58 protein-coding genes (1 of these 58 running past the window's edge) are annotated in these 57,671 nt (G+C 37.7%); 16 read left to right on the plus strand and 42 right to left on the minus strand.

Annotated elements, in window-relative coordinates; genetic code table 11:
* On the minus strand, positions 1 to 396 hold a 396-nt coding region (locus KKC46_00005), incomplete at its 3' end, for a DUF4277 domain-containing protein (GenBank protein ID MBU1052195.1).
* 298 nt (positions 397 to 694) lie between these two features.
* Here KKC46_00005 and KKC46_00010 point away from each other — a divergent pair.
* Genes KKC46_00010 through xth form a run of 3 tightly spaced genes read left to right on the plus strand, consistent with a single transcriptional unit; the run spans position 695 to position 2,945 of the window.
* The gene (locus tag KKC46_00010; GenBank protein ID MBU1052196.1) at positions 695 to 1,453 is read left to right on the plus strand and encodes an SDR family NAD(P)-dependent oxidoreductase; all 759 of its coding nucleotides are present in this window, start codon (positions 695 to 697) and stop codon (positions 1,451 to 1,453) included.
* A gap of 27 nt (positions 1,454 to 1,480) precedes the next feature.
* Positions 1,481 to 2,152, plus strand: a complete 672-nt coding sequence (gene elbB, locus KKC46_00015) for an isoprenoid biosynthesis glyoxalase ElbB (protein ID MBU1052197.1) — start codon at positions 1,481 to 1,483, stop codon at positions 2,150 to 2,152.
* A gap of 4 nt (positions 2,153 to 2,156) precedes the next feature.
* Positions 2,157 to 2,945 (plus strand): exodeoxyribonuclease III, encoded by a 789-nt coding sequence (xth, locus tag KKC46_00020; protein MBU1052198.1) that lies wholly within the window; start codon positions 2,157 to 2,159, stop codon positions 2,943 to 2,945.
* A gap of 61 nt (positions 2,946 to 3,006) precedes the next feature.
* Here xth and KKC46_00025 read toward each other — a convergent pair whose 3' ends face one another.
* The 3 genes from KKC46_00025 to aroB are packed head-to-tail and all read right to left on the minus strand — an operon-like array spanning position 3,007 to position 5,684.
* Positions 3,007 to 3,957 (minus strand): aldolase catalytic domain-containing protein, encoded by a 951-nt coding sequence (locus KKC46_00025; GenBank protein MBU1052199.1) that lies wholly within the window; start codon positions 3,955 to 3,957, stop codon positions 3,007 to 3,009.
* Between the two features lie 5 nt (positions 3,958 to 3,962).
* Positions 3,963 to 4,613: a bifunctional 4-hydroxy-2-oxoglutarate aldolase/2-dehydro-3-deoxy-phosphogluconate aldolase gene (locus KKC46_00030; GenBank protein ID MBU1052200.1), complete on the minus strand. Its 651-nt coding sequence runs from the start codon at positions 4,611 to 4,613 to the stop codon at positions 3,963 to 3,965.
* 33 nt (positions 4,614 to 4,646) lie between these two features.
* Positions 4,647 to 5,684 carry a 3-dehydroquinate synthase gene (gene aroB / locus KKC46_00035; protein MBU1052201.1) on the minus strand — a complete coding sequence of 346 codons (1,038 nt, stop codon included), beginning with the start codon at positions 5,682 to 5,684 and terminating at the stop codon, positions 4,647 to 4,649.
* 273 nt (positions 5,685 to 5,957) lie between these two features.
* Between aroB and KKC46_00040 the strand changes: the two genes are divergently transcribed.
* The gene (locus tag KKC46_00040; GenBank protein MBU1052202.1) at positions 5,958 to 6,482 is read left to right on the plus strand and encodes a peptidylprolyl isomerase; all 525 of its coding nucleotides are present in this window, start codon (positions 5,958 to 5,960) and stop codon (positions 6,480 to 6,482) included.
* Positions 6,483 to 6,635: 153 nt separating this feature from the next.
* Here KKC46_00040 and KKC46_00045 read toward each other — a convergent pair whose 3' ends face one another.
* Positions 6,636 to 7,154, minus strand: coding sequence for a hypothetical protein (locus KKC46_00045; GenBank protein ID MBU1052203.1), 519 nt, complete (start codon positions 7,152 to 7,154; stop codon positions 6,636 to 6,638).
* A gap of 124 nt (positions 7,155 to 7,278) precedes the next feature.
* Between KKC46_00045 and KKC46_00050 the strand changes: the two genes are divergently transcribed.
* Complete coding sequence (locus KKC46_00050) at positions 7,279 to 8,013, plus strand: hypothetical protein (GenBank protein ID MBU1052204.1); 735 nt, start codon at positions 7,279 to 7,281, stop codon at positions 8,011 to 8,013.
* Positions 8,014 to 8,128: 115 nt separating this feature from the next.
* A complete protein-coding gene (locus KKC46_00055) occupies positions 8,129 to 8,806 on the plus strand; it encodes a zinc ribbon domain-containing protein (GenBank protein ID MBU1052205.1) in 678 nt (225 codons plus the stop codon).
* A 74-nt stretch (positions 8,807 to 8,880) separates the two neighbouring features.
* Here the strand turns inward: KKC46_00055 and KKC46_00060 are convergent, their stop codons facing one another.
* The 6 genes from KKC46_00060 to KKC46_00085 all read right to left on the minus strand — a co-directional run bounded on the left by KKC46_00060 (position 8,881) and on the right by KKC46_00085 (position 17,339).
* The gene (locus tag KKC46_00060) at positions 8,881 to 9,585 is read right to left on the minus strand and encodes an alpha/beta hydrolase (protein ID MBU1052206.1); all 705 of its coding nucleotides are present in this window, start codon (positions 9,583 to 9,585) and stop codon (positions 8,881 to 8,883) included.
* Positions 9,586 to 9,593: 8 nt separating this feature from the next.
* Positions 9,594 to 10,898, minus strand: a complete 1,305-nt coding sequence (locus KKC46_00065; protein ID MBU1052207.1) for a radical SAM protein — start codon at positions 10,896 to 10,898, stop codon at positions 9,594 to 9,596.
* Between the two features lie 35 nt (positions 10,899 to 10,933).
* Complete coding sequence (locus tag KKC46_00070) at positions 10,934 to 12,349, minus strand: efflux transporter outer membrane subunit (protein ID MBU1052208.1); 1,416 nt, start codon at positions 12,347 to 12,349, stop codon at positions 10,934 to 10,936.
* Positions 12,346 to 15,465 carry an efflux RND transporter permease subunit gene (locus KKC46_00075; GenBank protein ID MBU1052209.1) on the minus strand — a complete coding sequence of 1,040 codons (3,120 nt, stop codon included), beginning with the start codon at positions 15,463 to 15,465 and terminating at the stop codon, positions 12,346 to 12,348. Before KKC46_00075 ends, KKC46_00070 begins: the two co-directional genes overlap by 4 nt.
* Positions 15,466 to 15,470: 5 nt before the next feature.
* Positions 15,471 to 16,625, minus strand: a complete 1,155-nt coding sequence (locus KKC46_00080; GenBank protein MBU1052210.1) for an efflux RND transporter periplasmic adaptor subunit — start codon at positions 16,623 to 16,625, stop codon at positions 15,471 to 15,473.
* Between the two features lie 81 nt (positions 16,626 to 16,706).
* Entirely contained in the window at positions 16,707 to 17,339 is a 633-nt protein-coding gene (locus KKC46_00085) for a TetR/AcrR family transcriptional regulator (protein MBU1052211.1), read from the minus strand.
* Positions 17,340 to 17,793: 454 nt separating this feature from the next.
* Here KKC46_00085 and KKC46_00090 point away from each other — a divergent pair, with 454 nt between their 5' ends.
* The gene (locus KKC46_00090; GenBank protein ID MBU1052212.1) at positions 17,794 to 18,870 is read left to right on the plus strand and encodes a nitronate monooxygenase; all 1,077 of its coding nucleotides are present in this window, start codon (positions 17,794 to 17,796) and stop codon (positions 18,868 to 18,870) included.
* 81 nt (positions 18,871 to 18,951) lie between these two features.
* Here the strand turns inward: KKC46_00090 and KKC46_00095 are convergent, their stop codons facing one another.
* Positions 18,952 to 19,686 carry a response regulator transcription factor gene (locus tag KKC46_00095; GenBank protein ID MBU1052213.1) on the minus strand — a complete coding sequence of 245 codons (735 nt, stop codon included), beginning with the start codon at positions 19,684 to 19,686 and terminating at the stop codon, positions 18,952 to 18,954.
* Positions 19,687 to 19,714: 28 nt separating this feature from the next.
* Positions 19,715 to 20,668 carry a HAMP domain-containing histidine kinase gene (locus KKC46_00100; GenBank protein ID MBU1052214.1) on the minus strand — a complete coding sequence of 318 codons (954 nt, stop codon included), beginning with the start codon at positions 20,666 to 20,668 and terminating at the stop codon, positions 19,715 to 19,717.
* Between the two features lie 409 nt (positions 20,669 to 21,077).
* On the opposite strand from KKC46_00100, the gene KKC46_00105 reads away from it, so the two are divergent.
* The gene (locus KKC46_00105; GenBank protein MBU1052215.1) at positions 21,078 to 22,067 is read left to right on the plus strand and encodes a thioredoxin family protein; all 990 of its coding nucleotides are present in this window, start codon (positions 21,078 to 21,080) and stop codon (positions 22,065 to 22,067) included.
* Positions 22,068 to 22,735: 668 nt separating this feature from the next.
* A complete protein-coding gene (epmA, locus tag KKC46_00110; protein ID MBU1052216.1) occupies positions 22,736 to 23,659 on the plus strand; it encodes an elongation factor P--(R)-beta-lysine ligase in 924 nt (307 codons plus the stop codon).
* 96 nt (positions 23,660 to 23,755) lie between these two features.
* Here epmA and KKC46_00115 read toward each other — a convergent pair whose 3' ends face one another.
* The 13 genes from KKC46_00115 to rplU form a co-directional block, all read right to left on the minus strand.
* Positions 23,756 to 24,322: a PEP-CTERM sorting domain-containing protein gene (locus tag KKC46_00115; GenBank protein MBU1052217.1), complete on the minus strand. Its 567-nt coding sequence runs from the start codon at positions 24,320 to 24,322 to the stop codon at positions 23,756 to 23,758.
* Between the two features lie 463 nt (positions 24,323 to 24,785).
* Positions 24,786 to 25,145: a sulfite exporter TauE/SafE family protein gene (locus KKC46_00120; protein MBU1052218.1), complete on the minus strand. Its 360-nt coding sequence runs from the start codon at positions 25,143 to 25,145 to the stop codon at positions 24,786 to 24,788.
* A 65-nt stretch (positions 25,146 to 25,210) separates the two neighbouring features.
* Positions 25,211 to 26,680 carry a rhomboid family intramembrane serine protease gene (locus KKC46_00125; protein MBU1052219.1) on the minus strand — a complete coding sequence of 490 codons (1,470 nt, stop codon included), beginning with the start codon at positions 26,678 to 26,680 and terminating at the stop codon, positions 25,211 to 25,213.
* Positions 26,681 to 26,792: 112 nt separating this feature from the next.
* The gene (locus KKC46_00130; protein MBU1052220.1) at positions 26,793 to 27,899 is read right to left on the minus strand and encodes a tetratricopeptide repeat protein; all 1,107 of its coding nucleotides are present in this window, start codon (positions 27,897 to 27,899) and stop codon (positions 26,793 to 26,795) included.
* Positions 27,900 to 28,279: 380 nt separating this feature from the next.
* Positions 28,280 to 28,612, minus strand: a complete 333-nt coding sequence (locus tag KKC46_00135; GenBank protein MBU1052221.1) for a PilZ domain-containing protein — start codon at positions 28,610 to 28,612, stop codon at positions 28,280 to 28,282.
* A gap of 12 nt (positions 28,613 to 28,624) precedes the next feature.
* Positions 28,625 to 30,178 (minus strand): 2,3-bisphosphoglycerate-independent phosphoglycerate mutase, encoded by a 1,554-nt coding sequence (gene gpmI / locus KKC46_00140; protein MBU1052222.1) that lies wholly within the window; start codon positions 30,176 to 30,178, stop codon positions 28,625 to 28,627.
* A gap of 50 nt (positions 30,179 to 30,228) precedes the next feature.
* Positions 30,229 to 30,654 carry a ribosome silencing factor gene (rsfS, locus tag KKC46_00145; protein ID MBU1052223.1) on the minus strand — a complete coding sequence of 142 codons (426 nt, stop codon included), beginning with the start codon at positions 30,652 to 30,654 and terminating at the stop codon, positions 30,229 to 30,231.
* Positions 30,651 to 31,319: a nicotinate-nucleotide adenylyltransferase gene (gene nadD, locus KKC46_00150; protein MBU1052224.1), complete on the minus strand. Its 669-nt coding sequence runs from the start codon at positions 31,317 to 31,319 to the stop codon at positions 30,651 to 30,653. Before nadD ends, rsfS begins: the two co-directional genes overlap by 4 nt.
* A 25-nt stretch (positions 31,320 to 31,344) precedes the next feature.
* Positions 31,345 to 32,601 carry a glutamate-5-semialdehyde dehydrogenase gene (locus tag KKC46_00155; protein ID MBU1052225.1) on the minus strand — a complete coding sequence of 419 codons (1,257 nt, stop codon included), beginning with the start codon at positions 32,599 to 32,601 and terminating at the stop codon, positions 31,345 to 31,347.
* Positions 32,602 to 32,625: 24 nt separating this feature from the next.
* On the minus strand, positions 32,626 to 33,765 hold the full coding sequence (gene proB / locus KKC46_00160) for a glutamate 5-kinase (GenBank protein ID MBU1052226.1): 1,140 nt from the start codon (positions 33,763 to 33,765) through the stop codon (positions 32,626 to 32,628).
* A gap of 4 nt (positions 33,766 to 33,769) precedes the next feature.
* Positions 33,770 to 34,765, minus strand: a complete 996-nt coding sequence (gene obgE / locus KKC46_00165) for a GTPase ObgE (GenBank protein MBU1052227.1) — start codon at positions 34,763 to 34,765, stop codon at positions 33,770 to 33,772.
* The gene (rpmA, locus tag KKC46_00170) at positions 34,762 to 35,016 is read right to left on the minus strand and encodes a 50S ribosomal protein L27 (GenBank protein MBU1052228.1); all 255 of its coding nucleotides are present in this window, start codon (positions 35,014 to 35,016) and stop codon (positions 34,762 to 34,764) included. Before rpmA ends, obgE begins: the two co-directional genes overlap by 4 nt.
* 105 nt (positions 35,017 to 35,121) lie before the next feature.
* Positions 35,122 to 35,433 (minus strand): 50S ribosomal protein L21, encoded by a 312-nt coding sequence (gene rplU, locus KKC46_00175; protein MBU1052229.1) that lies wholly within the window; start codon positions 35,431 to 35,433, stop codon positions 35,122 to 35,124.
* A 380-nt stretch (positions 35,434 to 35,813) separates the two neighbouring features.
* Here rplU and KKC46_00180 point away from each other — a divergent pair, with 380 nt between their 5' ends.
* From KKC46_00180 to KKC46_00190, 3 genes are all read left to right on the plus strand, one after another.
* Positions 35,814 to 36,173 carry a hypothetical protein gene (locus KKC46_00180; GenBank protein MBU1052230.1) on the plus strand — a complete coding sequence of 120 codons (360 nt, stop codon included), beginning with the start codon at positions 35,814 to 35,816 and terminating at the stop codon, positions 36,171 to 36,173.
* Positions 36,174 to 36,182: 9 nt separating this feature from the next.
* Positions 36,183 to 36,800 (plus strand): class IV adenylate cyclase, encoded by a 618-nt coding sequence (locus KKC46_00185; GenBank protein MBU1052231.1) that lies wholly within the window; start codon positions 36,183 to 36,185, stop codon positions 36,798 to 36,800.
* A gap of 488 nt (positions 36,801 to 37,288) precedes the next feature.
* Positions 37,289 to 38,257 (plus strand): IS110 family transposase, encoded by a 969-nt coding sequence (locus KKC46_00190; GenBank protein MBU1052232.1) that lies wholly within the window; start codon positions 37,289 to 37,291, stop codon positions 38,255 to 38,257.
* Positions 38,258 to 38,425: 168 nt separating this feature from the next.
* On the opposite strand, the gene KKC46_00195 is transcribed toward KKC46_00190, so the two are convergent.
* The 3 genes from KKC46_00195 to KKC46_00205 form a co-directional block, all read right to left on the minus strand.
* Positions 38,426 to 42,202, minus strand: a complete 3,777-nt coding sequence (locus KKC46_00195) for a hypothetical protein (protein ID MBU1052233.1) — start codon at positions 42,200 to 42,202, stop codon at positions 38,426 to 38,428.
* A 657-nt stretch (positions 42,203 to 42,859) separates the two neighbouring features.
* Positions 42,860 to 43,519 carry a hypothetical protein gene (locus KKC46_00200; protein MBU1052234.1) on the minus strand — a complete coding sequence of 220 codons (660 nt, stop codon included), beginning with the start codon at positions 43,517 to 43,519 and terminating at the stop codon, positions 42,860 to 42,862.
* Between the two features lie 122 nt (positions 43,520 to 43,641).
* Positions 43,642 to 44,307, minus strand: a complete 666-nt coding sequence (locus tag KKC46_00205) for a hypothetical protein (GenBank protein MBU1052235.1) — start codon at positions 44,305 to 44,307, stop codon at positions 43,642 to 43,644.
* A 625-nt stretch (positions 44,308 to 44,932) separates the two neighbouring features.
* Between KKC46_00205 and KKC46_00210 the strand changes: the two genes are divergently transcribed.
* Both KKC46_00210 and mazF read left to right on the plus strand, forming a co-directional pair.
* Entirely contained in the window at positions 44,933 to 45,175 is a 243-nt protein-coding gene (locus KKC46_00210; GenBank protein MBU1052236.1) for an AbrB/MazE/SpoVT family DNA-binding domain-containing protein, read from the plus strand.
* Positions 45,169 to 45,522 (plus strand): endoribonuclease MazF, encoded by a 354-nt coding sequence (gene mazF, locus KKC46_00215; protein MBU1052237.1) that lies wholly within the window; start codon positions 45,169 to 45,171, stop codon positions 45,520 to 45,522. Before KKC46_00210 ends, mazF begins: the two co-directional genes overlap by 7 nt.
* Positions 45,523 to 45,544: 22 nt before the next feature.
* On the opposite strand, the gene KKC46_00220 is transcribed toward mazF, so the two are convergent.
* From KKC46_00220 to tolQ, 10 genes are all read right to left on the minus strand, one after another.
* Positions 45,545 to 46,348, minus strand: coding sequence for an SAM-dependent chlorinase/fluorinase (locus KKC46_00220; protein ID MBU1052238.1), 804 nt, complete (start codon positions 46,346 to 46,348; stop codon positions 45,545 to 45,547).
* Positions 46,349 to 46,357: 9 nt separating this feature from the next.
* Complete coding sequence (gene ruvB / locus KKC46_00225; GenBank protein MBU1052239.1) at positions 46,358 to 47,383, minus strand: Holliday junction branch migration DNA helicase RuvB; 1,026 nt, start codon at positions 47,381 to 47,383, stop codon at positions 46,358 to 46,360.
* On the minus strand, positions 47,383 to 48,003 hold the full coding sequence (locus KKC46_00230) for a Holliday junction DNA helicase RuvA (protein MBU1052240.1): 621 nt from the start codon (positions 48,001 to 48,003) through the stop codon (positions 47,383 to 47,385). The genes ruvB and KKC46_00230 overlap by 1 nt, the downstream gene beginning before the upstream one ends.
* Before the next feature lie 35 nt (positions 48,004 to 48,038).
* Positions 48,039 to 48,527, minus strand: a complete 489-nt coding sequence (locus KKC46_00235) for a crossover junction endodeoxyribonuclease RuvC (GenBank protein ID MBU1052241.1) — start codon at positions 48,525 to 48,527, stop codon at positions 48,039 to 48,041.
* 183 nt (positions 48,528 to 48,710) lie between these two features.
* Complete coding sequence (gene ybgF / locus KKC46_00240; GenBank protein MBU1052242.1) at positions 48,711 to 49,685, minus strand: tol-pal system protein YbgF; 975 nt, start codon at positions 49,683 to 49,685, stop codon at positions 48,711 to 48,713.
* A 151-nt stretch (positions 49,686 to 49,836) separates the two neighbouring features.
* Positions 49,837 to 50,433 (minus strand): peptidoglycan-associated lipoprotein Pal, encoded by a 597-nt coding sequence (pal, locus tag KKC46_00245; GenBank protein ID MBU1052243.1) that lies wholly within the window; start codon positions 50,431 to 50,433, stop codon positions 49,837 to 49,839.
* 29 nt (positions 50,434 to 50,462) lie between these two features.
* Positions 50,463 to 51,785 (minus strand): Tol-Pal system beta propeller repeat protein TolB, encoded by a 1,323-nt coding sequence (tolB, locus tag KKC46_00250; protein MBU1052244.1) that lies wholly within the window; start codon positions 51,783 to 51,785, stop codon positions 50,463 to 50,465.
* Between the two features lie 35 nt (positions 51,786 to 51,820).
* Positions 51,821 to 52,756 (minus strand): TonB family protein, encoded by a 936-nt coding sequence (locus KKC46_00255; protein ID MBU1052245.1) that lies wholly within the window; start codon positions 52,754 to 52,756, stop codon positions 51,821 to 51,823.
* Positions 52,757 to 52,761: 5 nt separating this feature from the next.
* Entirely contained in the window at positions 52,762 to 53,187 is a 426-nt protein-coding gene (gene tolR / locus KKC46_00260; GenBank protein MBU1052246.1) for a protein TolR, read from the minus strand.
* On the minus strand, positions 53,184 to 53,915 hold the full coding sequence (gene tolQ / locus KKC46_00265; protein MBU1052247.1) for a protein TolQ: 732 nt from the start codon (positions 53,913 to 53,915) through the stop codon (positions 53,184 to 53,186). The genes tolR and tolQ overlap by 4 nt, the downstream gene beginning before the upstream one ends.
* A 391-nt stretch (positions 53,916 to 54,306) precedes the next feature.
* Between tolQ and KKC46_00270 the strand changes: the two genes are divergently transcribed.
* Positions 54,307 to 54,900 carry a TetR/AcrR family transcriptional regulator gene (locus tag KKC46_00270; protein ID MBU1052248.1) on the plus strand — a complete coding sequence of 198 codons (594 nt, stop codon included), beginning with the start codon at positions 54,307 to 54,309 and terminating at the stop codon, positions 54,898 to 54,900.
* A 5-nt stretch (positions 54,901 to 54,905) separates the two neighbouring features.
* On the opposite strand, the gene hisA is transcribed toward KKC46_00270, so the two are convergent.
* From hisA to hisB, 3 genes are read right to left on the minus strand one after another with little or no spacing between them, the layout of a single operon-like run.
* A complete protein-coding gene (gene hisA, locus KKC46_00275) occupies positions 54,906 to 55,637 on the minus strand; it encodes a 1-(5-phosphoribosyl)-5-[(5-phosphoribosylamino)methylideneamino]imidazole-4-carboxamide isomerase (GenBank protein MBU1052249.1) in 732 nt (243 codons plus the stop codon).
* A complete protein-coding gene (locus KKC46_00280) occupies positions 55,634 to 56,362 on the minus strand; it encodes a hypothetical protein (GenBank protein MBU1052250.1) in 729 nt (242 codons plus the stop codon). The genes hisA and KKC46_00280 overlap by 4 nt, the downstream gene beginning before the upstream one ends.
* Entirely contained in the window at positions 56,359 to 56,946 is a 588-nt protein-coding gene (gene hisB / locus KKC46_00285) for an imidazoleglycerol-phosphate dehydratase HisB (protein ID MBU1052251.1), read from the minus strand. The genes KKC46_00280 and hisB overlap by 4 nt, the downstream gene beginning before the upstream one ends.
* A 457-nt stretch (positions 56,947 to 57,403) precedes the next feature.
* Between hisB and nhaA the strand changes: the two genes are divergently transcribed.
* On the plus strand, positions 57,404 to 57,671 hold the beginning of the coding sequence (gene nhaA, locus KKC46_00290; GenBank protein ID MBU1052252.1) for a Na+/H+ antiporter NhaA. 893 nt of this gene lie beyond the right edge of the window; 268 of the gene's 1,161 nt are visible here — the first part of the coding sequence; its start codon is at positions 57,404 to 57,406; its stop codon lies off the right edge, out of view.

Consider the following 57,671-nt stretch of genomic DNA (forward strand, 5'->3'; position numbering starts at 1 on the left):
TGTGGTATCAAAGTGAACCCGCTGTGGATCGATATCGAATATGTTGATGGCATTTTGCGCGATCTTTGAAAAGATCTTCTGCGTGCCGGTATCGAAAACTTTATCAAGAACACGAGCGACATTAAAGTCACTGAAAAGTCCTGGTTCAATATGATTACCAAGCAATAACTCGGTGTCTTTTTCCTGGAAGAACTCCTCAAGCCGGTACAATGGAGTTCTTCCTGAAAGCGTATCCAATACCATAGCTAAAATGCAAGCACCAGTGGGCAACTCCATCTGGCTGTTGACCATGGTGTCGAAGGTTTCAACAAGTTTAATCTTATTAGCAAATGCCTTAACGATCGGTAAATGTCCAACTTCTGAAAATGTTAGATCCTTAGGAATAATAGATTTCATAAAAACCCCCATTTTTGTTTGATTTAAAGTATGGGGGAAGTGTATCAATAATAATATACAAAGTCTAGAATTATTTTTTTCATATCTCAAAGTTGCTGTCAACAACATATTATAGTATCGTTCATAATAGAATTTTTATATATTTCATTACGTTAAGCATGATTCTGCCATTTATTTTAACTTGACAGAAATTATGGTTGCTGATAGCAATATGAATGTAATAATTACGATTTGCTATCAATCTATTAATGTAACGGCATAATATAAAATTGTTGGTTTAGAAAAGGGAGAATAAATTATGAAGATCAGCGAATGCAAAGCGATTATAAGTGGCGGTGCTTCCGGTATTGGAGAAGAATGCGCACGTCAGATTACAAGTGGCGGAGGAAAAGTTACCATTCTTGATTTACAGGAAGATAAAGGCATAAGCCTTGCGGCAGAACTGGGAGGCTTTTTTGTTAAAACCGATGTTACAAATAATGACAGTGTAAATCAGGCTATAAATACTGCTGCCGAAAAGATGGGAGGCATAAATGTAGCTATTAATTGCGCCGGAATAGGTGGCCCATGCAAGATACTTGATAAAGAAAAGGGCCCTATGCCTATGGATTTTTTTGAAGCCAGAATTCAGGTTAATCTTATTGGTACCATGAGAGTTCTCATAAGCGCGGCAGCAAAAATGGCTGAAAATGAGCCAGGTGAAGATGGCGAACGGGGTATTGTTATCAATACTTCATCTGTTGCCGCATCTCAGGGGCAAATCGGACAGGCCGCTTATAGCGCTTCCAAGGGCGGAGTTGAAGGCTTGATGCTTCCTGTGGCAAGAGAGTTGGGACGCCACGGAATCCGTGTTGTAACAATTGCACCCGGAACCATAGATACACCAATGCTTGCCAGAGTACCGGAAAAAGCTCGTGAAGCATTGGCCAAATCAATTCCTTTTCCAAAAAGGCTGGGAAAACCCTCAGAATATGCTTTTTTGGTTCAACACCTGATAGAAAATATATACTTAAATGGAGAAGTATTTAAGCTCACAGGCGCATTGAGGATGGCATAATTTTTAATAGTATAAGGGAGAGCAGGCATGTCTGAAATACCTTATCATTTTGCTGTAATTCTTGCCGGATGCGGAAACAAGGATGGTTCGGAAATTCATGAATCCGTAACCACACTGCTTGCTATCGATCGTGCAGGAGCAAAGTACACTTGCTTTGCTCCTGATATTTCACAACACGTTGTGCTAAACCACATTACCGGTGAGCCTATGGCAGAGAAGAGAAATGTTCTTATCGAGTCTGCACGGATAGCACGCGGGGATATCAGGAATCTTAAAGAGTTTAGTGCTGATAAGTTTGATGCTTTAGTAATGCCGGGCGGATTCGGCGGTGCTGCATTGAGTTTGTGCAGTTTCGGGATTGACGGGGATAAAATGAGTGTTAATCCTGATGTGGAAGGTGCCGTGTGTGCAATGGTTGCCCAAAAAAAACCGATAGGTGCGCTTTGTATTGCACCTGTGATTCTTGCCAGGTTGATACCTAATGTAAGAATCACATTGGGCCAGGATGAAGGTGCAAACAGCAAGGCTATGCAAATGGGTGCTGTGACTGTAAATACACAACATGGAGAAGTTGTTGTAGATCATGAACATAAAGTGGTAACAACTCCCTGTTATATGCTGAATGCAAGAATCTCTCAGATACTCGAAGGAGCTGAAAAACTTGTGGCAGAAATACTTTCATTGATTAAATCCGCATAATATAATGCCAAAAAAACTTGTAAAACTAATATCATGGAATGTTAACGGCCTGCGGGCTGTGGCAAAAAAGGATTTTTTTGAAAGCATCCGGCGTATGAATCCGGATATATTTGCCATTCAGGAGACAAAGCTTCAGGAGCACCAGAGAACCGATAGCATGTTGAATTTTGAAGGTTATAGCTCCTACTGGTCGTATTCCACGATTAAAAAAGGTTACAGCGGAGTTGCCACATATACGCGCTTTGAGCCCAAAAATGTTAAAACAGGAATAGGGAATCAAAAATATGATCAAGAAGGCCGCATATTAGAAACAGACTTTGGAGATTTTATATTTTTTAATGTCTATTTCCCAAACGGCCAAATGAATGAAGACCGCCTGCAGTATAAGCTTGATTTCTACAAAGATTTTTTTGCGTATACGGATTTACTGAAAAGTCAGGGTAAAAATCTGATTATAAGCGGGGACTATAACATTGCCCACAATGAAATAGATCTGACACATCCCAAACCCAATGAAAAATATTCGGGCTTTTTGCGCATAGAACGAGACTGGATGGATGAAATAATTAAGCGTGGTTACGTGGATACTTTCCGGTATTTTTATCCTGAAAAAGTAAAATATTCGTGGTGGTCTTACCGGGCCAATGCCAGAGAAAAAAATGTAGGCTGGCGGGTAGATTATGTTTTTGTAAGCCAAAATATAATAGATAAAGGCTGGTTAAAAGAGCCATTTATCGATAATGATATATTTGGTTCAGACCATTGTCCGGTGGGTGTAGTATTGGAGTTTTGATATATCTGATGTTTAGCCTCCTGCTCCGAAGTTACGGCAGGAGGCTTGTTTTCAGCCGATCTTATAATGATTCCACTAAATTTGTCATTTGGTCATAAAATTCCAGGATCTGATTTTTTTTGTCCGATTCCATGATGGCCATGGCGCTTCGGGGGTGTTGATTCAAAACACCGGTTATCATATACGGTACAAAGTATCCCCAATCGATTTTTTCCCGCCATGGGAATATATGTGATTCTATAGCCTCAATAATCGGACGGACATTAAACTTGGGATTTTTAAGAAATGAAATCAACAACTCCAGAGGGCAATTGCCGGCCCCACGGCCGATGCCGTAAAAGCTGCCATCTACGTAGTTGATGCCGTTTATAATAGACGAGATAGTATTTGCAAAGGCTAATTGTTGGTTATTATGAGTGTGAATCCCTATAGTTTTTCCGGGAAGACGCTCCATGTACTTGGCTGACAGTATATCAATATCTTCTGAGTAAAAAGCACCAAAGCTATCCACAAGATAAATAACAGGTACCCTGCTTTTCGAAAGATCATCTAAAGCTTCATTAAGCTCTCTCATGCCGACAGTGGAAACAGCCATAAGATTGATGGTTGCTTCAAAACCTTTTTCCATGCAGTGATGTGCAAGTTCTATTGCCGCGTCGATCTGATGCACATAGCAGGCGACCCGGACCATATCAAGCATGCTTTCCGATTTTAAAGGAATATCATCATAGTCAATCCTTCCGATATCTGCCATAGCGGATAGTTTAATTTTTCTTTCACCTTCACCGATAACCCGCCTTATATCTTTATCAGCACAAAGCCGCCATGGTCCGAACTTATCGCGGGGAAACGCACTTTCTGAACTGAGGTAACCAACTTCCATATAATCAACGCCAGCCTTGGAATTGGCTTTGTAAACCGCCCGGACAAAATCATCCTCAAACTGCCATTTATTCATCAGCCCCCCGTCACGGACTGTACAATCCAACACCTTTATCTCAGGCCTAAACATTTTTATTAATTCTCCTTTATTATTAAGTTCTTGATAGCTGCTTTTTTGCATAGTTCAACAAAAATTTTTACATTTCGCGCAAGATCCTCAATATTCCGGTTTTCAAGAGCTTCCTTTCCGAACAGCGAAGTGCTTGTCCCAACCGCCTTGACGCCTGCTTTGAAATAATCTCCAATATTTGAACTGTTAACACCGCCTACCGCAACAAGTGGAATTTGGTCAAAGGGCCCCAGCAGATCTTTAATATATTGCGGGCCAAAATGGCCGCACGGAAAAACCTTAACCATATTCGCACCGGCAGACCATGCGTTGTACACTTCGGTTGGAGTAAATGCCCCGGCAATTACCGGTATATTATGAGAAAAGGCATATTCTATTACCGAAGTATCCGTGTTTGGAGTTACAAAAAACATGGCTCCCGAATCCGCTGCTTTTTTAGCTTCATCCAGATTTCGTACGGTTCCGGCGCCCAACAATTTTCCCGAAGGCACAGATTTGCGGCAGTTTGAAATAATTTGAGCAGCATTTTCAGTATTCATTGTAACTTCAATAGCCTGGAGCCCTGAGCTAAAGGAGGCATGCAAAATTTCCTTAAAGAAAGAAGCTTCGATTCCCCTTAAAATACCGATAACCGGAACATCCAGTATAAAAGTCATTTTGTGTCTGCTGTCTCCCGCCTAACAATGTAATCAAATATTATCAAACACATTATCTAATTCGCTATTTAATTCGCTTATTGAAATTTCATCTATAACAGCTTTACCTATTCCGTCAAGCAATACGAAATGAATCCCTTCCCCTTCTCTTTTTTTATCTTTATTAAGCGCATCCATAACCTTATTTTTATCAATTTTTATTGTTGTGGGCAATTCAAGATTTTTAAGCAGAGTTATAATTTGCTGTTTTTCACCGGATGACAGCAAACCTTTTTTTTCAGAAAGGAAAGCGGCAAAGACCATACCCAGGCTTACTGCTTGTCCGTGAGGAATTCCAGTAGTTTTTTCAATAGCATGCCCAATAGTATGACCGAAATTAAGTTTGCGCCTTTCACCTTTTTCCTTCTCATCCCTGTTTACTACAGATGATTTGATTACAACAGAATCATATACAAGTCTCTCAATTACATTGTAATCTATAGACAAAGCTTTTTTATAGTTATTTTCAAGATATTCAAACATGACGGCATCTTCTATGGCGGCATGCTTAACAATTTCGGCAAATCCGCACAAAAGGTCTTTTTGGGGCAGAGTTTTTAAAAGGTTAAGATCACAGATAACAAAGGCCGGCTGGTTAAAGACACCTACCATGTTTTTGTATCCTTTGAAGTTAACGCCGTTTTTACCACCTACGCTGGCATCAACCTGAGAAAGCAATGTGGAAGATACAAATCCGAAAGATACGCCCCTTAGATAAGTTGATGCAACAAACCCAGTAATATCACAGACAATACCACCACCTATGCCTACAATAACACTGGAGCGCTGTGCATTCATGTCCATCAGGTTTTGATATATGTATCCGGCCGTATCAAGAGTTTTTACAGATTCACCGGTACCGATAGTAATTACAGGATAGCCAGGAAATTGGTTGCGATAATGTTTTGAGACGTTTTCATCAGTAATCAGAAAAACATTTTCACCGGGAATATAATTTTTCAGATTTTGTAAACTCTCACCAACTAAAATCTTTGATTGGCCTGTTGATCCGTAAATTTCGATCTTCTTCATTAATAACTCCTTAACTAATAAATGAGTCTTAAATAACCTAGCTTGAGAGAAATTACAAGCCATTGATTTTCTGAAATCCGGCAAAATATGAGAATGGAATAACTTGCTTGGAGTACAAGGGATAAAACAAATTGCAGAGAATTTGTTGTTTCACAGCTTCGTAAAAGATAATTAAGCAAGAAGTTTGCCGATAAATAAAACAATTATTTACTTGACTTAAAGATATTCATATATATCTTAAAATAAATATAAATTAAAATACAGGAGAATTTCATGGAAAAAGTTGAAAACAATATGTACGTCAGTGTTCATTATAAAGGAACTCTGAGTGACGGAGAAGTGTTTGACAGCAGTGAAGGTCGAATGCCCCTTGAAGTGCTGATGGGTGGCGGGCAATTGATAAAAGGTTTTGAAGATTCACTTGTCGGAATGTCTTTAAACGAGAAAAAAACATTTACACTTGCGCCGGAAGATGCCTATGGTCCAAGAAATGACAGCATGATGCATAACTTTCCGTTATCGGAAGTGCCTCCCGGTGTAGTTCCGGAAGTGGGTCAGGTTATCGGCCTTCAAATGCAGGATGGCCGTCAGGTCCCTGCTAAGGTTACACAGATTGATAGTGAAAACGTTATCTTGGATTTAAACCACCCTCTTGCCGGTCAAGAATTGACCTTTGCTATTGAAGTTGTTGGCATTAGTGATAAACCTACCCAGGTTCAGGAAGGTTGCGGCTGCGGCTGTTCATCATCAGATAGTTGCGATGATGGAGGAAGTTGTGGGGACGGGTGCTGCGGATAAATATATGACTTAAAACCGCAAGGTTTTATACTTATATAAAATAACGTATGGGCCGGATCAATAAAGTTTCGGTTCATACGTTATTTTTTTCCTTATACCAAGCTTGGACTTATCCGTTTTTGCCTTTTTGTGGACTGTTAACAGGCCCGGTTTTTATCTGTCAAAATATATATTCTTTCCGGTTATTGAAAGAGGAATTCCCATAATAAAATCCCAGTCAACCATTTTCATGTAGCGTACAACAACTCCAATTCTATACATAATACGATTATCAATATTAAACATGCTTGCTGTTTTTACGGCTGAACCAAGCGCTATGCCCATATCAAGTGTTCTAAAAGCGCAGACAGGACCCATGAAATCTACAGATTTCTTTTCTTGTAAGGAAAGTGTTTTGCAATCCGGATAACCGCATACACCGCAATCCAACCCTAATGGTTTTGCATCTTTTAGGCCTATAAGCACTATTGCATCTGATACGGAAATATTTTTTGCATCCCGATCAAAATCTTTTTTTTCTTTTTTTATTCCGAATTCTATCATTTTTTTTGAAAGCTTCTTAAGATCTTTTCCTTTTAGTATTTGAGTGCAAACATAGTTTTCCCCTTTGCTTTTAGGGGCCGTAGTTGCAGATATAACCATAAGCTGAGCCACCATATCTATAGCTTCCATCAGTATCTCCTTTTTATTGCTTTCATAACAGCTAAATCTAATTTATAATGAAACAAATTTATATTACATTAAAGATGAATACAAGATGTTCAAGCTTTATAATTTATTTACAAGGAGGATAGATATGAAACGATACTCATCTTATATATTAATGCTGTTACTATCCATTGTTTTACTAATTGCAGGATGTTCTACATATAAAATAAAACCCCTTCCCTTTAAATCTCCGACATCTTTAAATAATGCCGTAAACATTGCAGGCGCAGATATAGCAGCAAGAGCATTTACAGATCCAAAAGAAACAAAAGATATTTTCGGTTTTGATATACACGGAGCCGGGATGCTTCCTATCCAGGTGGTGTTTGATAACCAGGGATCTCACGCATTGGAAGTTGTAGGTAATCAGACTTTTCTTGAAGATAAGAATGGAAATCTCTGGCCAATATTGAGCAAAGATATAGCATACGAAAGAGCCACTAAATATGCCAAAACAAAAGAAGTGTTCAAAGAAGGGGCTTATAAAGGTTTACTTGGGGCTGCAGCCGGTGCAGTGATCGGAGCGGCTATAGGGATTGTCTCCGGCGAAAATGTAGCATCAGCAGCCGGAAAAGGTGCTGCTGTTGGTGCCGCTGCCGGTGCAACAATAGGAGGTGCAATCGGCTATGGTTCTGATAATGCAATAAAATCAATAACAAATGACCTGCGTGAAAAATCTCTCCAGAATAACGCAGTATTACCCAAAAACTTGGCGCATGGGATACTGTTTTTCCCTGGTGAAGCTTTATCGGCAAAACAATTGCGTCTGCAGATAAAAGAAACGGATACCGGTGTTTTACATGTGATAAAACTGGAATTTTAAAAATACATAAACATTCAACAATATATGTTAAGCTTTAACCTGTTGACAATTTGAAACGGACTCTTAACTTTTAACTAAATATAATATTATAAACAATGTTATTGGAGAGTATACGATTATGCTTGAAACAAAAGAACAGGTTCTTGAAAAAATACTTACTAAGGGAAAACCGGTCTGTCCGCATTGTAAAACCGAAATGAATCTCTGGGAAGTTCCGTCGATTAACTGCGGGGATGGTTTGGGATGGGGAACACCTTATCTTTATATATGCTTTAATGATGATTGTTCTTCATATACAAGCGGATGGGACAACATTAAAGATAATTATGCTCATAGCGCTTCCTATAGATGTATGTGCTATCCAGGCACCGACCAATTTGAGCTGATTACGGTATTTAGCCCTGCAGGAGCAACAGGACAGATTATAGATGACAAGATAATGGCACAACAGGAAGCATTGAAAGAGGCTACGAAAAAAGGCTTTTCTATTCTTGCCGAATGTTATGTATCAAAAGATTCTCCGTCAGTTATGAGAATTATACTTGATCCGACGGAGCCTGCACGTGTAAGGCTCAAGGCAGCCGAAATGATAGGTGATATAGGTGAAGTAGATGCAATCGAACCTTTAAAAAACTTAAAATTTGAAAACAAGCTTATTAAAGAAAAGGTTGAACAATCGATTTCAAAGATACATGAAAGATCTTTTACCAGAGAATGCCCGTTTTGTGCAGAAATAGTAAAAAAAAGGGCCAATATGTGTAAGCATTGCGGAAAAGAGATTGCCGGACAATAAGCTTTGTCGGTAATGATCCTATAGGATTGATGGATTTCTTATAAATCCATCAATCCTATAGGAGTAAACGCTTTTTAATCTATTTTAAACATTCCGTTTTTTAAAAAAGCTGTAACCTGTTCAAGAACCTTTTTATCATTCATTATAAAAGAATGTGTTTTATGTACCACCAGAAAATCTTTCATACCCAAAAGCTTTGCGCTTTCTACGGAAACCTTTCCATCGCTTTTTCCCGGAATCAGAAACGATGAAATGGGAGTAATTGTTTTATCACCGGTAATAATTCCGACCTCATAATCAGGAGGACCCACTGCTTTTGGAATACTGCCCGGTTTTGTTCCCAATTGTTTTCCTGCAGGCCCGTTTATTAATTTAAAAACGGTGCTTTTTCCAAATTTATCGACGATTTCACTGCCGCTATTCGGAGGACTTAGCATTACAACGCGGCCAAGATTTGAAACTTTATTATTTTCAAGATAGTATCGGACCAGAATGCCTCCCATAGAATGAGTAACAAAATGGATTTTACCGGCACCAAGAGATAAGCATTTTTCAATTGCTTTGGGTATTGTGTCTACAGAAAGTTCCTGTATGGTTTTCCTGCGTGATGGATAGCCGATATTTACTACACGAAAACCTTTGTTTTCAAGGTAATGTTCGAGTTTTAACAAAGATCTTTTAGTACGCGCCAGGCCGTGCAAAAGTATCACAAATTCGGCATTCGTATTTGCAGTTTTTGTGTAACCAACTGTCAGAAGATGAAAAAGCGATATATTCATTTTGTTTATTAAAATGTTTCTTTCGGTGGATTAAAGTATCCGTGCTTTAAATCCGGGAAGTCTTTTTTTATCATAGAAAGAATTGTACTCATGCCGACAGGAGTACTCACCGGCGCAGCTTCAGACATTATCTTCCAATATCTTAAAGGATCAAAATTCAGGTTTCTCCACTGTATGAAATTAACCGGATACTTTTTTAAAAAATCATAAAGAGCAGCCAGTTCTTCCTGTGAATCTGTAAAACCTGGGCAATTAAGATAATTTATGGATATAAACTTTTTCTTTTTAATCGCAATTTTTATACTTTTTATAACATCTGAAAAAGCATACCCTTTTGGACGAAAATATGAAGTATAGCAGGTTTCCCTAACGCTGTTCATACTTATTCTAATACTGTCAAGCCCTGCATCAAAAAGTTTTTCAAGAACATCCGGGATACTACCATTGGTATTCATATTGATAGTTCCGTTTAGGGTCTTTGCACGTATCAGCTTTATTGCAGGTTCAATAACATGAGCAGCAAGCAAGGGATCTCCTTCACAACCCTGGCCAAAACTGACTACACTTTTCTTTACCTTTTTTATATGCTCAATTGCAATTTCTGCAATTTCTTCGGGTGTCGGAGTAAATGAGATTCTATCCTGACTGTTTTTAATATCAGTACTTTTCTGTAACGATAAACAGCCTAAGCATTGTGCGTTACAATTTTTTGAAGTCGGAAGGGGTGCTTCAAATCTTTTCAAGAAAAAATTTTTTGCGGCAGGACATCCATAAGTTAAAGCGCAATTTTCAAGATGCGCGCGCAACCTGTTATGTGGCATTTTTGTTCTCATGGAGCGGATACCCACTAATATTTTGTTGTGCGGCATCAGACGTAAATCCTGCCTTTTTTCACTGTCCACAAGTATTACTGCTGTTCGAAATTTGCCATTGTGCCAGCCAACAGCTCCATATGAAAATAAAGGAAGATGCTTAGCCCCCTTTAGTTCCTTATAAGCGCAAACATGAGAAAGAACATAACCCGGTGAATTGAAAGCTGCTACAGGAAAGATAGGTTCGCCCGGGGCATATGGATTGTTTTTTAAAGTTTCAAGTTTTGATGTTTCAAGATTAAACAGGATTGGATGCCTGTCCGGCAAAAACATAAACTCACCGCCATAAGGCATGGGAACGGTATTTTGTTTAGTCAATGGTATTATAGAAGATGCTGCCATTCCAACAGCAGCATAGCCATCAAGTTCGAATATTGTGCCCTTTTCATCGGCAACAAGAGCTGTAACAAGGTCTTTTTTTTTAAAAGATTCAATATTCATTGTGAATAATATAAACTGATAGTTTGCGTATAAAACTAAATGGAATCATTTTTCGAAAGAAGAGCTTTGGTCCATCCACCGCCAAGAGCCTTATAAAGAACAATCTGGCTGTTAATTACTTCCGTCTGATAGCTTATGAGATTTAGAGATGAATTCAGATATCCGCGTTGAGCATCAAGCACTGTAAGATAATCAACAACTCCAACTTCATACTTCTTGTTGGCAAGAAATAAAACCCTTTCAAGCGCTTTTAACTCCTCTTCCTGGGCGCTAAGCTTATTGCCGGAAGTCTTGATCTTGATCAAAGCATCATGTACTTCCTTAAAAGCGGTTTTTACTGTTTTTACATATTGAATGACGGCTTGTTTCTGCTGTGCTTCTGTAATTTTAACATTTGAATTTCTTCTGCCGAAATCAAGAACAGGTTCTATTAAATTTCCACCTATATTCCACATTCTTGCTGATGATTGCATCAGATTGTCTAATTCAAAGCTATGCAGTCCCAAAGCGCCGGTAAGGGATATTGATGGGAAATAAGCAGCCTTTGCCACGCCGATTTGAAAGTTAGCGGCTTTTAAAGTTTCTTCAGCCTGTAAAATATCCGGCCTGTTTTCAAGCAGCTTTGACGGGAGCAAGGCAGGCACTTTAATTGGTTCGGGCAATTGAAGATTTATATTATAAAGATTATCAAATATTTCATTGGGAGTTTTACCTAAAATAAGAGATAGGGTGTTCTTTAATAAAGCATCCTGCTCTTTTAAATTTTCAAGCAAAATTTTCACGGAATCATATTGAGCCTTTGCCTGCTGTACAACCATTTCATCAAGGATACCATGCTTGAACTGCTTTTGCCTGAACTCATAGATTTCCTTATAACTAGTTAATATGTTTTCGGTAGTTTGTAACTGCCGCGCAAGAGATACAAGATTAAAATATACTGTTGCAACATTTGAGACAAGGCTAAGCTGCAGAGTATCTTTTCCTGCTTTTGTTGAAAGCAGGGTAGAGTAAGCTGCTTCCTTCCGGTTTTTTAATTTACCCCAGAGATCCAGCTCATATGCCACATCTGCTGAAAGAGAAAAATAATTATTCGTATATGCACTTCCCAATTGAGAAGCCTCAGCGCTTGTTCTTTGCCTTGATGCTGCTGCGTTGGCATTTATAAAGGGAAAACGGTCGGCTTTGGCAAAACCCAGCCTGTATCTTGCTTCTTCAATCCTTGTAGCCGCCAATTTCAGGTCATCGTTATTTTTCAATGCTTCTTCTATAAGCATATTTAAATTTTCATCTTTATAATTTTGCCACCATTTTGTATTTATAGCAGTATCACAGGCAGTCTTTGCAAGATCCGGAGGCAGATTGACCTGCGGTTTAGAATATTTTGGTGCAAAAGAACAACTGTAAAATCCAATTGCCGAGACTAATAAGTATATATAAAGCCTTTTTTTCATCTTTTCACCTTTTCTTCAAATATTTGTTTTGCCCTCATAATCAGATAATAAAATAAAGGGATGGCAAATACTCCGATTGTTGTTGCCAAAAACATTCCGGCTACAACTGTTGTGCCTATGATATTTCTGCTGCCGGCTCCGGCTCCGGTCCCGAGGGCAAGAGGAAGTGTTCCGGCTATAAAGGCAAAAGAAGTCATAACTATCGGCCTGAATCTTATCCTTGCAGCTTCCACAGTTGCTTCGAACAAAGGCATTCCATGCTTTTTGTAGCGTTCTTCGGCAAATTCAACAATTAAAATAGCATTTTTTGCCGCAAGTCCAACCAAAGTAATAATACCTACCTGGAAATATATATCACTTTCAAGTCCTCTTAGCAATACACCAAGTATAGCGCCGAATATTGCAAAAGGTATGGACAGGATAATTGCAACAGGAGCCAGCCAGCTTTCATAAAGAGCAATAAGTATCAAAAACACAAAAACAACTGCATAGACAGTAGCTACATAACCTGTCTGAGCCAGACTTTTCTCCTGATAGGAAGTTCCTGCCCAGGCAATTGTATATCCGGTCGGTAAGACTTCAAGAGCTGTGTCTTCTATTGCCTTAAGCGCAGCGCCGCTTGAAAATCCGTGTCTTGGTTCACCAATAATTTTTGCAGCCGGAAACATGTTAAATCTTTCAACAACACTGGTATCAATTATTCTTTTCAAGGTAATAAGAGAACTTACCGGCACCAGTTCTCCATACTGTGAACGAACAAAGACTTTATTGTAATCATTTAGTGATTCTCTGAATTTGCCTTCGGACTGCATGTTTACATGATATGTTTTCCCGTACAGATTTACGTCATTAACATAGCTTTTACCAAATGTCATTTGAAGTGTTTTGTACAACTTATCTATTTCTACCCCTAAAGATTTTGCTTTCTCCCTGTTTACCACAACAGAATAATGCGGCACATTGGTATTAAGAGTCGTACGCACCGCCATCAAAGTAGGGTTCTGGTTAGCCCTTTTAACAATTTCCTGAATGTATCCATTCAGTTTATCGATGGACTCTCCCGTTCTGTTCTGTATATACATTTCAAATCCGCCGGTATTGCTTAATCCGCTTATTGGAGGGGGAGTAACGGCAAATATCAGTGAATTCTTGAGTTGATAAAATTTTTTGTTCATATCTTCGGCAAGCGCTCTGGCAGACTGTTCAGGCCTTTTTCTCTCCGGCCAGTCTTTAAGATTTACCCAGGTTGCAGAGCTATCGGTTTTTGTAGCCCCGGAGCCGAAATCAAGCCCGATTATTCCGCCTCCCTGGGCTACTTCAGAATAAGACTGGGAAATCCTTTCAATTTCAAGCTCGGATTGCAATGTGCGGCTAAGCGATGTGCCAGGCATCATATAATTTAAAGCCAAAACCAATCCCTTATCCTCCATCGGCACCAAACTGGATGGAAGTTTATCAACCAAATGAAATATAAGAAATATCATTGTGCCAAAAAGAATAATATTAATTATAGCAGTTTTAATTACCAGTTTGACAACTTTTGTAAAGCTATTGGTTATTGTATCAAATAGCTTTAAAAATAATCTAATGGGAAGGATGGGGGGTGGTTGGGTCTCCTTTAAAAATATTACGCAAAGAGCCGGAGTCAGAGTAAGAGCTACAATGCCGGAGATAAAAACCGATATCGCAATTGTAATGGCGAACTGCTGATACATCTTGCCGCTGAATCCGCCTATAAATGAAGCGGGTATAAATACTGCAGAAAGCACAAGAACGATAGCTATAACAGGAGAAGTAATTTCCTGCATGGCTTTTACGGTTGCTTCCTTGACACTAAGTTTTTCTTCCCTTAAAATCCGTTCCACATTTTCAATAACCACGATGGCGTCATCAACCACAAGTCCGATTGCCAGAATAAGCCCGAACAGGGTTAACAAATTTATAGAAAAGCCTGCCGAATAGATGCCCGCAAAGGTTCCTATTATTGAAACAGGTATTGCCATTACGGGAATCAATGTAGCCCTTAAATTCCCAAGAAATACATAAATAACCATAATTACGAGGATAATTGAGATGACAAGGGCGATTATAACTTCTTTTATTGATTCTCTTACAAATCTGGTAATATCATCCACAAGGTAGTATTTTACATCCGGAGGAAACCCTTTAGACATTTCAGCAAGCTTTTTTTTGACCGCATCTCCGACAGCTACAGCGTTTGCACCCGGATTCAAAAAAACTCCCATTGCCACAGCAGGCTCTCTTTTAAATGAACCTTTCATGCCGTAGTTTTCTGCTGCAAGATCCACTCTGGCGACATCTTTTAACTTTAAAGATGAGCCATCCCGGTTTGAACGGATAATGATGTTTTCAAATTCTCCAATTGTTTTTAATCTGCTTTCAGCTCTTACGCTGTAAGTATAAATCTGCTCTGTTGAGCTGGGTTCATCACCGATTCCGCCTGCTGTGAACTGTTTATTCTGAGCCTTGATCACATCGCTTATCTCCGTAGGCGTGAGCCCGAAAACAGCCAGTTTGTCAGGTTTGAGCCATACTCTCATTGAGTATTTCTTTTCACCATAAAGAAACACATCGCCAACTCCCGGTACTCTTTTCAGGTCATCAGCAACATTTATCGCTACATAGTTTGAAAGAGAGACTATGTCCCGTTTTTGATTCTCAGATATCCAGCATAAAACAGCAAGCATATCAGGAGAACGTTCACGGACTATAACTCCCTGCTTTTGTACTTCTTCGGGTAAAGTGCTTAGCGCTATCTGTACCCTGTTGTTTACGTCAACCCTTGCCATAGCCGGATCAGTGCCCACATTAAAATATACGCTCATAGTCAGTGATCCGTCGGAAGATGCGGTGCTTGATATATAAATCATGTCCCCAACGCCATTTAAAGAATCTTCGAGCGGAATTGCCACTGTTCTTGAAACGGTATCCGCATCCGCACCCGGATAGACAGTTCTGATAATTATTTGAAGAGGGGTCAGAGCCGGATACTCCTGTACGGCTAATTCTTTTAGCGCAATGACTCCTGCAAGGGTTATGACAATCGCAATAACGGTGGACAATAACGGTTTTTCTATGAAAAATTTGGAAAACATAACCCTTATGCCTCTTTATTTATAATTTTATCTGTTTTAACCGGCATGTCCGGCCTGATTTTAAAAAAATTGTTTACTACAACCAGATCTCCTTCATTTAATCCCTTTTCTATAATGAAATTTTCTCCGCTGGTATCACCCACTTCAACCGGTCTGACAGCTATTTTTCCATCTTTTACAATAAAGACAATAGTGCCTCCGGGATTCTGGATAACGGATTGCTGAGGTACTACAATAGTATTTTTTCTTTTAAGTCCTTCAATTTTAATCCTTACAAATTGACCTGGAAGTATTTCGCTTTTACGGTTCGGAAAGACAGCTCTTGCTTTTACGGAAGCCGTTTTTTCATCAATATTTGTGTCGACAAAATTTACGGTTCCTTTTTCATCATACCTGCCATTATCCGAAATAAGCCAGGCCGAGAGCATTTTTCCCATTTTTGCCCAATTACCGCTTTTTAATTCATATTTTGTTTTCAAAAAATCTATATCCGGCAATGAAAAGTCAACATATAAAGGATCTGTTTGCGTCACAGTAACCAATGGTGTGCCGGCACTTACAAAATTACCTACATCTACGTTTCTTAGCCCGGTAACACCGGATACTGTTGCATTTACATCCGTATAATTAAGATTAATTCCGGTCTGCAACAAACGCGCCCTTGCCGCTGAAACCGAAGCTTTTGCTATTTCATATGCCGAAAGAGCAGTATCACGGTCCTGTTCGCTGGCTACTTGAGCTTCATACAGGGCGTTCATTCTTTTCCAGTCTCTTTCAGTTTTGTTCAACTGAGCTATAGCCTGTTCCAGAAGTGCCTGAGCTGTGGCTGCTTCAGCCTCATATATATCCGGTTCAATTTTAAAAAGAAGATCTTCCGCTTTAACCGATTGGCCTTCCGTAAAGAGTTTGCTCTGCAAAATTCCTGAAACTCTTGCTACAAGTGTAACGCTACTTACACTTTTTGTTCTTGCGGGATATTCCAATTCAACGGGAAAGTCTTTTGGCTCCGGAATCTTATAAACATCTACAGACACTACTGGTGCTGAACCTGTCTTTTCCTGTGCCGGACTATCAGGTTTTGAACAAGATGCAAATGTTAAAATAAAAAGAACAAAAATATAAATGGTAAATATTTTTTTTGGCATGTTGTAAGCTTTCATAAATCACCTTTTGAATTGATCAATGTTTCTGTATGCATCTATTGGAAATTATATCCGTTATTTATTAAATTTTATGCTTTCTTAGTCTTTGCTATCTTTCTTAATACTGCTTAAGAAGAGATCAAGAACCGCCATCGCATTATTAGAATAAGGATGTTTTTTGGGATCACGGAGCCAAAGGAGCAAAAAAGAGCTTATTACGCTGTTAAGTGAAACAGCAAAATAATAAGGCTCAAGTAAAGGTTTAAACCGTCCCGCTTTAATGCCCGATTCAAAAACAGCAGCAAGTTTATCCAGCAGTTTTTCGTACAAAAACCTGATATCTTCGTTAAAACATGCTGTTACATCAGTACTGGCCAGATTGGTTCTGCCAATATATATTTTTAAAGTAGATTCATTTCCCATCAAGAATTCCCCTTTAACTTTTACATAATTCCGTAGTTTTTCAATTTCATTACCAGAAATTTCAAGAGCTTCAATAAAGACGGCATTAGCTTTTTCTGAAAATTCCATAATCATTTCACGATATAATTCTTCCTTGTTGGGGAAAAATTTGTACATTGTTCCGATCGCAAACTCTGCTTTTTTTGCAATTTTGTGCATGGAAACATTGTGGTAGCCGAATTCTGAAAATAGCTCGAGAGCTGCTTTGATTATATCTCGGCGCTGCCGCAGTTTCTCTCTTTCACGCCTTGTAAGATTATTGCTTTTCATTATATGGCCCCTTTGCAAGTCAAATTATATGTCATAAAATGAATACAGCGTCAATTTATAGAACGAATTGTCATAATGTCAAGATAAAAGAGGTATCTTTTTTATTTAATTGAAAAATTGCTGCAATGCAAAAATGTATATTTTGTGATTATTGCTCTGTCAAAAACTGAAATGGCGAAATATATATTTTGCAGTTTTTTGTGAGCTTACCAATTGTAAAACTATTGTAAAATTGCACAAAAGCTTTGCAACTAACCCTTTTTCCCTCTATAAATTAAAAATCTGAGTTCTTTGTATAACACATCTTTATCAACCTGTTACTGTGTCAGGTTCAAATATCAATCCTTACGATACTTAAATGTATTTCTGCGGTTAATTGGTACTTGGTCAAAGCTGTTCGTTTTTCAAAGGCCTTATTCTATCAGAATTAATTTCAAAGGAGTTTTTAATTAATATGTGTTTCAGTGCGTTAAAAATTGGTGATCTTGTTAGTAGTGTTCCAATTATACAGGGTGGTATGGGAGTAGGAATTTCCATGTCCGGACTTGCTTCAGCTGTAGCTAATGAAGGAGGAATTGGAATAATTGCGACAGCAATGATAGGCATTGATGAACCCGATGTTTCCAAAGACCCGGTGGGGGCAAATATTAGAGCTCTTAAACGGGAAATAAGAAAAGCAAGGGCTATGACCAAAGGAATAATCGGCGTTAACATTATGGTGGCATTGACTCACTATGCCGAACTGGTAAAAGCAGCTATTGAAGAAGCTGTTGATATAATTATTTCAGGTGCAGGTCTTCCTTTGGATCTTCCGGGATACCTTATAGAAGGTGCCAAGACAAAACTTGTGCCGATAGTCTCTTCTGCACGTGCGGCGAAGCTTTTATGCCAGAAATGGATGTCAAAATACAAGCGTTTGCCGGATGCCTTTGTTGTGGAAGGGCCTAAAGCCGGGGGACATCTTGGTTTTAAAAAAGAACAGATAGACGATTCTGACTATGCACTTGAAAAGCTGCTTAAAGAAGTAATCGAAACAATTGGACCAATCGCTGCCAAACATGGCACTACTATTCCGGTTATAGCGGCAGGTGGTATTTATACTGGTGAAGATATCCGTAAAATGATAGATTTGGGAGCTGCCGGCGTCCAAATGGGAACCAGGTTTGTAGCTACATTTGAATGTGATGCATCCCCCGCTTTCAAGCAGACTTACTTGGATGCAAAACAGGAAGATCTGATGATAATCAACAGCCCAGTTGGGCTTCCCGGCCGTGCCATACATAACAAATTTTTGGATGATGTTGAAAATGGGGCAAAAAAACCCTTCAAATGCCCTTATCATTGTATCAAAACATGTGATGTTGAAAATAGTCCTTATTGCATTGCATTGGCTCTTGCAGGAGCTAAAAGAGGGAAATTTAAAAGCGGCTTTGCTTTTGCAGGTTCCAATGCATATAGAATTAACAAGATTGTTTCGGTAAAAGAATTAATTCTGACTTTGCAAACAGAGTATACGCAAACTCAAAGTTGATGAATTATAAAAAGTCATAATCAGGCCGGTAAATACAAAAGATTAAAAGCATTTTAAGCGTAATAATATTTTGCAAAGTCATCATGAGTCATTTTCAAAAACATAACCAACTAACCTGATACTTTTGAAATATTTTGGCTTTTTTGAGTCAGCTTCAAAATATTTTCTGAACCGGGCAACAAAATTATCAACGGTTCTTGTAGAAACGTTGCCGGTATATCCCCAACCAATTTCAAGTATCTTTCTACGCGAAAGTGTTTTTCCTGCGTTTGTTATAAAAAGTTTCAACAGTTTAATTTCCTGTTCCGTTAATGATACCTTTCCGGTTCTGCATATACCCGTGGATTTTTCAAAATCGATCAGATTATCCCCAAATTTGTAAATTCCAGATGGCAAGTCTCCTGTTTGAACTGCTGCATCTTCTTCTCTTGACACCCATGAAGCCCTTACAAGCAAGCGTTCAACTCTTAAGAGAAACTCTTCAAGGTTAAATGGTTTTGAAAGATAGTCATCAACTCCACAGGAAAGCCCCTTGATTTTGTCATGAGCTTCTGCCTTTGCAGACAGTATTAATATCGGAATCCGCTCATCCTCAAGGCGAATATTTTGAAGAACCGATAAACCGTCGATTCCCGGAAGCATAATATCAAGCACCACAAGATTTGGTTTCCATTCCTTCCATTCATGTAGCCCGGATATACCGTCTTTAGCTATAACCACATCATACCCCTGCAAAGAAAGATTCAGCTTAAGTCCTTCAGCTATGTGATTATCGTCTTCTATTACAAGAATTCTTTTATTTCCATGATATTTCATAAAGGCACTTTTTATATTTTTTGGAAAATCATATCTCTTTATATGGTAGTTTGAGTGTAAAAACAGAACCCTTTCCGATTCCTTTGCTTTCGGCAACTACTTTTCCATTATGTATTCGAGCTATATTTTTAACAAGATAAAGTCCAAGACCGTTTCCCTTAGCTGTCATATCTTTGTACTGACCAACCTGGTAAAATTTTCTAAATATTTTTTTGATCTGAATATTTTCAATTCCAATTCCATTATCCTCAAATTTTATGTGCAGCATATTACCATGCAAATCAAAAGAAATGTCTATTTTCGGTACTTTTGAATCATTATATTTAACCGCATTTGTCAAAAGATTCATAAGAAGCATTTCAAAAAGATATGTATTTATCAAATAAACAAAATGTTTATCAGATGAACTGTGAACAGATATTCTGCATTCCGGAAAAAGATGCTCATTAGCATTGCAAAATGTTTCAACTGCGACTACAAGATCGGTTTTAATGAAATCCCCCTGATAGTTATTACTCTCAATCCCGGCAAGGTCAAGTATACGTCCTAAATTGTCAGAAAGCCTTACAACATCAAGTATCATATAATTAATATACTTTAGTTGCTCAGCTCTTGACAGCTCATGTTTGGAAAGAGTTTCAAGAAAAAGTTTTAAAGAAGTTACAGGTGTTTTAAGCTCGTGAGTGAAGTTATTAATAAAATTTTGCTGAATTCTGTATAACTGGTATGTTTTCAGATTATACATAAAAATTGTAAATATTCCCAGAAGGATAATTCCTACAAGAACAGATAAAACCATAATAACAAGCCATGTGTGTGATTCCAAAACAACCGATGGTTCAATGTTAAATCTGGTAACTAAGGTCTTAAGCCCCGAGCTGACCCTGATATACCAGTATATATACAAAAAAAGAGACGCGGCCAGCGCCATGACGGATAAGAGAAAAACAATAATCGGATAAAACCATTTTGATTGATCCATAATATGAACTGCTATAATAACTTAAAGAAAAAGTCAATTTTTTAATAGTGTTATAGGCTTTTAATCTATATACAGCTAAAGAATTTATAACAATATATGGCAAGTTTTTTCCATTATCAGATTAAAATATTGATCATAAAAAGGGATTGTAATAACTACTATTAGCATCTATTAAGCCCGAGTATATGTGTGAAGTGTCAGAAAGAAATAAGAATTCATGAAGTTGTAGTCGCAGCTGATTCTTTATCTTCACAGAAAATCGTATCGGATAATAATGCTTTAAAAATTGAAATTATAAAAATGCTATCTTCAGTATCTGAAAAACTTGATACGGAAGTTGATAACTACCAGAAAATAATTGAAGCAATCCTTAGCTATTGGAGCCAAAACGAAGGAATAAATAGAGCATATGAAGCAAATCTCACCCCAGGACGAAGAAATCATCCGCCAATGGTCGGATATACAAACATCTCCGACTTTTCTCAATGTTGTCGGAGGAGAAGGCCTTGCCGGTGAAATGCTTGTTCAGTTTTGTGATGAATTCAAAGTATTGGCGCCGGTTGTACAAATCCGCAAAGAGCAGGAAGAACCTTTTGCGGCACCTGCCATTATTATTGGTAGACATAAGAATATTGCCTATCAGGCGCTTCCCGAAGGTAAAGAACTATTGCCTTTTCTTGAGGCATTAAGTGCTGCGGCTAATCCAGGCACATTGCCCAAATATGATTTTGGTTTCTCAACCCGAATCGAACTTCCGGCGCATCTTGCCGCCTTTATTGCTCAGCAGTGTCCTTACTGCCCTCAAGTAGTTACTCAGGTTTTGTGTCTGGCTGAAGAAAACCCGCTTCTTCGGCTGACCATTATCGATGGGGTTCTGTTTGGAAATCTGGCTGAAGAGCGGGGTATTCGTTCAGTGCCCACACTAATCCTTGATAATGAAATCCGCTGGACCGGCCAGATCAATATCGAAGAGGTAGTCCGGCAGTGCGTACGGCGCGACCCTGCCCAACTTTCAACCGATACATTAAGGCAAATAATTGAAAACTCCGATGCTGCCCGCGTAGCATCAATGATGTGCAGCAGTAACAGAATCTTTCCTGCTTTCATAGATCTTCTGGTTCATGAGCGCTGGTCGGTTCGTCTGGGTGCCATGGTTACCGTGGAATATCTTGCAGAAGAATCCCCCGATCTGGCCGCTCAGTTATTCGCACCGCTTCAGAAGCGTTTCACAGATCTTGATGCATCGGTACAAGGTGATTTAGTGCAGGTTCTGGCGCAACTCAAAAACAAGGAAATAAAAGAATATCTTCAGACAATCGTATGTAGTGATTGTGCTGAATCTGTACGGGAAGCAGCTACCGAGGAGCTTGAAACTTTGAAGAAAATAGGTGAGCTATAATTGCCCTTTAGTTTTAAATAGGAAATGAGATTACAATGTTGCTATGTCCACTAAGAAATAACGAGGATCAATATTTTTTAAATGGTAGGGTAGCCAACATATCTCATCTTCCCGGAAAGAAACATCTAATACCCAATGAAGGCTATTTTCAATACCCCAATGACTACGGACGGCATTGCCAAATTTTTTTGCATCATTTGCTATGCTGCAAATGTAATAGCTTGTGTCTTCTGTTTACTCTTCTTGGATCTTTTACCTGTTTAAAATACTGGACTATTGTTGGAACTTCCTCTTTTGGCATTTTGACCTCCGGCTGATAAAATTTGTAATATTATCAGCCGGTAGCATATAAGAAAAAGTCTGGAATTGTTCAACAATTATAGTAATTTATATGCATCCAACTATTCAACTTGGTTTTTTAGGTTTACATCCCTTAAAATATTAAATTCTAAATGCGGTTACCCTGATTATGATCTAATTATATTGGTTGCATGGTTTTGTTTAAATGCTGTATGAATATTTCATTATATTATACGCTTTTATTATTTTTCTTAATATAAGGCCAAAGATGTTAAGTGCAAACAATGATAGCTTATGAGCTTATTGATTTTTTAAGTTTGCAAAATAATCTTTTATTCCAAGCAGGTATTATGAGTCTCAAGGATTCTATGTCTGAAAATAAAAAAAGACATCCATATATAATTAAAAATCTTAAATTGCGTTCAAAAATAATACAGGAGATACGTCAGTTTTTTAACAATCGAGAGTATCTTGAAGTGGAAACTCCGTGTAGAATTCCGGCACCCGCCCCCGAAGCTTATATAGAGGCCTTTGAATCGAATGAATATTTTCTTCAAACTTCTCCCGAATTGTATATGAAAAGACTTCTTGCTTCAGGCTATCCTAAAATATTTCAGATATGCAGATGTTTCAGGAAACATGAAAGAGGCGCCAGGCATCTTCCTGAGTTTACAATGCTTGAATGGTATTGTTCGGACTCGAATTATTTTGATATGATGAATGAAAGCGAAGCTCTTATTAAGCATGTCGCCTGCAAATTGGGATTTGAAAAAACCTTAATTTATCAAGGAAAAAGCATCAACATAGATAAACCTTGGGAAAGAATAACAGTTTCAAAAGCATTTCAAAAGTACGCCTCCATATCCATTGAGAAAGCTTTGTCGGACGATCTGTTTGATGAAACAATAGCCCAGATCGAGCATAAATTAGGAACAGATGTACCGGTTTTTATTTATGACTACCCGGCTTCCTGCGGTGCTCTTGCCAAGCTGAAATCTTCAAACAGCCTGCTTGCCGAACGATTTGAACTCTATATTTGCGGAATAGAACTGTGTAATGCTTTTACGGAACTTACTGACCCGGTTGAACAAAGAAGGCGGTTTGAAAAAGAACTTAAATTACGTAAAAAGGCCGGCCTTAAAGCATATCCAATGCCCGAAAAATTTCTTGAGTCACTTTCACATATGCCCGAAGCATCGGGGAATGCTTTAGGATTGGACAGACTTGTAATGTTCTTTGCAAATGCCAAATCTATTGATGATGTAATTGCTTTTACCCCTGAAGAGCTTTAGGTTTTATATTACAACAGGCCGCTCACATATAAATGCATAACAACCATAGCGTTTTTCAAAACGCTATGGTTGTTACAATCTAATCTTTGACTTTATTTAGGAAGAAGTGACGTTAAAATTTCTCAGAATCCCAACAAAGCCAAGGAGGCCCGCTCCAAACAGAAATACTGTAGAAGGAATGGGAACGGCAGAAGTTGTACGGTTAAAAGTTAACTCGTCAAGATTCGAAAGGGTTGGATAGGACCAGTCGCCAGAATCAAAGTTTAGATAGCTGCCGAAAACCTTGCCAGTGCTTGTATACGCCAAATATGCTAGCTCCAATGTGTCTTCCGTAGTTCCGGTGAAAGAAAAAAGCCAGGTAAAGTCTCTGATACCTTTAATATTGGTGGCCACAACATAATCAGAATTCGGCCTCTCTACCGTCCATGTGCCTGGTGAGAAATTGCTCATACCAGTACCTTCAAAGTCACTCGTTCCATTTATTTTAAATACTTCGATTCCTGTTATTTTATAGCTTTTGCCACCGTAAACTCCGTTTTCGTTAAACTCCTGAGACCACGATGCAAATAATGATGTGCTCCAAAGACATATTAATAAAACTGAGATGAAACAAATAACTGTTTTCTGCATTCGTATTTCTGTTCTATTTAATATTTTCTTCATATTATCTCCTCCTGCAATGATTTCGGGTTTGATTTTCTTTTTTTTATTAGTTTTGTGTTTCTTATCATTGCAGCTAGCATGCCATATAGATTTTAATGCATATAAAAATATATATTATAAGAATAATTTAATATTGCACATAGCTATAAAATATGTTGAAAAGGATTAAAAAACCTATAAAACAAGATAATTATACTGTTACTATTAAATTGTTATTTGCCATACCATGCTCTAAAAAATATTTTGATGTTTCTTTTTTTGAGCTGTAAGAAGCTATAGCAAGACCTGCGTTATCTACAAATTTTTGGTACTGTCAGCACTTTTTGTAGCCATGCAGCATTTTTTGTAGGCGCCATTTATGGCAAAAACTCCATCTATACATTTCTGGTTGGTTGGTTTTCTGTGGTGAGGCTTCTTTTTAACAAAGGCCAAGATATGTTGGCGGGAAATGTAAATTTTGATTTTATTTTTTCACAAAAAGATATGCTGCAAGGCCAATGAGTATTAATGCAAATATTTTTTTAAAATTAGCGGTGGACACATGCTCAACCAATCTTGCTCCGATCTGAGCTCCAATAATTCCACCGATACCTAAAAGAATTCCAATTTTATAGTCCACATTTAAAAGTTTATTGTGAGCTAAAAGCGCTGACATTGAAATAATAAGTATTGCAAGAAATGAAGTGCCGACTGCCTTTTGTGCGGTATAGCCCAGAAATAATAATAATGGAATCATAAGGAACCCACCTCCAAGGCCGGTAAACGAAGCTCCTATACCCACAATAATTCCACTTGCGATCAACAGCAACATGTTCATATTCATATATTTATTCCTTTACTATTTTTCATTTTACAGATTTCAGCAATCCTTTCCGCAATAATTATACTCTATAAGGCATCTAATTCGCTTTTTGCCATCTGAGCTTCAGTGGAGCCGGAATATTTAGAACAAAGAACTTTTAGGCATTTCTTATGTTTATCATAATTTTTCTTTATTTTATAACTATTGGCAAGTTTTAGCAAAAGCATTGCCAAACCGGGTAAATCCGGTTTTTTATTTAAAAACATGGCCAGAATGCCCTCGGCTTTTTCCGGATAGCCATAAGTTGAAAATATTGAGATTAAGCGCAGATATACCTCTGTAGACAACTTGGGCTGTTTAGCATGTTTGATATATTCACCATACACTTCTACAATCATATCATGCTTAAATCCATCTTTCGACAGAAGTAAAAGCAGCCGCTCTGCCACTGTATGGAATTGAATATCTTCGGCATTAATTTTATGAATATCAAACAGATGCTTTAAAGCTACTATATGATTCGGATCTTTTTTTAATACATCATTTAGTAAGTCTGCGCCTTTTTCCATCTCTAATTGACGTATATGTTCCAACGCCTTTTCTAATAAAGGAGATATTTCGTCTTCAGTTTCCGGCTCAAGAGCTTCTGCTTTATAAAATCCAAGGTATCTTTTATTGATAAAACCCAATAATGCACCTGATAGTATACCGCCAACATGGGCAAGGTATGCGACATGCCTTTCTTCGCTGAATGCAATCTTATACACTTCACTTCCTAACCACAAAGGCAAAAGCCATATAGCTTTCATTTGGACATAATTAAAATAAACGCCAATGGTAAAAAACATCTTAACGCGTTTTTTACCGTATAATACCGTAAAAGCTCCCATTAATCCGGCAATTGCACCAGATGCCCCGACAAGAGGGATTGTAGAACCCATATTCCAAAGCCAAAACATGGCTACAGCACCAAGTCCTGTTACAATATATGTGGTGAAATAATAAATTCGCCCACATCCCATCTCTATCATACATCCGATAAGCCACAGAAAAATCATGTTTCCAAATAGATGCCCCATTCCACCGTGGAGAAACATGTGCGTAAATAATGATATTACATCCGGATGGGCGGGTTTGAATCCAAATCTTATCGATACAATATTTGACAGTCTATGTTTATATTCATCTCTAAGATTCTTCCATTCAAGGTACACCGGGTCATTCGGTGTTATAATTTCTTCGTGTTCAAGCATCTCCATGAATGCCTCATCCTGGTACATTTCTATAAATATGCTTCGAAGCTTTTGCTGCCGGAATTGAGCATTAAGCTTTTCTATAGAAGCCTTCTCTTCCGGCATATGTTTGTAATCAATATATTTTAATATTTCTATATCAGCCAATTCTGATTCAAAATAGAAAGCCTCGGCTGCCATATATTGCTTGTCTTCATTAAATTGAACCAGAAAAAACACAATACAGTTAATAATGATAAGAGCTATGGTTACAACCGGGGGATTGCGTAAACTCATTTTGCCTGTCAAAGGAATGATCAACATAATTTAACTTCCCTTTAGAAAAATGCGCTGTTTCGTTTGAATCAAATGTAATTTGTACTTGCAGTAATTGGGTAACATATCAGTTTTTATCTTTCAAAGCTTAAAAGCACCTTTACATTATACTGGTAATGTAATTTTTAATTTGAGGGACAATTTCATGCTCCGGATATTTTATTATCAATCCGTTTAATATTTTTTTAGCTTTTACTGGATTCATCATCCGATCGTTAAATAACTGAGCAGCACGGAAATATGATTTCGGTACTAAGGGATTTTCAGGATACTCTTTTATGAGGCGGTTAAAGGTTTTGACTGCCTCTTGAAATTTCCCGGTTTCATTTAACCATTCTGCAATTTTAAATAAGGACACCGCTGACGGAACAAACTCCGGATCTGTTTTTATACATTCGGAATAAATATCTAAAGCTTTATTTTTTTGTTTAGCCTTGATGATCAGCTCCAGATGATTTATGCCGTATCCAAGCATATGTTTTGTTTTATTTGTCATTTTTAAAAGCGAATAATATCGATTTGACAATTCAAGACTTGTTATTTCTGCGCCATGGGTCATATCTTCAATAACTTCTATAGATTCATCATATTTTCCATCTTGGATTAAAGGATTTATTGCTTTTAAAATATGTGCACCTGGATCAATCTGGGCCAGTTTGTTTTTATCCAACGATTGATCCTTAAAGGCATCATGTTCAATTTCGTATCCAACTTCATCATGATACTGAAGTATGACATATCCCATAAGATGATAAGAAATTATAGTATAATAGCTTTGAGCAATAGTTACTAGTAAGAAGTGCAACCCGGTGGGAAGTAATTTGTCAATGTATTGCGCCGCGAATGCTGGCGCGCCAGCCAGTAGAAATAAAAATAAATACATCAAAAGGTAACCCCACCCGATTCTATATGTCAACCGAACAAAAATATTAGGGTTTAAGGCATGTAACAGGCTGCTGGTTGTAACCAGAAGAATTAGCATTGCAGGTATAAAAAATGCTGCAAATAGGATAAATAATACCCCAATTAGGAGACCTAGCGCTGCAGAGATCAAACCGAAAGCAAATAAAATCAGAAAATAGAGAACATACTGTTTTAAAACCTGATTGAAATCTTCTGAAATTGTATTTGAACTTATTTTAGGTGGTCTCAGATCGCCACTGGCCGTTGTTTTCAGGGCCTCATAAGAATACTTGAGCACAACCAAAAACAAGGCTCCTCGGACCAGCAAATTTAAAAGGCCCTGACCTGAAAAAAAAGAGCTTAGTAAGGATAGAGAAATTATTAATACTATCGGATGAAAAGAAGAAAATGGATAGGCAAATATTTTTGACAGCCGTTTCCAAAACGGATCAATAATATTGGCCACACCGCACCATTGTACTTGAATATTGCATTTGGGGCAGAAATAAAGCGATTCTCCTTGTAAATATCCTCCCTTATCACGTTTTACAACACATTCCGGGCATAGATTTGCACTGCATTTAGGACAAAACCAATGAGCGTTAATAGTCGGGTGATAATCACAGGATTGCTTCATATTCACCTCCAAAAAATATAACGTATAATTATCTATTTCTTTTCTTTTTAAAGAACGGCAATCTTTCTAATAGTATCTAAAATAGCTTTTTTAAAAGAAGCCGGGGTTTTGATAAATTTTACGCCCATTCCGGCTTCGGTTTCTAATTCTGAGGAATTTATCCATATAACCTTAGAATTAACTTCTGCCCGGCCTATTTCTCCTACAGAAAAAGTTAGTTTTATAGTTTCTCCTACAGTAAGCAGTTTTTGGGTACATATAAACATGCCATCTACGGACAGATCTTTACTGTATGAAATCAGATAGTCCCCATCATGGACATATTTTATTTCGAATTTTGCAGGAATACGTTTATTTATTCTGCTTTCAGATGATGTCATTTCCCTTTCCTGTTATTTTGATGTTTTTTTGATTAAAGATTCTCCAGTCATGGAAGCAGGTTTTTCGATTTCCATAATCTCAAGTATGGTAGGTGCGATATCTCCCAGTACGCCGTTTCTTAATTTAATATTTTTTCTTGAATCATCAACAAGTATAAAAGGAACCGGATTTAAAGTATGGGCTGTGTGAACATGTTTTTGTTCATCAAGCATGGTTTCTGCATTGCCATGATCTGCTGTAACCATAAGCACACCTTTTTGCTTTTTTACTTCGGCTGCAATCCGGCTCACACAGGAATCAATTGTTTCGCATGCATTAATTGCAGCTTCAATTACTCCGGTGTGTCCCACCATATCCATATTTGCAAAATTAAGTGCGATAAAATCATAGTGCGTCGATTTTAAGCGGGATAGTATTTCGGCTGTAACAAGCTTTGCGCTCATTTCCGGCTTTTTGTCATAGGTTGGAACTTCACGTGGAGATGGAATCAGGCAGCGTTCTTCTAAAGGAAACGGATGCTCTTCTCCTCCGTTTAAGAAATAGGTTACATGAGCATATTTTTCCGTTTCAGCAATTCTTAGCTGTTTTAAGCCCTTTTTACTTATTACTTCTCCAAGGATATCGGTAAGATGAACAGGTGAAAAAGCAACCGGCAGGGAAAATGTTTCATCATATTGGGTCATGCTTACAAATCCTGTTAGTTGCGGGTGAGGATCTCTATTGAAAAAACTAAAATCAGGATCTGTGAGAGTGCGTGTTATTTCTCTTGCGCGGTCTGAACGAAAGTTGAAAAAAACAACAGCATCATTGTCTTTGATTTTTCCCGCAGGATTTCCATCCTTATCTATAATTATAATGGGTTTGACAAATTCGTCCGTTTCGTTTTTTGAATAAGAGTTTTTTATTGCATCAACAGGATTTGTTTCTTTTATTCCTTCTCCTTTTGTATAAAGCCGGTAGGCCTTTTCTACTCTTTCCCATCTGGTATCGCGATCCATTGCATAAAAACGTCCGCAGACAGATGCAATTTTCCCCACTCCTTTTTCATTAATATAATTTTGTAACTGCTGCATGTATCCCGCGCCGCTGTCGGGCGCAGTATCTCTTCCGTCAAGTATTACATGGATATAAACATTTTTCAGGCCGTTTTCTTTTGCCATGTCAATTAGAGCAAAAAGATGCTTTATCTGGCTGTGAACCCCTCCGTCTGAAAGAAGGCCGATAAAATGTAAAGCAGCTTTTTTATCTTTAACTTTTTTCATAATCAGACAAAGAGCCTGGTTTTTAAAAAAGCTTTTATCCTTTATAGCCTTATCTATTCTTAAGAGATCCTGGTAAACAACCCTGCCGGCGCCAATATTTAAATGCCCCACTTCGGAATTTCCCATAATACCTTCAGGAAGTCCTACTGCCTCGCCTGAGCATTTTAAGCTTGTTAAAGGGTATTCTTTTTTGATTGAATCAAGAAAAGGTGTTTTTGCAAGAGTTATAGCATTGCCGTCATTCGTCTTTCCAATCCCCCAACCATCTAAGATTATGAGCATACAAAAGTTTGGTTTCGGCATAAAGTTAAATACTCCTTATTGACTTTTTACTCAGTGGAAAAGAACACTTCTTATTCCAGGCCGGGGTTTACATCGTCTTCGGTCTGTTGATGGGCTTTTTCGAGCTCATCAAATTTTATCCGTTTTGCATCCGACCACAGGCCCTCAAGATCATAAAACTGCCTTACGGTATCATAAAAAACGTGAATTACAACATCTCCGTAATCGAGTAAAACCCATTGGCCTTCGTTTTTACCCTCAACGCTCAATGCTTTTATTCCGGATTTTTTCATGTACCGCTCAATGAATTCGGCTATAGCAGTTACCTGGCGATTTGAACTTCCTGTACATATTATAAAGGCATCTGCAAGAGAAGTAAGTCCACGTAGGTCAAGGGCCACTATATCTTCAGCCTTTTTACCTAATACAGCTTTGATATAAAGATTAAATGATGGAATAATGTCTTCTTTTACCTTTGGAGTTTTTTTGTCTGTCATATATATAATCCATTGTTTTTTATAAAAAGTTCAACATCTTCCGGCATCAAAAAACTAACCGGCTCTTTATTTCTAATCAGTGTTCGGATATTTGTGGAAGAAATATCTATCGGAGTTATATCAAGCATATATACAGGTTGATTAACTTTATGAGTATATACTGAATCCTTTTTTGAAAATAAATACCCGTCTGATATTTTTGTATTAAGAAAATCCGAAATCGCCGTAACTCTATCTTTATCTTCGCAATAGTTTAAGCCCGGTCTTGTCATAACTATAAAAGGAATAACACGAAAAAGCTCTTTAAATGATTTCCATGTGTCTATTTCAAGAAAGGCATCAAGACCTAATATAAGATAATAAGCAGCAGGTTCGGTTTGGTCTGATTGAAAATATTTAACCGTATCTATTGTATAAGATGGCCCCTGCCTGTTTAGCTCAACGTTTGACAGATAAAATTCAGAATAGCTTTTCATGGCTATCTTTAACATTTCAAAACGATCTTTAGCATCGGCAATGCGTGATGGGCTTTTGTGCGGAGGTATAGAAGACGGAATAAAACAAACTTTATCCAGCAAAAACCTGTCCCGCACTTCAGCAGCAGATCTTAAATGCCCGAAATGAACCGGATTGAATGTACCTCCGAACAATCCTATTTGTTTCAAATTTTTCTCATCCACAGGGTTAATCTTATTCTCTTATCTGCCCATTTCCTAAAGCCACAAATTTCGTTGTTGTAAGCTCTTCCAATCCCATGGGTCCGAATGCATGAAGCTTGGAAGTACTGATTCCTATTTCAGCACCCAATCCCAGCTGACCGCCATCATTAAACCTTGTTGATGCATTTACAAGCACCACCGAAGAATCAATCTCGCTTGTGAAACGCCGCGCTCTGCTGTAATCACTGGTAACAATTGATTCTGTATGGTTTGATCCATATTTTTCTATATGGCTAACAGCTTCATCCATATCATCAACAATTTTAACGGCAATGATAAGATCCAGATATTCAGCCGGCCAGTCTTCTTCTTTTGCTTTTTTTGCCGTTTTAATAATTTTACATGTTTTGCTGCAACCTCTGATTTCAACACCTGCTGATTTAAAATCTTTTGCCATTTGAGGAAGAAAATTCTTTGCCGCATTTTTGTGGACAAGCATAGTTTCCATGGCATTGCAAACTCCGGGACGATGAACTTTTGAATTAAAACAAATTTTTCGGGCCATCTCTACATCAGCACTTTCATCTACATACACATGGCATACACCTTTATAATGTTTTAAAACAGGAATTCTTGAATTCTTAACAACAAAACGAATAAGCTCTTCCCCACCTCTAGGAATAATAAGATCGATATATTCTTCCTGGCTTAAAAGGGCATTTACTGCTATTCTCTCTTTCACAGGAACAACCTGAACCACTTCTTCCGGCATGCCTGAAAGCGCCAATGCTTTTTTAATTATTCCGGCAAGCGCCTGGTTTGAGTGAAAAGCATCAGATCCACCACGCAATATAACTGCATTTCCCGCTTTAAGACATAGTCCTGCTGCATCAATAGTTACATTCGGCCTTGACTCATAAATGATTCCAATAACTCCAAGCGGTATTCGCATGCGCGATACTTCAATGCCATTTGGCCTTATCCAGGTTTTGACTATCGAGCCTACCGGATCTTCAAGCGCTGATACTTCTTTGAGACCGTCAACCATAGATTTTATTGTTGCATCCTTTATGGTAAGCCGGTCTATAAATGCTGCGGAAAGTCCGGCTTTCTTGGCCTGCGTTAGATCTTTTTTGTTTTCTTTTTTTATGTAAGCTTGATTCTTTACTATTTCATCAGCGATTTTTAAAAGCACATCGTTTTTTTTGGCTGTAGGGCATCTTGCTAAAACTCTTGATGCGGTTCTTGCCGATTTTGCCATTTGTTCTATAATTTTATCAACAGACATATGTATTCTCCCTTATATCTGGGTTTATTCGCATTCAGCCGTAAGCGCCAGATTATCTCTGTGTATTACCTCATCATAAGGCTTATGCCCGAGTTTTTCCTTTATACGGCTGGTTTTAAGTCCCATAATCTTTTTGATATCAGCTGAGCTGTAATTTACAAGCCCCACTCCAAGAACTTCTTTTTTTGAATTACAAAATTCAACCGGCGCACCTTCCTTAAATTCGCCGTCCACACCGACGATACCTCCCGGCAGCAGGCTTTTGCCCTTATTTGTAATTGCAGATTCAGCTCCATCATCAATGATAACCGCGCCCTGAGGTTTCAGAGAATAGCCTATCCAGCATTTTTTTCTTGAAAGCCTTTCTTTTTTTGGAACAAAAAAGGTGCCATGTTCTTCACCTGCAAAAATCCGGGTAAGAATATCGGGTTTTTCACCTTTTGCTATAATCATGGGAATTCCTGCCGCTGTAACCTTTTTTGCAGCCATGATTTTAGTAAACATCCCTCCGGTTCCAAGCGGACCGGCAATGTTGCAGGCCATTTTTTCTATACTCTTGGTAATACTCTCAACAACAGGAATTAGTTTTGCGTTCGGATTGTTTCGTGGGTCTTTATCATAAAGTCCATCAATATCTGTAAGAGTTATCAGAATGTCGGCATCCAGAAGAAGGGCTATCATAGCGGCAAGATTGTCATTGTCACCGAATTTGATCTCATCAACAACAACAGTATCATTTTCGTTTATTACAGGAACAACTTTCCACGATAAAAGCGTATATATTGTATTTCGCGCGTTTAAATATCGCTTTCTGTTTGAAAGATCATCGCTTGTAAGAAGTATCTGGGCAACTTTTTTGTCAAAACGCTCAAAAGCTTTTTCATATTCCATGATAAGCCCGGCCTGTCCCACTGCGGCCACAGCCTGCCTTTTTGGTATTTCATCAGGCCTTTTCGCAAGACCGATTTTTTTTGTTCCCGATGCCATGGCTCCTGAAGAAACAAGAATTACTTCCATTTTTTTGTCCATCAGTTTGCTTATTTGCCTGCTTATCGAGTCGATGACTTTTAAATTCAGGCCATGATCCTGGGTTAGAACATTACTTCCTATTTTAACAACAACTTTTTTTAAAGAAGTAATCATCAATTTATAACCATCTTTCATAAAATTAATGCTTTTCCAGTAATTGCAGAATCTTTTTTTTAAGCTCGTCTATGCCTTTGCCGGTTGCGGCAGATATGGTTAATACCTTCACGTTTTTGGCTGCTTTAATAAAAATATCGGCAGACTCTTTCGCTCCTGTAATATCCAATTTGTTTAATACCACCAACTGAGGCTTTTCGGCAAGAGTTTTACTGTATGAGGCAAGTTCTTTATTAATTATATCATAACCATATAGGGGATTGTCTATACTTATGGCAGATACATCAATTAAGTGAATGAGAATATGTGTACGTTCAACATGTTTTAGAAATTGTATGCCGAGCCCTGTGCCTTTGTGAGCGCCTTCTATCAGGCCGGGAATATCAGCCACCACGAACGGCTCTTCTTGTTCGACCTTGACTACTCCAAGAGCCGGTGCAAGTGTAGTAAAAGGGTAATCGGCTATTTTGGGGCGTGCTGAGGAAATAACACTGATAAGCGTTGACTTGCCTGCATTGGGAAGTCCTACAATTCCAACATCGGCAATAAGTTTAAGCTCGAGCTTTATATTTAGGGTTTGGCCTTCTTCGCCCGGTTGGGCAAAGCGTGGTGCACGGTGAGTTGATGAGGCAAACTTTTTATTGCCCTGTCCACCTCTGCCTCCAACTGCAATAGCAAAAGCTTTATCGGGTTCGACTAAATCTTTTAGAATAAGACCTGTGTCTGTATCAATTAATACTGTACCGGGAGGAAGTTCAACAATCAGGTCTTTTCCTTTTTTCCCGGATCTTTGATTTCCTTCTCCGTGCCCGCCGTTTTCTGCTTTAAATACTTTTTTAAACTTAAAATCATAAAGGGTGCGTTTTTGCGATGTTGTCTTTAAAACAACATCGCCGCCCTTTCCGCCGTCTCCGCCGTCCGGGCCTCCACGCGGTATAAATTTTTCCCTCCGGAAACTTACACAGCCTTTTCCTCCATTTCCGGACTGAATAGTAATAATTGCTTCATCTATAAATTTCACTCTGCATATACGCTGGCTTTTTTACGCGACTTGCCGAATTCTTCAAATTTAACAACTCCGTCTATCTTGGCAAATAATGTGTAATCCCTTCCCATGCCGACATTATTGCCTGGATAGATCCTTGTTCCCAACTGGCGGATAATAATACTTCCGGCTGTAACTTTTGTTCCGCCGTAGCATTTAACCCCGCGCCTTTGCCCATTACTGTCGCGGCCGTTTCTTGAGCTGCCGCCCGCCTTCTTGTGTGCCATTTTAATAACTCCTGTAAAGACAAAATATGAATTTCAACCAAGTCGGTTTTGTATTCATTTATTTTATGATACTTCGCGGTATAGAACTGATTTTACAAATATAAACTATACCGTTATGCTCTCAATTTTAACAGCCGTATATGGTTGACGATGTCCCTGTTTACGGCGATATCCTTTGCGCCTTTTGAATTTGAAAACAAGAATTTTTTTTGCCTTGTCCTGTTCAACAATCTTTCCGACAACAGCAGCGTTTTCAACAAAAGGTTGTCCCACCTTTACCGTTTCTCCATCCGAAGACATCAAAACCTTATCAAATGAAATGGTTGAGCCAATATCACCTGGGATTTTTTCCAGTCTGAACGTTTCGCCTTCCTCAACCCTATATTGCTTTCCGCCCGTATTAAATATAGCGTACATTTTACCCTCCCGAAAAATCAAATTACCTTATTTTGAAAAATACTAATAATATTCTACTAAAATATTTTGTCAATATAAATATGTGTTTATGCCCTTTTATATTGTTTTGATAAAATTTTATGTCAAGTGACTTTAATATTGGATTTAATCTATATGATTTTCAATTATTTATCAACAAGAGTTTAAGAAAGTAACCCTGAATATTTTTGAATGGAAAAAACCCTGCGTCCTTTGGCGCACATTAGTGATGTATTTTTTATTGTTTTTAAATTTTTAAACTGGGCAGAATCATTGATTTATTTAAATTATATGCTAAATATGTAAAAATTAAATTATATTTAAGTGGTATCTTATAAATAAAGTATGTACGGAGATTATTTATGTTCAATAAACAAATTGAGCTTGATTTTGGACTATTTATTCTTGAAGCGGATCTGTTTGATACCGCAATAGCGAGAAAATTTTCAGAAAATCTGCCATATACAGTAAGCCTTATGCAATGGGGCAAAGAACTTTACGGATCTATAGGAACAGACCTTGGAGAGGAAAATCCGGTACCAAAAATTCCTCCCGGAGGAATCGCATATACCAATAATGGTGATTATTTGTGCATTTTTTTTGGCCAGACACCGGCTTGGGCTGTTGAGCATATCGGCAATATAATCGGCGACCAGTGGCTGCGTCTTAATGAAGGACAATCGATTTCTTCTGTAATTGTAAGGGCAAAAAAAAAGGATTAAACTGATAAATTGGAACAGCTTGAAACTGAAGTAAAATATTATATTACCGACATAAATGCTCTGCGGGATAAACTTATCTCACTTGGCGCTTGCGCAGGGAAAAATCTTTTTGAAATAAATGTCAGATTTGATGACAAAAATAAAACCCTGTTTAAAAATAAATCCCTGCTAAGAGTACGCAAGGATGAAAAAGCCACTCTAACATTCAAATCACAGCCTGAAATCAAAGACAGCCGCTTTAAAACTTTAAAAGAGTATGAAATTGAAGTAAGCGACTTTTCCACAACGTGCCAAATCATAGAACTCCTTGGTTTAGCAAAACAGCAAATATATGAAAAATGGCGTGAAACTCTTACGATTGGAGACACTGTCTTTTGTATTGATAAAATGCCTTACGGAGATTTTCTTGAAATCGAAGGAAGCGGTGAAGAAATTATAAGATATACAACCCTGCTAGGATTAGACTGGAAAAACCGCATACTTTTTAACTACCTTGAAATATTCGAAACAATAAAAAATTCCCTTAACCTCTCTTTTTCCGATGTAACATTTGAAAATTTTAAAAATATAAATATAGATATAGATTTTTCAGAATATCTTTCGGCTGTTACATCCGGTGATTTGTAATTATTTTTCAGAACCCGTTTGACAATGCCTTCTATCCGACCATAGACTTATTGACCCCAGCGTTTGGGACGCTGGGGTCGCTGGTTCAAATCCAGCCGTACCAACCAGAGAGCTCTTAGACTTTACAAGATTTTTGATAAATCAGAAATGATAAAAGCTGGTAATCAAATGCTTACCGGCTTTTATATAATGTACCCCTGATATTTCCTCTTTCTTTAATTGTTGTATAACACCTTGTGTTCTTATGGATTAATAAATGTTATAAAACATCCCGGGACGCCGGGGTAAAATGGGAGGAGAGAATCTGTATTTCACCTGATGCCAGAAAGCATGTTTTGTAGATTAGATCCTCTTCCCACTGCTTTGTTCAGTAACTCGTACGGTATCATAAACCGTCCCAAATGGGAATGAGTTTGTACTTGCAAGGTTGATTCGGACGAAGCTTTTTTACCAAGGTAGATATTTCTAATTTAAAGAGAGGTGTTTATATGTCAGTATCGGTTCTTGGGATAGATATTGCAAAACAGAAATTTGATGCAGCACTGGTTTTAGATGCGAAAATAATGCATAAAAGTTGTAAGAATTCGACGGAAGGTTTTGAGACCTTGATGGTTTGGCTTGATAAGTATGGAATTCAGAAGGTTCATGCCTGCCTGGAAGCCACGGGCAATTATGGAGAAGCTTTGGCCATTTTTCTTCATGAAGCAGGACATAATGTTAGTATTGTCAATCCTGTCAGAATCAAAGGATTTGCCCAGAGTGAATTGATTCGTACAAAAAATGACAAGATTGATGCTGGCATCATTGCCCGGTTCTGTCTGGCCATGAAGCCCGACACCTGGATTCCTCCAACACCTGAAATCAGGTCTCTGCGAGCTATAGTCAGAAGGGTTGATAGCCTGATCGTTATGCGAAGTCAGGAAAAGAATCGGATCGGTACGGCGCATGAATCTGTCATTCATTTGATCAAGGAGCATATCGCTTATTTGGATCAAGAAATTAAAAAAATCAGGCAACAAATAGCCGGGTTGATTGAACAAGATCCGAATCTTAAACGGAATAAGGATTTGCTGGATTCTATTCCCGGAATTGGCAAGGTAACTATTTCTGTCATCCTTACAGAATTAGATAATCTGGATAAATTCAACCACGTTCGGGAACTGGTGGCATTTATCGGGCTTGCGCCAAAGGAAACTCAATCGGGAACATCTATTAAAGGCAAACCCAGGCTATGCAAGATTGGTCATGTACGGCTCAGGAAAGCCCTTTATATGCCTGCATTGGTGTCACTCCAGTGTAATCCCGTTATGATTGCTTTTTATAATCGTCTAAAAGATAAAGGCAAGAATGGTAAAGTTATTATCTGTGCGATTATGCGGAAACTGGTTCACGTTATTTTTGGAGTTCTCAAATCCGGGAAAGAGTATGACCCAAATTATAAGCCAGTTTTCGTTTGACAAGAACGGTATCTACAAAGAGTTAAAAGTATCTTGGATCAGTAATTGAAGATTTCCTATTGAAATGGAGCATAACCATTTCAATTTTCCTCTATCCTGTTTGATATCGATTTTTTAGCCGTATTATTGCGGCTCACTCGATGAGCATTGCTTTAACCTTGATTAACTTCAGTATTCCAATTCTCGTTTTTCAGCTCTTTCATCTTCTCGTTTTGCATCCTGTTCATAAGATTTCGAAATATTGACTAACACAGAAGCAACTATGGGGAATTTGTTTTTATGATTTGTAGCAAGGTTATTAAAATATTTAGCAAGTTTTCTTTCCTGTTCACCACCTTCAAATGGTGATTTGGTAACAGTGCCTCTTTGGTTAAAAACCGCACATACAAAATTATCTTTAATATTATCTGTATTGATACTTTCAATTATGAAACAGATTTCATCTGGCGGCCAATTATCCTCTTTTTTAGGAGACTGCGCTAATACTTGTCCAATATGCATGTCCGCAACCTCAATGCGACCACATTCACCAGCCAACTTTCTTACTCTTTTTACCCAACTGTTTAAAAATTCAGAATCAATTTTACCTGATTCATTAACGCCAGGTATTTGTTTCCAAGTAAGTAATAATTCATATGCTTGCTTTGCTCTATTTTTTATTTGTTCATCCGACAAATCTTTAATATCAGTATTAACTAATTCATCATTATCGGGTGTGTAAATCCAATTTAACACTTCGATGAAGAAGTCAGGGCTTTTAGAGAGTTCCCCATGTAATAATTTGGGGCTTCTTTCATTATCGCAAGATACTAAAACGGGAAGATATAACCATTCTATCTTAATAAGCGTTTGAGGTTCTATCTCCTCGCTTCCATCAAGGGCCTCAAAAAGTTGATTTACATCATAGCCATCAATACGAATATTTTCATTAGCACGCTCTGTTCCAGCCTTTTCCAGTATCTCAACAATTAAATTTGAAGGAATTTCTTTTGCAAAGTGAGAACATATATCAATTGCGCTATAGTATCTTTTATATTCTATAAGGTATTTAAGACCGATTACCTTTTCATCTGCACTGATATGGTAAAAATGTGGCAGAACATTTAACCAATATTCCTCTCTAATTGAACTATCTGTTGTATCTATAAAATCCCAAAGGTCCTTATTCTGATCAAGCGGAATAAATAGTTGAGCCAATGATTTATTGTTTAAACCTTGCTGTTTCAATTTCTTATACAAATCAAATACCCAATTAATTCCTTCAAGTATTGATTTTCTAAAAATGAAACTGTGAACAAATCTAATTTCATCACTTTCTTTATTAAGGAATTCGCATAGAGAAAGGACTTCAACTTCATCTATGATGATATATGCCAATGTATCACCAAAGATCCATGGCTGCTTTATTAAGGAAATTAACTCTTTAATTTTAGCAATACCGAAGTTCTTGTAAATATTATTAAGTCCTTCTTTTCTTCTTACATTTATCACTTTCCGTTGTTCATCATGTGATACTTTTTTGTACACAGAACCTTCTGGGAAATCCGGTCTATAATCATCAAACATCCAAATTGATTTGTTTATTTCGTCCTCAGGCTGTAACACCCAATATAGTTTCTCATAACGAATTAATTCTGCTTCGGGAAGTGACCACTCTGCATCTGGATACGAGCGATGTTTCGATAATAATTTTCTTAAAGTATGCCATGCAGAATAATTTGCTTGGGTAACTTTGACTAAGATAGATTCTATAAATGACAAAAGCTTGTCTCTATCATTAGGACTTAAATTAACAGATTCATCAATTAACTGAGAAAGTTCAGTTTCACTGTTGTTAAAAATTGATAATATTATTTCGACAACAGCTGTATGAGTATCCCAAATTTCTTTATATGTAATTGGCATCTCTAAGCTTTGATTAAATATTCGCCATCTCATTTTGTGTGTGGGATGTCCAATTCCATGGTAGCGGGGTAACAAACTACATAACAAGGTCCATGCAATTTCCTTTTCCTTCTCTGATATTAATTTTAAAACTTCAATTCTCTCTTCAAGATTAGCAAGTGTTTGATAATGCCAAGGTTTAAAAATTTCTGTCAAACTGTTTATTGGGCGATTTAACAATTTGCCACCGGGGTCAATTACTGAAAGCCTCGATAAAATTATGGCTGCTCTTGATAAATATTCGGGTAGCCATGCAATATTTTCTAAAGCCCATAATAATCCTGTATGATGGCTGATTGGCGTGAGAAAACCAGGCTCTTCGTCAAACAAAGCTACTATTGGTGAATTATCAATAGCTAAATATTTTTCCACCGCATTTAGAAATTCAGTAGGTGAAGCTTCAGCTAACAACGGCAGTTTTCTTTCAATAGACTTCCACAATAATGAATCATCAGCATTTAACAATTCCGCAATAATTCTATCAACCCAAAGCTGACCATTTAAAGGTAAATCGAGTTTTAGCTTGTCACCAAATACGGATACTAATATTAAAGATTGAACTATTCCCTCTCTTATCCACCCAGAATATTGTCTCGTTTTTCCATGAATTGAAGCCATATACCTTTCTTCAGGTTTTAGATCAAAGGCTGGATCTATTTCACTCATGATTTCAAGAAAAGATATGTGGAGTAGTTCAAAATCCTTCCTTGTCAAATAACGCGATGCGTTTACCCATGAATCTAAAGGGGATGTAAGTCGCCAACTACTACCAATTTGTACAATCGGTGAATCTGGAGTGTATACCCATCTTTTCAGTTTTCGTATATAATCTTCATAAGATTCGCCAGAAAAACGCGAAATAACATTTCTGTCTTGCTCGTAATTTTCATCCCATCTTCCAGCGATTAAAGCAGGTATTATTTCTCTAACATTATCTGCTTTCGCCCATTCAGGTGAATTTCTTACGAATTCAAGTTGTCTTCTTAATATCGTAATATTTCTTGCTGATTCTTTAGAATATTTTTCCGCAAGCTCTTTTGAAATACCTGATCCAACGAGTGATTCAATAAAAGAATCTCTATCTAATTTTGGGAGAATAATTTTATTGCTCCAGCTATCCGTTGAATCTGCACCAATCGGTGAAATTACAGTATGCCCTTTTACAATCGCTCGATTAATTACTCCTGTATCATCAAATCTTGGGATAAGAATCAATGGGTTGTCATGGACAGATAGTTGGCGGAATGTTTCAGGATTATCAACGATAAGACTTCTGGCAAAAAAATCTTCTTCTTTCGATGGGTCATTTATGAAACATGAGATAATAAATGCTAATGCTTCTTCTCGCGAAGCTCCTTGCACTGCTGTAACAGAGGATATCGAAGTAAACTCAAATAATGTATCCGAATCTTTCTTTCTCCCACTAATCAATAATTGTGGGTTTAATTTAATTTGTGGGCCACTTGACCATTCTTCCCAAAAGTCTTCAGTCGGCTGTATTCCTTCCGAGGGGTATTTACCTAAGTGTTTTATAGCTAACCATGCTGATACAGTTGGTGCATTTTCAAGCCATTCTTCAAGCAATTCTGCACTTATAACTTTAATGTCTTTCCAAATATTATCTTTCTTTTTTCCTTCAATCCACTCATTGCTTTTTGTCCATAAACGTGGAGTTACAAAAACAAATGTTGAATTTGATGGATTAAAGCCAAGAGGTTTTTTACTTCGCTTTGTATAATCATCGTCAGCTTTACCTTTGGGATCTTTATTTGCCCCAAACTCCCAAACAGAAATGCCAGATGGTAAGTATTCGGTTTCCTCAGTAACTTCAAGGATTCCATCCCAACCACCTATCAAAACATTATCCCCTGAAGGAAATTTTATACTTTTAATTGAATGTGATGTTGCCCTTATAAGTTTTCTTACTAACTGAGGAAGTGCCTCTTGACAGGCTCTACGATTTGCCCAACTTCTTATATCTAGAGTATCAATCCATATCATAACTGTCTAAACCTATAGCTACTAGAACAAATTATTATTTTATCCGTCAATCTTTTCAGAACATAATAATTAATATACGTAATATATCTTTATTTGATGCCGGAAAAAATCTGTATGAAAAGTAGTTAATTTGTAAAGGAATTTAGAGTTTTTGTCAAATTTTTAGTGAGATATTTCGTAATTGCTACTTATTATGTTGATTACTAAATGGGGTCTTGCAAAACAAAGATATTTGTCAGGATGTTTCTTTCAGTCAATAAGGATTATCATTTGAAAGGAAGTACACCTGTCAAAATTTATAGACGCTTTGTTACAGGAAGCATTCAATAAAAAAAGCAGTATTAACATTTTTCAAGATCGCCAAACTGCCTAAATTGCTGGCTTCACCTCCTAAGAAACAAGAATACGTCATTTCCAGTGAAGCTATGCAATTTCAGGACGTTATATTGCTATGGCACCTGAGCGTCTCCTCCATTGACACCATATGTTTCTTCCATTAATAACCCGGTGCATAGCTTCGGGTTAAAATGCTACAAAGAAATGCTACCGGATTCTTCAGAAACTGTTTATTACTAAAGGAAAGAAAGTAACGGTTTGTTCAGCAGTTGACAGGGCAATACAAAATTTCGATTTGCCAAGACCCCACCGCCCTATCAATCAGCTGCTTATTCCTAAATTTTTTACTGGTTTTGACGGTATTACAGCTGGTTTTTGTTTAAATACTTTTTCAATATTACTTCTGCAAATGCTATTACTTTGCTCATTATAATATTTTGAGTAGTATAAATATGAAACAAACGTAATTGATTGTGCGATTGCATATCCTTTTGAGCTGGCAGCCATTCCAGTTCTTTCAGTATAATCTATAAGTCCTTTTGTAATTCCTTTTTCACCCCAATGAGTGACATTGATATTTGTCGGTGAAGTTGGTTGATCTGAAGCTTGTATAAATGTTTGTATATTGAATTTATATGCAATATTTTTCAACGTCTCATACCATTTTGGCATATATGATAAATTAGTATCACCGTATTCTGATGCCAACAAGCGTGCAAACAAATAGTGTTCAGCCGCAGCTATATTTAGATCTTCTGAATTTCCAGCATCCCTACAGTCTTTAAGTTCATGCCAGGCATTTTCGATAGTTGCCATATTGTATTGATTGTCTATTAAATCAGCTAAATTTGAATTATCATCAAATGAAACCGCTAAAGAAGTTAATATTAATTTCATGACAATTGTATCGTTGAAATCGTTACATAATGCCGAACCCTGTATAATGAAAAAAAATATCACCGTGAATTTAATAGATTTCATTGTGATTATTTCTCCTATAATATTGAGTTAAGAGCATAAACGCAAAAATCACCAGTTTATCTGTTGCATTTAATTGTTGGAATTCAGTAAGCTGTCCCCCGAATTCCCGGTTCTGGACCGTCTCATACACTCACCTGCTCACCCAATTCCATCCAAAAGTTCCTTAAGACCGTTCGGAAATACTCGATGTCATTAATCGAAAGGTTCGCTATTTCGTCGTACTGGATACCGGCTTCATCTATGTCTAAGTCACAAAATAGTGCGAGCTTGCAATAGTACTCTCTGCTCACTGACAGTAGTTCTGTCGCCGAAAGTCCGCGTCCATGTTTTGCTGCATTAGCAACTAACCGCAGCAGGTTCACCTGATCGAAGGTCGAATCCTGAGCCCCCCAGAACAGCAAAAGGGACTTTAGATTCGCGTACTTGTAGCGTTGAATCTCTTGCTCGGCCACATGATTGCTTCCCTTATTTACTGGTGACCACAACGATTTATGTTTGCATAAGTCCCTGATATCGTGTTCCCACAAGTGGTAAAGGGATATCAAAACGGAGGAATACATTCCATTGATAAGCAAGGTATACTCTTCAGACAACGATGAGCTGAAATCGCTTACCTGATAATAAACCTCCTCGCCGTCGATACCTGCACTAAACAACCGGCCTTGGAAATCGGTTATCTCTTTGGAAAAGCCGTTCTCAAGGTTCATCCGCTTCAATAGAGATATCGCTCTATCAGAAAACGATTCCACCCGCTTCAGATAAAGTCTAACCCTGCTGTATCTGTCCATCTATTGTGCTCACCATGGGAGTTACTCTCTACTCAGACCATCCCGATCTGCCCAACAAGTTATTGAACAGTTTCTGTTCAATACCGATGCTTTCTTCTATGGTTGAATTCGTGTTTTATTATCACGATTTACGTTAGAAAGCTACTATTTTATTGAAAGTGTTCGATTTATCTCTTACAGGAAGCTATACGTACAGTATATGTCACTTGCAATCACTTACTATCTCAACCCTATATTGGAAAGTAAAAGGCCGCTTGCTATTTTATTGAACAGACGGATAGAGGAAGTTTGGTTACGCCCTGCGCCCTTGACACAATGGAATATTAATCTTTTGACAGCGAATAGGGCGAATAGGATCAAACTTTGACGGGTTTTTGCTCTGAGCCATTTATTTTGCAGTGTATCATTTCTTTACAATTCTTATTTTGTCAAACTTTTTAACAACAATTATTTTGCCATTTTAAATTCACTGAAAAAGTCAGAGGAAGGGGGAACACCTTTATCAAACATTGAATAGTGAACTATAAACACTCAACCTAAAAGATATTGCAATTTTATTTCTTTAGATGTATATCCATTGTAGACACATAATAGAAGGCGCGATTTTATTAAATGGAGGTGTACCATGCAAACTAAAATTCAAAAATGGGGAAATAGCCTTGCGTTACGAATTCCCAAATCATTCGCAATTGATGCAAACCTGAGGCAAAATGAAACGGTAGATTTATCTATCGACAAGGAAAAGATTATTATTACTCTGATCGGGAAAAAAGAATATTCGCTCGATGAACTATTAGAAGGTGTCTCGGAAAATAACATTCACAGCGAATTTGTTACAGGAGCCCCGATGGGGAAAGAAACATGGTAACAAATAGCGATTATGTTCCGGATAGGGGAGATGCCGTTTGGATAAACATGAATCCGCAAGCCGTTCATGAGCAAGCGGGAAGGCGTCCTGCTATAGTTTTGTCGCCGATTTCCTACAACCGTAAAGTCGGCCTTGCCTTATTTTGTCCGATAACTAACCAAATAAAAGGTTATCCTTTTGAAGTTAATATTCCTTCAGGTCTAAAAGTAACAGGTGCTGTTTTATCCGATCAGGTTAAAAGTCTTGATTGGAAAATAAGGAATACGGAATTCTATGACAAAATCCCCGATATTGTTATTTTCGAAATATTAAAAAAACTTGGGGTGCTGCTACGTTTTGATAGTTAGTACTACCCTAACAAATAGCGTATCATTTTTTTACAATTCGTATTTTGCCCACTTTCTTTGCATTAAAATAATGTTCCGCACTTCCATGGTTTACCGCAATCTCAAGGAAACCACGACTTCCAATAATAGCAAGCGGATTTCCTGCCAATGTATTTGAATAGCTTGTTGATAAGTACTCTATTCTATTTTTCCCGATAATTATCTGGAAACCCTTTTTATTCAGATTGGAAGTAAATGTATCAAGTATTTTTGCGTCGATATTTGTTATAAGATTACCAAAACGGTCAATTGACACAACTTCACCTATAAGCTCTCCATTATCTGATATTTCAGGTTTTGGTATTTTAACGGTAACGACTGTATTCTGATCTATTGGTATGCCGAGTTCTTCAAGGCTTTTCCCTTTGGATAATTGTGCTGCAATCGGTGCGAAAATATCACGACCGTGAAAAGTATTGCTTACAGGCTTTAAAAACCATTCATTTTTGTCCAGCTTTACAATCTTACAGTTCTTTTCTTCTTCCAATAAAAGGCTTAATACACCATTATCAGGCGCTATAAAATAGTGGCCATTAACTTCTGCTGCAAAAATAGCCCTGTTGCTGCCAACGCCGGGATCAACCACAACAACATGTATTGATCCTTCTGGAAAATATCTGTAACAATAGTTTGTAAGGTATGCAGCGTTGACTATATCATGGGGAAGAATCGAATGGCTGATGTCAATAATGGAAGCAGAAGGGTTTATGGAAAGAATAACTCCCTTCATTATGCCCACATATTCGTCTTTGATACCAAAATCTGTAAGAAGAGTTATAACCGGCATGATTATTTATTACAGCTTTTTATATAAATGCTGATATGCTTCTTCAGATGCTTTTCGGCCGGAAGAAGTTCTCATGATAAAACCGATTTTTAAAAGAAAAGGCTCTACAACATCTACAAGAGTATCCGATTCTTCCTGAAGGGTGGCTGCAATCGCCTCAACTCCTACAGGCCCGCCATTATAATACTCTATCACTGTTTTAAGATAACGGCAGTCAAGACTTGTAAGTCCTTTTTCATCAACTCCCTCAAGAGCAAGCGCTTCATGTACCGCTTTTTTTGTAATTACACCGTCTCCTCTTACCTGCGCATAGTCTCTTACACGCTTTAGTAACCTGTTGACAATTCTCGGTGTACCCCTTGACCGCCGCGAAAGCTCTAATGCGGCATCTTCTTTGATTTTAACTTTAAGTAAATTTGCTGAGCGTGAAACAATTATCATAAGATCCGTTTCAGTATAAAAATCCAGAGTTCTGAATATGCCGAAACGATCTCTTAAAGGTGATGAAAGCAACCCGACTCTTGTTGTTGCTCCAACCATTACAAAATGCTTTAAGCGGTATTTGTGGCTACGCGCATTCACTCCTTTGTCGAATACAAAATCTATGGCAAAATCTTCCATTGCAGGATACATGAATTCTTCAACCACCTTAGGAATCCGGTGAATCTCGTCTATAAAAAGAATATCGCCTTCTTCAAGATGAGTAAGAATCCCTACAAGATCTCCTCCCTTTTCAAGAGCCGGCCCTGATGTAACAGTAAGATTACCGCCCGTCTCATTTGCAATAATATGGGCAAGAGTTGTTTTGCCAAGACCCGGCGGGCCATGTAAAAGAACATGATCAATAGGCTCACCGCGCTGTTTTGCTGCTTCAATTGCGATTTTAAGCGTTTCAACAACCTCGCTCTGGCCTATATAATCAGACATACATGACGGACGCAGGGAAAGTATTTCAGGTTCTGTGTCAACAGAAAGGCAGGAACCGGAAAGTATTTCATTATCTTCCGAAGAATGTGTCAGAATATCATTGCTCATCAGGCTCTTTCTCCACGATATACTTCTTCAAGGAGATCCTCAGGGCTTGTTATAAATTTGTTTCTTTTCAAAGCTTGCACAACCATCGTCTTTGCTTCGCCAGGTTTATAACCAAGCTGGGAAACAAGAAGATCAATGACTGTTTGTCCAAAATCTTCTGAAACAGAATCATCATCATATGGTTGCTCCGATTTTCTTATCAGGGCGAACTTGTTTAACTTTCCTTCAAGCGTTGCTATAATTTTTTGGGCTGTTCTGTTTCCGATTCCTTTAAGCTGCTTTAGTGTTGCAGCATCTTTTGATTCTATAGCTCTTGCAATATCACGTACGGACATGGTAAGAGCTTTTACAGCTTTTAACGGTCCTATATCTTCAACAGAAATGAAATATTGAAAAAATTCCTTTTCGATTTCAAGATTAAACCCTATCAATACAGGTTTTGGCTGCTTTTCCGATTGATGATAATAAATATATAGAGTTATTTCGTCTCCAACTGACCTTGTATTTAGAGTCTCCATTACAATCGCCGGAAGCAGTATTTCATATCCTATATGATTTACGAGCAAAAGTATGCGCTCGCTTTCTTTTTTTAATAATTTTCCTTCTAAGTATCCTATCACTAAATTCTTCTCCGAAAGAGTTTAAATTTAAAGTTTTACCTGTTGTTGTTATTATAACGGAAAAGACCTAATAGAGCCAGAGCAATTGCATCGGAAGCATGAAAGGGTCTAATGGGGGTATTTAATTTCAATAAATTCCTCACGGTAAGCTCAAGCTGTTGCTTGTTTGCATTACCATTACCTGTTAAAACATGCTTGACTTCCCTCACAGCAACCTCGGTTGCCGATATCCCGGCATGGCATGCCGACAGAAGAATAACACCTGTAACCTTGCCAAGGCTTATACCTGATTTAGGATAGGCATCAAGGGAAAATACATCTTCTAATACCATTAGATCAGGCTTTTCATCTTTTAGAAGTGAAAGGACTTTTGAAAAAATATGGTTAAGACGCTCGGGAAGAGCCTGATTTTTTGACGTGTTTATACTTCCGAAAGAATATCTTTGGATTTTAAGCCCTGTCCCACAGATAATTCCCACACCCGTTGAAGCCAGGCCAGGATCTATACCGATGACCTTTATCATCTTTTGCTCTTTAAGGATTAAAACCAAAATTATTCGAGCCAGTTTCAAAACGCCCCATTTTGGCCGATCTCTGCATTGGGCTCAAATTTAAATCCTCGAAATACTCAATGTATTACTGCTGTTGAAATTTTCTCCCGCCTTGAGCTTGACCAAACTGAAATGTTTTAAAAGTGGCTCATTATTTTAAAATCCTTTCAGCTTGCTTTCAGCTGTTTTGGCTTCAATTGAATCAGGAAATTTTTCTACAAGTTGGTTTAAAATGAGTTTTGAAGTCTTTTTATCTCCAATATTGTAAAAGGAAAGACCCTGCTTTAGCAATGAAGCCTTCATTTTATTGCCTTTTGGGTATTTCTCTATAACTTTCTGATATTCACCAATGGCTTTTTCATACCATTTTTCCCTGTAATAGCTTTCACCAATCCAGAACTGGCAATTATCAGCTATATCGGAATTCGGATATTTTTTCAGCATTTCCTGCAATTGTTCACGGGCTGCTGCATATTTCTCCTTATCATACAACTTAAGGGCGGAAGCATACATCTCGTTTTCAGGAATTTCCTGCTTTGTGTTCTCCGTTGTGTCGGTCTGCCCGGCAAGTGTTGTTTTTTCTTTTCCTTCTAAACTCAAATATTGATCAAGTTGCTTAAGCTTATTAGCAGATGCTTCCGTAGTCTGTTCAACCTTGGCAAGTCTGCTCTCAGCTATTTTAGCGGTTTCTTCGAGCGCATTTAATTTTTGGTTTAAAAGGTGCTCAAGCACCTCTACTCTTCCATTTAATATCTGAATTTCTTCAGTATGCCTTTGGATATCGGCATATTGTTCGGCTGCTTGTCCTCTGATTTTATTTTCTTTTTCGGATTCGATATCTTTAATCTCTTCCGTTTTCTTTTTTAGTCCATCCGTTTTGGAGTTAAGCTGGGAAGTCTGGTTTTCTAAAGTTACAACCCGCAGCCTTAGTTGTCCTACACGGTTATCAAGCGTTAGAACGTCTTTATGCAAAGCACAGCCGAAATTATAAAATCCAAGAAGAACAAGAAGAACAACCAATTTCAAAATATGGCGTTTCCCTTTGCCGACAAATGGAAAAAAAGTAATTATTCGAGGAATCAAGGAATTTTTTCCTAATGGCCCTAAATTATTTATTGAGGCTTTTAGCATCCTGAAAGATCTCCCTGGAGCTTTTTTGTGAATCTAATTAAACGGATTGCATCCGCATGTTGTGTATCATACACATATAACAAGCGGATGCTTAAGTCATAATCCGTTCATAATGTTTTTGGTATAAAGCCCGGATACAAAAATCCAATTCTTACTTTATAATAAAATGAGCTCTTCTGTTCTTTGACCAGGCGTCTTCATTTTGGCCAGGATCAAGCGGTTTTTCTTCTCCGTAGCTGATTATATTTAAACGTGAAGGAGCTACACCAAGATTGATAAGGTAATTCATTGCGCTTCTGGCACGCCTTTCCCCAAGAGCAAGGTTGTACTCATTGGTTCCGCGGTCATCACAATGCCCTTCAATAGTCACAGGAATACTTGCACATTGCTTCCCAAGATAATCAGCTTTCGTTTTGAGAATTTCCTGAGCGGTTTCCGTAAGAGCTGCGCTATCATAGTCAAAAAGCACGTCTTCATTAACAAGACTCTGCATTGCTTCAGCTTTTTCCATTGCCATCATCTCTTCTGCGCTAGGCCCGGTGGGTTCTTGAACTGATTGGTCAGCCGGGAGAGATTCTGAATCCACATCAGACGCAGAAGAGTCAGCGGCAGCAGCGTCCATGTCAGCTTGTGCATCCTGAACGGTTTCAACATCAGCCTTCACAGTCTGTTTCCCACAGGAAGTGAAAATCAATAGAGCCGGAATTACAAGTAAGAAAGATAAAACAATCAACATTTTTTTCTTCATTTTAAACCTCCTTGATAAATATAATACTGTTATTTGTTAACAAGCCTTGGTGACCATTTGGGATTTGACTGTTCACCTGATATACTAAACACACGCCTTTGATCTGTTCCATAAGAAGTCATTACATAGATCCTCGAAGGCCCCTCTCGCGTTGAGCTGAATACAATAAGGGTGCCATCCGGAGACCATGAAGGTGATTCGTTATTACCTGTGTCTTGTGTTAATTGTACTGGATTTTTGCCATCAAAACCAATTATAAAAATATTATGGCTTCCTCCATCCAATCCGGAATATACTATCTTATCGCCTTTAGGCGACCAGCACGGCTGAGTATTATAGTTACCATTAAATGTCAATCTTTTCTCATATCCGGTATAAAGGTCTTTAATATATATCTGAGGTGTTCCTGATCTGCTTGAAACAAACGCCATCTTCTTTCCGTCCGTAGATAATGCAGGGGATACATCACTTCCGGAACTTTTTGTCAACTTTTTAATTATTTTCCCGGTTCCTGTCATTAGATAAATATCCTGATCTCCTGTATAGGAAAGTGTTGCAGCAAGTGCAAATTTTCCGGGTACCCAGACCGGTGTTATATTTATTCCTTTTTTTGCTATCACAGATATACTGTTGTTATTGACATTTTTGATATAGATATCAGGATTACCTTTTAAATAAGAGGTGTATGCAATCCACTTACCATCCGATGACCATGCTGGAAAAAGAGTAATTGCTTTATTGTTTGTAAATTGTTTTACATTGGTTCCGTCAAAATCACAAATATATATTTCTTTATTTCCTGAGCCTGTTGACACAAAGGCAATACGGGTATCAAAAATGCCTCTGTTTCCGGTAAGATAAAAGACAATCTCACTTGCAAAGAGTCGTATTACCTGATTTAAACTTTTAGCGTCTGCTTTGTATTTTTTTCCTATAAGCTGGCTGGCTTTAATTGTATCAAACAACCTCAATTCAATTTCAAGAAGATCGCCTTTTATCGAAATCTTGCCGGTAACAAGAAGCTCCGCACCCACGGTAGCCCAGTTATGAAAATTTATATTTTGCAAAGTTGTTTCAGGCTTTAATGGATTTTCAAGAAAGCTTTCCCTGTCAAGTATCTTGAAATAACAGGTAAAATCGAGCATTTCTGCAAGCATATTGGAAGCTTGTTTTGAAAATATCATATCATTGTTATTAATTGTTCCTGTACCGGATTTAAACAAAGGTATGGCAATCGGCATTTTTCTTATAGACGGACTGTTTATATCAATGTAATCATATGCTCCAAAGCTAATTTCTGTCATTGCTAATACAGCAGCAATAATAACTATAAAAAAACGAAAACATCTCATCTATTTTTCCTTTAAAATTTTCAGCATTATATCGTTTAATTCCGCTTAAGTCCACTGGTTCCGAAACGAAGGCCGACTTCATAATATGGCCTGCTATAACCTTCGGGAAGAGGTGGAAGAGGATTGGATTTTTGAATAGCTCTGTATGCCGACTCGTCAAGATAGCGGTTTTTTGATCTGCTTTCAAACCGGATATCGCTGATTTCGCCATTATGCATTATTTTTATTACAAGAACAGCCAGTTCATCTAAACCTCTGCCTCCTATCTGCTCGGAATACGCCCAGTTTTGCTGAATTGTATAAAAAATTTCTGCTTTATATATATCAAATATGCCTATTGGCAGGTTACTGCCACCGCTACCGCCGGAGATGCCTGGTACTGCTCCTTTTATTGCGCTTCCCTGACTACCCAACCCCCTGGACTGATTGGCACCCTCAGCTTTTGCGATCTTATCCCTTATTTTGCTTATTGCTTCATCAACTGATGATGGCCTTGATTCCTCAACCTTTTTTTCCATATCTTTTACGGCATTTTTTATCAACTCGGCAGACTCAACTTTCTTTTTTGGTGATATCTTCGGTTTTAATGATATGGCTTTCGACACTTTTGTTACAGGTTTTTCCTGGGCCTTTTTTACAGCTTTAATCTCCGGTTTTGAAATTTCTTTAGGTTTTTCAATTTTTGCCGGAACTTGCTTTACAACTTTTTTTTCAACTATAGCCGCACTCTTTTTTAAAGCCGGTTTTCCGGCAGGAGGCCCAGGACGGCCAGCCGGAAGAGAAACAAGGCTGACATTTATTGCCGAAGGAAAGGGATTAAACATTGGCCTGCTATATCCGGGAAGAAAAAATAAAACTCCTATTAAAACGGCATGACACGCAAAGGAAATAACAAATGTTAAAGTCACTGTTTTTTGAGGTATGCCGCTTTTTCCGTTAAAATATCCGGAGAATTGAAAACCTTCTTGCATGCCTGTTATTTTTTCCGATTTGTTTTGCTTTCGATAGGCTCTGTAACCATACCGAGCTTTTCCACACCAGCTTCCTTTATCTCAGACATAAGAGTAACAACCGCACCGTATGAGATATTTTTATCTGCTCTAAGATATACTTCCTGGCCGGAATGGCCCTCGAGAATTTTTTTTATTTTTACCTGAAGCTGCTCAGGAGCAACTTTGTAATCATTTATATATATATTGCCACCTTTATCGAGAGTTATTAAAAGATGCTCTTTTTCCGAAACAAGAGGCTTAGTTGTTGCTTCGGGAAGGGAAACATTTACGCCTTGAACCATCATAGGCGCAGTTGCCATGAAAATAATCAAAAGAACCAGCATAACATCCACAAAAGGAGTAACATTTATATCGGAAATAATGCTATCTTTATCTCCTCCTGCCATCATTTTTTAATCCCCTTTGCCTTTAATGTATCCCGTTCTACTATATTAAGAAAATCAGCCGCAAAACTTTGCAGTTCAGAGTCAATATTTCTTATTTTTTGCATGAAATAATTAAATGCTATTACAGCAGGTATTGCTGCTGCAAGACCTGCTGCAGTCGCTACAAGGGCCTCGGATATTCCGGGAGCAACAACCGCAAGTGTAGCCGATCCTCTTAGCCCGATTCCGTGAAACGAATTCATGATTCCCCAAACCGTACCAAACAAACCTATAAAAGGAGCTGTATTTCCGGTTGTTGCAAGAAACGGAACAAGGTGTGTAAGGCTTGTTACTTCGGAGTTAATGGCCCTTCTTAAAGCACGCTTAATATTATCCATACCTACAAACCGGGAACTTATAGAAACATCTTCTGAATCTGAAGTTTTCGGAGTTGAAGAAACGCCCGACTGGCTTAATTTTGTAAGCTCCACATAACCTATGCGAAATATTCTTGCAACCGGACTGCCGGTCATTTCTTTTGATTTTGTATAAACATCCGAAAAATCACGGCTTCTCCAGAAATAGTCAATAAAGAATTCGGATTCTTTATATGCCCGCTTTATATATTTGTATTTAAGAAAAATAATTGTCCAGGTAGATACGGAAAAAAGAACAAGTGTAAGCAATACACCCTGTACTACAATTCCTGCATTGCTTATCATGTGAAACAAATCCAGATGCTGGGAACCCATAGAATTTACTCCGCTATATTGAGTATGTTTTGACAAAAATCAGATAGTTAATGGTAATCATTGAATTTATATTTTATATAGGCAATATACTGCTGTGTCAATAATAAGTTATGAAACTGGCTCCATCGTATTTTATATAGTTGCTTTCTGTGTATCATATCTTAACAAAAGCATCTGCCTAAGGCAAGCCCGTTTGGCTAACAGCCCGTTTGGCGATTTTCAGTGAATGCAATTTTTAATAATCTAAACTATGACAAAGGATATAGGTTATCTTCGTATTCTTGACAAGTTAAGCTATAGCCTTTAACGGATAATACTTGATTTAAAAACAATATTAATATAATTGCATGAATACTTAATACAATTTAAAAAAATGTGGAAATGTGAATAAATGAAAAGTTCCGATACGAAACAAGAAATCTTGGATAAAGCTGTAGATCTTTTTTATGAGTTTGGTTTTGTAAAAGCTTCTGTCCGAGATATTGTGCGAACTGTCGGGGTAACAAATTCCACAATATATGTTCATTTCAAAAATAAAGACGAGATACTTTATACCATCATACAGGATATAGGCTCAATTGTTTTAGAAGAACTTCACAAAGCAATAACAAACAATGATGATCCTGTAAAATGTCTGAAAGAAATGATTTTCAGGCAAACCTGTCTTATCAAGGAAAAGCGAAAAGAGCTGAAAATTTATATTGAAGAACAATATCAACTTCCCAAAGCCTTGAGTTCGGAAGCTGTAAAACAGCAACGCCAAATACATGATTTATATTTTAATAAATTTTGTGAGCTTGAAAAAATAGGCCTTCTGAAACAGGGAATAGACAAAACAATTATGGCTTTTTCAGTATTTGCCATGATGAATTGGATATATCGCTGGTATAATGATAGCGGAAGGCTTTCAATTGAAGAAATCGCCAATCAAAGCATAGCAGTATTTTTCGGCGGTATTATGGTTGAAAAAAGCAAACAAAATTAATCGTGTTATAAGTTTTGCGCAGAAATTTTCACAGCTTCCCTAAAATCAAGCGTTCCGCTGTATATTGCTTTGCCTGTAATAACCCCAACAACTCCATATTTTTCAATTGATAGAAGATTTCTTATATCATCTATCGTTGAAACGCCTCCTGAGGCAACAACCGGAATATTTACAGATTCGGCAAGCCGCTTTGTTTCCTCAATATTAGGCCCAGTTTGCATTCCGTCTCTGTATATATCTGTAAAATTAATTGCCGCAACTCCGCAATCTTCATAAGTTTTTGCAAGATCTACAGCTTTCATTTCCGTCGTTTCCGTCCATCCTTCTATTGCAACAAAACCTTTTTTCGCATCAATTCCTACTACTACTTGTTTTGGATACATACGGCAAATATCTTTAACAAATTTGGGATTTTTGTGCGCTTCCGTTCCTATTACTATCCTTTTAACGCCGATATCTAAAAACATTTTGGCGGTTTCTTCATTTCTTATTCCTCCGCCAACTTGTATGTCAACTTTTACAGTTGATAGTATTTTCTTTATGGCCATAAGATTAACAGGGGTTTTTTCAAAAGCCCCGTCAAGATCAACCACATGAATCAATTTTGCTCCCTGCTTCTCCCATTTTTGGGCCATAGCTGAAGGATCATCTGAAAATATAGTTTCACGATCCTTTTCGCCCTGTAAAAGCCGGACACATTTTCCGTTTTTTATATCTACTGCAGGTATAATAATCATTTTGTGAAAAATATATGAATCATCTCTTCAAGACCCGGTTTTGCCAGATCTTCTGCGACAACCCATTTTCCTCCCCTTTTAATAAAAGTTCCAATTTCAAAAAGATTTTCGCTTAAAGGCCGCTGGGTTTCATCCATATGGCCTGTCCAGATAATACGGCGTTCCGAAACACTTATAAGATGCAAATCAAAAGCTACCGAAGCGGGAGATTCTACACCATAACCTGTTCCTACACGTTGTTTAAAACGGTAAATATGCCCTAAATAAACAGCATCTGCTCCAACCGCTTGTCCGATTTCAACAATTTTATCAATCATTGCTTTCGAGTCTTGGAAGCACGCTTGGAAGTCATCTGCAATAAATTCTGCTCTATCAGGGGGAATTATTTTAAAATCGGTGTTTTTTTCCAGCAGAGAAAAAAGATGATTTGTCAACATAACATCAGCGTTTTCCGCAATATCTCCGGTAAAAAACATACTTCCGCAAAGCGGGCATCTTATATTATTCTCTTTACCGCAAAAGTCAGTATAATTTTTAAAGCGGAGAACAAGTACCTTTTCAATTTTCCCCTTGGTAGAAAGAAGTTCAGGTTTAACTTGGTTAGAACTACATGCCGGAAAAAGTAAAGGTATAAAAAACAACAAACAAATCAACTGTACAAGATTTGCCTTCCTTTTAAAAACACTCCCGACAAATAAACCGTATAATGAATTTTTTATTATCATAATACTCCTTTTGTGGAGCAAATTCCGGTTATCCGTTCATCAAGAGACGTTGCCTGATCAAGTGCTCTTCCGGCAGCTTTGAAAACGGATTCGATAATGTGGTGTTCATCCTGGCCGTAAAATGTATTTATATGAAGATTCATACCCGCCTTTGTTGAAAAAGCTCTGAAAAATTCCCTTGCAAGTGCAATAGTGAATGTAGCCCCTGAATTCGGAATAGATGGCACATTGTAAACTAAATAAGGACGGTTTGAAAGATCAATAGTAACCGAAGTTAAGGAATCATCCATAGGAACCGTAAAATTACCATAACGTCTTATGCCTTTTCTGTCGCCAAGAGCTTTGTTTAATGCATCTCCCAACACAAGACCCACATCTTCCACTGTATGGTGGAAATCAACTTCAATATCGCCTTTTGCTTTTACTGTCAGATCAAAAAAACCATGTGCAGAGAAAAGAGATAACATATGGTCAAAAAAGGGGATGCCGGTATTAACTTCATGTTTCCCGGTTCCATCCAATAAGAGTTTAATGCTGATTTGTGTTTCTTTTGTCTTACGCTCAACATCGGCTGTACGATTCATAACTCACCTTCAATTCGTTATATATTAAGTATTAACGTTGTTTATTTGTATGCCGATATACTGTAAGTGTCAAGCTTATATGTTATTGTTTCCGACCAATCTGCTTGCATATTATTCTATCCTTGTTTTTATTCATCTGAGCCACTTTCAAAACGTTTCAGTTTGTTCAAGCTCAAGGCGGGAGAAAATTTCAACAACAGGAATACATTGAGGATTTCGAGGATTTTGTCTTTATTCATTTCTGTCATGATTTCAGCTGTGATTAGTAAATATATACTGGTTAAACAATACAACAATAGGAATAGGAGGAAACCTTAATGCTTCCCCCTATTCCTCTTGTTAAATTTCCGCATAGCATTGTTTGCATAAGGAAAAATAATAAACTATATTTCCTTATAGAAATATTAATATAAATTTGAGCCCTTATCAACAGAGCAAGACAAAGCGCATTTCTATGATAACCACCATTGAAACATTTTTAAAAAGACAATCATCGTCAGGCATGCTGCTGATTTTTTTCACTATTACTGCCCTGGCATTGCAAAACAGCGGCCTGTCTGATTTGTACAATGGATTTTTACATACGCATGTAGAAATTCGATTTGGTAATTTACAAATTGCCAAGCCCTTATTGCTCTGGGTAAATGATGGACTAATGGCGGTTTTTTTCTTTCTAATTGGGCTGGAGGTTAAAAGAGAATTTATTGAGGGTCATCTTTCCTCTC

It is taken from the genome of Pseudomonadota bacterium (assembly GCA_018817425.1).
Classification (GTDB): Bacteria; Desulfobacterota; Desulfobacteria; order Desulfobacterales; family RPRI01; genus RPRI01.

What these genes read in the sequence shown, in the direction of transcription:
- KKC46_00010 (MBU1052196.1), top strand. Translation starts at nt 695, where the DNA reads ATGAAGATCAGCGAATGCAAAGCGATTATAAGTGGCGGTGCTTCCGGT.
- elbB (MBU1052197.1), top strand. Translation starts at nt 1,481, where the DNA reads ATGTCTGAAATACCTTATCATTTTGCTGTAATTCTTGCCGGATGCGGA.
- xth (MBU1052198.1), top strand. Translation starts at nt 2,157, where the DNA reads ATGCCAAAAAAACTTGTAAAACTAATATCATGGAATGTTAACGGCCTG.
- KKC46_00025 (MBU1052199.1), bottom strand. Translation starts at nt 3,957, where the DNA reads ATGTTTAGGCCTGAGATAAAGGTGTTGGATTGTACAGTCCGTGACGGG.
- KKC46_00030 (MBU1052200.1), bottom strand. Translation starts at nt 4,613, where the DNA reads ATGACTTTTATACTGGATGTTCCGGTTATCGGTATTTTAAGGGGAATC.
- aroB (MBU1052201.1), bottom strand. Translation starts at nt 5,684, where the DNA reads ATGAAGAAGATCGAAATTTACGGATCAACAGGCCAATCAAAGATTTTA.
- KKC46_00040 (MBU1052202.1), top strand. Translation starts at nt 5,958, where the DNA reads ATGGAAAAAGTTGAAAACAATATGTACGTCAGTGTTCATTATAAAGGA.
- KKC46_00045 (MBU1052203.1), bottom strand. Translation starts at nt 7,154, where the DNA reads ATGGAAGCTATAGATATGGTGGCTCAGCTTATGGTTATATCTGCAACT.
- KKC46_00050 (MBU1052204.1), top strand. Translation starts at nt 7,279, where the DNA reads ATGAAACGATACTCATCTTATATATTAATGCTGTTACTATCCATTGTT.
- KKC46_00060 (MBU1052206.1), bottom strand. Translation starts at nt 9,585, where the DNA reads ATGAATATATCGCTTTTTCATCTTCTGACAGTTGGTTACACAAAAACT.
- KKC46_00065 (MBU1052207.1), bottom strand. Translation starts at nt 10,898, where the DNA reads ATGAATATTGAATCTTTTAAAAAAAAAGACCTTGTTACAGCTCTTGTT.
- KKC46_00070 (MBU1052208.1), bottom strand. Translation starts at nt 12,349, where the DNA reads ATGAAAAAAAGGCTTTATATATACTTATTAGTCTCGGCAATTGGATTT.
- KKC46_00075 (MBU1052209.1), bottom strand. Translation starts at nt 15,465, where the DNA reads ATGTTTTCCAAATTTTTCATAGAAAAACCGTTATTGTCCACCGTTATT.
- KKC46_00080 (MBU1052210.1), bottom strand. Translation starts at nt 16,625, where the DNA reads ATGAAAGCTTACAACATGCCAAAAAAAATATTTACCATTTATATTTTT.
- KKC46_00085 (MBU1052211.1), bottom strand. Translation starts at nt 17,339, where the DNA reads ATGAAAAGCAATAATCTTACAAGGCGTGAAAGAGAGAAACTGCGGCAG.
- KKC46_00090 (MBU1052212.1), top strand. Translation starts at nt 17,794, where the DNA reads ATGTGTTTCAGTGCGTTAAAAATTGGTGATCTTGTTAGTAGTGTTCCA.
- KKC46_00095 (MBU1052213.1), bottom strand. Translation starts at nt 19,686, where the DNA reads ATGAAATATCATGGAAATAAAAGAATTCTTGTAATAGAAGACGATAAT.
- KKC46_00100 (MBU1052214.1), bottom strand. Translation starts at nt 20,668, where the DNA reads ATGGATCAATCAAAATGGTTTTATCCGATTATTGTTTTTCTCTTATCC.
- KKC46_00105 (MBU1052215.1), top strand. Translation starts at nt 21,078, where the DNA reads ATGAAGCAAATCTCACCCCAGGACGAAGAAATCATCCGCCAATGGTCG.
- epmA (MBU1052216.1), top strand. Translation starts at nt 22,736, where the DNA reads ATGTCTGAAAATAAAAAAAGACATCCATATATAATTAAAAATCTTAAA.
- KKC46_00115 (MBU1052217.1), bottom strand. Translation starts at nt 24,322, where the DNA reads ATGAAGAAAATATTAAATAGAACAGAAATACGAATGCAGAAAACAGTT.
- KKC46_00120 (MBU1052218.1), bottom strand. Translation starts at nt 25,145, where the DNA reads ATGAATATGAACATGTTGCTGTTGATCGCAAGTGGAATTATTGTGGGT.
- KKC46_00125 (MBU1052219.1), bottom strand. Translation starts at nt 26,680, where the DNA reads ATGTTGATCATTCCTTTGACAGGCAAAATGAGTTTACGCAATCCCCCG.
- KKC46_00135 (MBU1052221.1), bottom strand. Translation starts at nt 28,612, where the DNA reads ATGACATCATCTGAAAGCAGAATAAATAAACGTATTCCTGCAAAATTC.
- gpmI (MBU1052222.1), bottom strand. Translation starts at nt 30,178, where the DNA reads ATGCCGAAACCAAACTTTTGTATGCTCATAATCTTAGATGGTTGGGGG.
- rsfS (MBU1052223.1), bottom strand. Translation starts at nt 30,654, where the DNA reads ATGACAGACAAAAAAACTCCAAAGGTAAAAGAAGACATTATTCCATCA.
- KKC46_00155 (MBU1052225.1), bottom strand. Translation starts at nt 32,601, where the DNA reads ATGTCTGTTGATAAAATTATAGAACAAATGGCAAAATCGGCAAGAACC.
- proB (MBU1052226.1), bottom strand. Translation starts at nt 33,765, where the DNA reads ATGAAAGATGGTTATAAATTGATGATTACTTCTTTAAAAAAAGTTGTT.
- rpmA (MBU1052228.1), bottom strand. Translation starts at nt 35,016, where the DNA reads ATGGCACACAAGAAGGCGGGCGGCAGCTCAAGAAACGGCCGCGACAGT.
- rplU (MBU1052229.1), bottom strand. Translation starts at nt 35,433, where the DNA reads ATGTACGCTATATTTAATACGGGCGGAAAGCAATATAGGGTTGAGGAA.
- KKC46_00180 (MBU1052230.1), top strand. Translation starts at nt 35,814, where the DNA reads ATGTTCAATAAACAAATTGAGCTTGATTTTGGACTATTTATTCTTGAA.
- KKC46_00190 (MBU1052232.1), top strand. Translation starts at nt 37,289, where the DNA reads ATGTCAGTATCGGTTCTTGGGATAGATATTGCAAAACAGAAATTTGAT.
- KKC46_00195 (MBU1052233.1), bottom strand. Translation starts at nt 42,202, where the DNA reads ATGATATGGATTGATACTCTAGATATAAGAAGTTGGGCAAATCGTAGA.
- KKC46_00200 (MBU1052234.1), bottom strand. Translation starts at nt 43,519, where the DNA reads ATGAAATCTATTAAATTCACGGTGATATTTTTTTTCATTATACAGGGT.
- KKC46_00205 (MBU1052235.1), bottom strand. Translation starts at nt 44,307, where the DNA reads ATGGACAGATACAGCAGGGTTAGACTTTATCTGAAGCGGGTGGAATCG.
- KKC46_00210 (MBU1052236.1), top strand. Translation starts at nt 44,933, where the DNA reads ATGCAAACTAAAATTCAAAAATGGGGAAATAGCCTTGCGTTACGAATT.
- mazF (MBU1052237.1), top strand. Translation starts at nt 45,169, where the DNA reads ATGGTAACAAATAGCGATTATGTTCCGGATAGGGGAGATGCCGTTTGG.
- KKC46_00220 (MBU1052238.1), bottom strand. Translation starts at nt 46,348, where the DNA reads ATGCCGGTTATAACTCTTCTTACAGATTTTGGTATCAAAGACGAATAT.
- ruvB (MBU1052239.1), bottom strand. Translation starts at nt 47,383, where the DNA reads ATGAGCAATGATATTCTGACACATTCTTCGGAAGATAATGAAATACTT.
- KKC46_00235 (MBU1052241.1), bottom strand. Translation starts at nt 48,527, where the DNA reads ATGATAAAGGTCATCGGTATAGATCCTGGCCTGGCTTCAACGGGTGTG.
- ybgF (MBU1052242.1), bottom strand. Translation starts at nt 49,685, where the DNA reads ATGCTAAAAGCCTCAATAAATAATTTAGGGCCATTAGGAAAAAATTCC.
- pal (MBU1052243.1), bottom strand. Translation starts at nt 50,433, where the DNA reads ATGAAGAAAAAAATGTTGATTGTTTTATCTTTCTTACTTGTAATTCCG.
- tolB (MBU1052244.1), bottom strand. Translation starts at nt 51,785, where the DNA reads ATGAGATGTTTTCGTTTTTTTATAGTTATTATTGCTGCTGTATTAGCA.
- KKC46_00255 (MBU1052245.1), bottom strand. Translation starts at nt 52,756, where the DNA reads ATGCAAGAAGGTTTTCAATTCTCCGGATATTTTAACGGAAAAAGCGGC.
- tolR (MBU1052246.1), bottom strand. Translation starts at nt 53,187, where the DNA reads ATGATGGCAGGAGGAGATAAAGATAGCATTATTTCCGATATAAATGTT.
- tolQ (MBU1052247.1), bottom strand. Translation starts at nt 53,915, where the DNA reads ATGGGTTCCCAGCATCTGGATTTGTTTCACATGATAAGCAATGCAGGA.
- KKC46_00270 (MBU1052248.1), top strand. Translation starts at nt 54,307, where the DNA reads ATGAAAAGTTCCGATACGAAACAAGAAATCTTGGATAAAGCTGTAGAT.
- hisA (MBU1052249.1), bottom strand. Translation starts at nt 55,637, where the DNA reads ATGATTATTATACCTGCAGTAGATATAAAAAACGGAAAATGTGTCCGG.
- KKC46_00280 (MBU1052250.1), bottom strand. Translation starts at nt 56,362, where the DNA reads ATGATAATAAAAAATTCATTATACGGTTTATTTGTCGGGAGTGTTTTT.
- hisB (MBU1052251.1), bottom strand. Translation starts at nt 56,946, where the DNA reads ATGAATCGTACAGCCGATGTTGAGCGTAAGACAAAAGAAACACAAATC.